Here is a 57671-nt window from a genome sequence, read left to right on the forward strand (position 1 = left end):
CCCGCCTCCCCGGCTCCCTCCCCCCTTTGGGGGGGGGGCGCCGGGCGCGCCACCGCCGTGCCCCCCACCCGTTCCGTCGGCCCCCTACAGGTACGGGCCTCCGGTGCGGCCACCGGGGTGGACGTGGTCCTCGTCGCCACCGACGCCCGGGGGCAGCGCCCGACGCATCTGCTCCAGCTGGGCGCGGGCCGCCATCTGCTGGGCGAACAGGGTGGTCTGGATGCCGTGGAACAACCCCTCCAGCCAGCCCACCAGCTGCGCCTGCGCGATCCGCAGCTCCGCGTCGCTCGGGGTGGCCTCGTCGGTGAAGGGCAGCGACAGCCGCTCCAGCTCGTCCACCAGCTCCGGGGCGAGACCGTCCTCCAGCTCCTTCACCGAGCTGGCGTGGATCTCCTTGAGCCGCTGCCGGCTCGCGTCGTCGAGGGGAGCGGCCCGCACCTCCTCCAGGAGCTGCTTGATCATGCTGCCGATGCGCATGACCTTCGCGGGCTGCTCCACCATCTCCGTCACCGGGACCTCGCGGGAGTCCTCGTCCGGGCCGGCGCCGCCGCCGAGCGCCATGCCGTCCTGGCCCACGACCAGGACCTGGGGGCTCTCCTGCGACCGTTCGTTCCTCGGCATCTCCATGCGCTCATTGTCGCGCACCGCGCCGCGGTGCGGGGTGCTGCCCCCGGATCCCGGTCGGCTTCCGTCCGCGCCCCGTCCGCCCGGACGGGGCGCACCCGCTCACCACCGGCGCAGCCGCCACCCCAGGTACCCGAGGCCCAGCCCCATCAGCAGCAGCCCGCTGCCCAGCGAGAGGACCTGGGAACGCGGGTCCCGGGGAGCGGCGGGGTGCGGCACCGCCCCGTCCGCGGCCTGCTCGACGGCCTTGCCGCCGCCGGCCTCGGTGTCGCCCCCCGGCTCCGCCCCGTCCTCGGCGGCACCGCCGTCCGGAACCGTCGCCCGCCCCGACCCGCGCTCCGGTGCGACGGGCCCGGTGGCCTTCGGGGCCGGGGTGGCGGAGCCCTCCCGGCCGGGCCCGGAGGGCTCCGCCGGGCGGCCGGGGCGCAGCCGGCCCTCGCCCGCGCGGCTCCCGGCGCGGGACTCGGCGGGGTCGGGGCGTCCCTCGGCGGGGTCGGGTCCCGGGAAGGAGGGGAGGGAGGAGGGCGGCGGCCCCGGGTCGTCCGGGCGGGCCGGGGCCGGGGCGCCCGGTACGGGCGGGGCCGGCGCCACCGGTCCGCCCGGGGAGGCGGCGGGCACCGCGGCGGAGGGCACGGCGGCGGGGGGCACGGCGGCGGGGGGCCGTCGGGTCGGCGAGGCCGGGGCCGTGACCACGAGGGAGGGCACGGCGGTCGCCGCAGGCGGGACCGCCACGGCGGAGGTCGGGGACCGCCCGGGCGCCGGGTCGGGGGGAGCCAGCAGCAACGCGGTCAGGGCGAGGCCCGTGCCGACCCCGCCGAACGCACCCAGCAACGCAGCCACCGCGACCGCCCTCCGGACCGAACCGTCCCCGCGGCCACCCTCGCCCCCCGGGCCGCACCCGGCACCTCCAGCGCCGCCGTCCGGGGGACGCCCCTGCGCTACGCGGTCAGCAGCACCTTCCCGACGTTGCCGCCCTCCTCCAGCACCCGGTGGCCGAGGGCCGCGTCCCGCATCGGGACGCTCCGGTCGACGACCGGCCGCACCCGCCCGGAGGCGACCAGCGGCCAGACGTGCTCCCGCACCTCGGCGACGATCGCCGCCTTCTCCGCCCCGGGACGGCCGCGCAGCGAGGTCGCCACCACCGCGGCCCGCTTGGCCAGCAGGGCGCCGATGTCCAGTTCGGCCCGGGTGCCGCCCTGCATCCCGATGATGACGAGCCGTCCGTTCTCGGCCAGCGCCCGGACGTTCCGGTCCAGGTACTTCGCGCCGACGATGTCGAGGACCACGTCCGCGCCCGCCCCGTCGGTGGCCCGCCGGACCTCCTCGACGAAGTCCTGTTCCCGGTAGTCGATCAGCAGGTCGGCGCCGAGCCCGGCGCAGCGGCGCAGCTTCTCGGGGGAGCCGGCGGTGACGGCGACCCGGGCACCGACCGCCTTGGCCAACTGGATGGCGAGGGTGCCGATGCCGCTGCCGCCGCCGTGGAGGAGGACGGTCTCGGCGGGCCGCAACCGGGCGACCATGAACAGGTTGGACCACACCGTGCAGGCCACCTCGGGCAGGGCCGCCGCCTCCACCAGGGACACCCCCTCGGGCTTGGGCAGCAGTTGCCCCACCGGCACCGCGACCCGCTCCGCGTAGCCGCCGCCCGAGAGCAGGGCGCACACCTCGTCCCCCACCGACCAGCCCGCCACCCCGGGACCCAGTGCGGCGACCCGCCCGGAGCACTCCAGCCCGGGGTACGGGGACGCCCCGGGCGGCGGGTCGTACAGGCCGCGGCGTTGCAGCAGGTCGGCCCGGTTGACCGCGCTGGCGACCACCTCGACCAGGACTTCCCCCTCGCGCGGGGCGGGCTCGGGCACGTCCGCCCACCGGAGGACCTCGGGCCCGCCGGGGGCCGGGATCGTGATTGCCTTCATGGCCACCACGCTACCCAGCGGGGGGCGTGGCGGGCGGGGCGGTGGCCGGGAACCCGGCGAGCCGCCGACGCGTCCCTCCCACGGACGACGGGCCGGCCCGGAGGGGGGATGGTGTGGTGGAGCAGCCGAGGACGGCGCTCGCCGAGCGGATCGCGGAGCGGAGGAGGGGCCTTGGTGACCCGCGCGCGTTGGTCGGTGAGATGCGGCGCTCGATCCTCCTGGTGCCGATGACCGGCGGCGGGCTGTGGTCGACGCGGTCGGGCGGGGTGCGGTGGATCTGCGGGTTCACCGACGAGACCGCCTTGGCCCGGTTCGCGCTGCGTCACGGACACCGTGAACAGCCCGTGGAGTACGCCGCGTTGCGGGGGGCACGGATCGTCGACGAGGTCGTGCCGACCCTGGGGGAGCCCGCCGGGCTGGCGGTGGACGTCGCGACCGAGGACGGGTCGATGTTCTTCCCGCCGGTGGTCGGCGTCGTCGGGGACGGTGCGGCCGTGGACGTCGAGGCGGAGGAGGAACACGGGAATGGCCGGTGAAGGGGCGGACCTGCGGTTCGACAAGGCGTCCGTCGCGAAGTTCACGCAGGGCGTGGGCGCGACGATCGACGGGCTCGGCGAACTCGGCGGGGCCACGGGTTCGAAGATGGGCAAGGGCTTCTCGGAGTTGTCGATGACCGGGATGGAGGTCGGCCATCACGGCCTGTCGGCCGACTTCGAGGACTTCTGCGAACGCTGGGAGTGGGGCGTGCGGGCCTTGGTCGCCGATGCCAGCGCGCTCGCGAACCGCCTGGGCCTGGCCGCGGGCACCCAGTGGGAACACGACAGTTACGTGGAGGGCGCGTTGAAGGTGGGCGTCAACTCCGTGATGGGCGGCAGTCCGTACGCCTCGGAGGAGGACATCGCCCGGCAGGACTGGGGCGAGGTGTTCACGCCGGACGCCCTGGAGCCGGAGTGGAGCGGGGAGTCCTGGGAGCGGGCCGGTCAGGAGATGGGGCAGACCTGGCAGGACACCGGCCGCACCGTCCTCACCGAGGGCCGGGGCGGGCAGCAGGCGGAGGCGCTCAAGGACGCCTTCGGCGTGTCCGACGGGCAGTGGGAGCGGGGGCTGGAGGACGTCTTCGGCCCCTCGCCCCAGGAACGCGCCCGGCAGGCCGAGCAGCCGGGTGAGTCCGGGGGGAACTGACCATGGGCGTGGGCGACTTCCTCAGTGACATCACGCCCGACTCGGTCGAGAACGCGGTCGAGGACGGTGCGGAGTGGGTCGGCAACCGGGTGGAGGACGCCGGGAACTGGACCGCCGACCGCCTGGACGACGTCGGTTGGGAGTCCGGTTCGGAGTGGGTGCGGGAACAGTCCCGCTCCGTCGCCAACCGGATGGGCGCCGAGGTCGACGAGATGGACCTCGGGCAGACCGAGGACAAGACCAAGCTGGTCCACGGCAGTGCCGCCGAGATCCGCTCCTCGGCCACGAAGCTCCGTGCCTTCCGCGCCGCGTTCGACGACGCCGGCGAAGGGCTCAAGGGCCTGAAGTCCACCGAACTGAAGGGCGAGGCGGCCGAGGCGCTGCGGACCGCGGTGAGCACCCAGCCGCCCAAGTGGTTCGCCGGGGCCGACGCGTGCGAGAAGGCCGCGGCCGCGATGGAGGGCTTCGCCGGCACCGTCACCTGGGCACAGGGTCGGGCACAGGTGGCGATCGACAAGTGGAAGGAAGGCACCGCGGCCTCCCGGGACGCCGCGGACGCCCACCGCAAGAAGGTCGACGACTACAACAGGGCGGCCGACCGCTACAACGCCCGGCCCGCCGACCAGCGCGACCCGTCCACCCTGCCGCCGTGCCCTGCTCCGACCTTCGACGACCCGGGCAAGAAGCTGATGCAGGACGCCCAGGACATCCTCGCCGAAGCCCGCAAGCAGCGGAACACGGCCGCGGAGACGGCGCGCACCGCGGTCCGCGCCGCCCGGGACCTGGCTCCCGCGAAACCCTCCTACGCACAGCAGGCGGGCGACGGGTTCCAGGAACTGCAGATCATGCGGGAGCACGTCGGCAGCGGCCTGATCAAGGGCACCGCGGGACTGCTGAACTTCGTCCGCGGGATCAACCCCCTGGACCCGTACAACATCACGCACCCCGCCGAGTACGCGACCAACCTCAACAGCCTGGCCGCCGGGGTGGTGATCGCCGCCAACGACCCGGTGGGCACGGGCAAGCAGATGATCGGCGACTTCATGCGGGACCCCTACGAGGGCTTCGGCCGGCTGCTGCCGGACGTCGCGCTGACCGCGGCCACCGCCGGCGGCGGCGCCGCGGTCAAGGCGGTGCGCGTCGCCGAGAACGCCGCCGACGCCGCGAAGGCGCGCAAGCTGGTCGACGACGACCCGGACGGCGCCCACAACACCTCGGACGGCGACCGCAAGAAGGGCGGCGACCCGGTCGACCTCGCCACCGGCCGGATGTTCCTCCCCCAGACCGACGTCGCGCTGCCGGGCATCCTGCCGCTGGTCTTCACCCGCCGCACCGAGTCCGGTTGCGCGGTGGGCCGCTTCCTGGGGCCCGCCTGGACCTCCACCGTCGACGAGCGGCTGGAGATCGACGCGCTCGGCGTCCTGCACGTGACCGCCGAAGGACTCCTGATCCCGTACCCGCATCCCGTGCCGGGCGCTCCCACGGAGCCGGCGACGGGCGGCGCCCGCACCCTGTTGGCCCGTGACGCCGACGGCCACTACACGGTCACCGCCGCCGACAGCGGCCTCACCTTCCACTTCACCGCCCCGACCGACGGCGAACCGGGGGAGGACGGCCGCGCCTGGCTCTCCGGCATCACCGAGCGGAACGGCCACTGCCTCACCGTCGACCGCGCCGACAGCGGTGTGCCGACCGCGCTGGTCCACTCGGCGGGCCACCACCTGAAGCTGTCCGTCACCGACGGGCTGATATCCGGTCTGTCCCTGGTCGGTGCCGGTGAGGGCGGCGCCGACCTCCCCCTGATGAGCTACGGGTACACGAACGGCGACCTCACCACCGTCACCAAGCCGTCCGGGGCCACCACCACCTTCGTCTACGACGACCGCCATCGGGTCACCGCCTGGATCGACTCCAACGACAGCCGTTACGACTACTTCTACGACGACCGCGACCGCGTCGTGGCGGAGGGCGGCGAGGCCGGCCACGTCCAGATCGCCCTGACCTACACCGATCCGGACCCGGAGACCGGCCACCACACCACCACCCTCACCACCGCGTCCGGGCACACGACCCGGCACCTGTTCGGCCCCCGCTGCCGTCTGCTGGCGCTCACCGACCCGCTGGGCCACACCACCCGGTTCACCTACGACCCGCACGGCAATCCCCTGAGCCGCACGGACCCCCTGGGCAACACCACGTCCTTCTCCTACGACGAGGACGGCCGGCTCGTCTCCGCCACCCGCCCCGACGGCAGCGAACTGCGGACCGTGCGCGGCCCGTTCGGGCTGCCGGTGGAGGTCCACGGCCCGGACGGCACCCGGACGGTCCACGCGTACGACGAACGCGGCAACCGCACGACCGTCACCGATCCAGCGGGCGCCACCACCCGTCACACCTACGACGACGCCGGCCGACTCACCTCCGTCACCGACGCCCTCGGGGCCACGACGCACGTGGTGTGCGACGCGTCGGGGCTGCCCCGGGCAGTGACCGACCCGTCCGGAGGCGTCACCCGCACGGACCGCGACGCCCTCGGCCGCCCGGTCCGGACCACCGACCCGACGGGAGGGGTCACCCACTTCGCGTGGGACGCCGACGGCCAACTCGCCCGGCGCACCGCACCCGACGGCTCGACCGAGGCGTGGACCTACGACGGCGAGGGCAACTGCCTCACCCACACCGACGCCTCCGGTGGCGTCTCCCGCTTCGAGTACACCCACTTCGACCTGCCCCTGGCCCGCACCGGGCCGGACGGCGTCCGCTACGAGTTCGAGCACGACGCGGACCTCCAGCTCACCCGCGTCACCAATCCACAAGGGCTGACCTGGACCTACGCGTACGACGGAGCCGGCCACACCGTCTCCGAGACCGACTTCGACGGACGCACCCTCACCTACCGCATGGACGCCGCCGGCCGGCTCGCCGCGCGCACCGACGCGCTCGGCGGCACCATCGCGTTCGAACGGGACCGGCTCGGCCAGGTGGTCCGCAAGGACGTCGACGGCCGGGTGACGACCTACGCCCACGACCGTGCCGGACGCCTGTCGGAGGCGGTCGGACCGGACGGCGAACTCCGCTACCAGTACGACCGCCGGGGCAACGTCAAGACCGAACTCGTCGACGGGCGTGCCACCGTCTACGCCTACGACGCCCTGGGCCGCCGCACCCGCCGCACCACCCCCACCGGCCACGTCACGTCCTACGCCTACGACCCCGGCGGTCGGCCCGGGCGCCTGACCACCGGCGGTCACGGCATCGACTTCACCCACGACGCCGCCGGCCGGGAGCTCACCCGCACCGTCGACGGCACGATCACCCTGTCCTCGGCCTGGGACGAGGCCGGACGCCTGGCCGAACACCGCATCAGCGCCGGGGCGCGCACCCTCAACAGCCGTTCCTACGCCTACCGTGCCGACGGCCACCTGCTCTCCGTGGCGGACCGACTCTCCGGCACCCGCACCTTCGACCTCGACCGGACCGGACGGATCACCGCCGTCCACGCCGAGGGCTGGACGGAGCGGTACGCCTACGACGCGGCCGGCAACCAGACCAGCGCGTCCTGGCCGTCCCGCCACCCGGGCCACGAAGCCACCGGCGAGCGCGCCTACACCGGCACCACGATCACCCGCGCCGGCCGGGTCCGCTTCGCACACGACGCCCTCGGCCGGGTCACCCTGCGCCAGAAGACCCGGCTCTCCCGCAAGCCCGACACCTGGCGCTACGCGTGGGACACGGAGAACCGCCTCACCTCCGTGACCACCCCCGACGGCACCCGCTGGCGATACCGCTACGACCCCCTCGGCCGCCGCACCGCCAAACAACGCCTGGCCGCCGACGGCGAGACCGTGGCCGAAGAGGTCCGGTTCACCTGGGACGGCCTCACCCTGTGCGAACAGACCGGCCACCAGCCCGGACAGTCGCACACCGTCGCCCTCACCTGGGACCACCGGGACCTCGTCCCCCTCGCCCAGACCGAGCGCATCCTCACCGCCGACGACCGGCAACAGGAGATCGACCGCCGGTTCTTCGCCATCGCCACCGACCTCATCGGCACCCCCACCGAACTGGTCGACGAGTCCGGCGACCTCGCCTGGCGCTCCCGCTCCACCCTCTGGGGCACCACCGCCTGGGCCCGCGACAGCAGCACCTACACCCCGCTGCGCTTCCCCGGCCAGTACTACGACCCCGAAACCGGCCTCCACTACAACCACTTCCGCCACTACGACCCCGAAACCGGCCGCTACACCTCCCCGGACCCCCTCGGCCTGGCCCCGGCGCCGAACCCCCTCGCCTATGTGGACAACCCGCACAGCGGGTGCGATCCGCACGGGCTCATGCCCAAGTACACGAGGGAGGAAAGGGCTCAACAACGGACCCAGAAGGCCGTAGACAAGATCATCGATGATGCGCAGAACGGGAAATTGCAGAAGCACAAAAATTACCATGGGGATACGGGTCACGGATTTACCGACGAGCGAGTACTGGAGGTTCTAAAAAACCCAGATGCGGTGTATCTATCGACGGGAACGAGCGGAAGGGTGCTCTTTCGGCAGGGTGAGGATCTGGTGGTGACCGAGGGACCTGGCTCCAAGTCCGGCCAGGTCATCACCGCGTACGGATCGTCAGGGATCAAGGGCGAATCCGGAGCAACTGCGCTCGGCGGCAAGCCCACAGACCCTGGCGCACCGATCACTCACGAGGACATCGTGGAAGGTAGGATTCCAGCCAAGGATGGATTCATGAACCCTGGGAAGCAGATCAGATGAGACAGGATCCTCCATGAAATTTGCCTTCGACAACGGCTGGCGTGCGACGGTGACGAATGAGCCGTTGCCTCTCCTGCCGCGTTTCTTCGGCACGACTGTGCACGTTGTGCCCTACGCGAATGTCGTGGAGCGGGAAAGGTTCCTCGTGGACACGTTCGGCAGCCAGGACTGGCTGTTGGACGACTGGGATGTCCTTCGGTTCGATCCGACCAGTCGGCAGCTAGTCGGATTCGAGTTCACGCTGAGTGAGGATTCCGCTGCCGCCCGGGATGCTGCACGGGTCCCCGCCGTGCCCGCGGTGCGTCCGGGTGGCCTCCGCGCCGACGAGATGCGGGAGTTCCGCCAGAGCCCCGCTACGGTGCTCTGTCGTGCTCCGGGGGACGCCGTGCTGACCTGTCTGCGTGACCTCGACGTTCTGGACGAACCCTTGCAGGCACGCGTCGGCATCGCCCCCGACGTGGCACTCCTCGTCCAGCACGACACCGTCGTCGGCTGGAGCCTCACCGACCCCGCGCGGTACCTGACCCACCCGCACACCGATCCCGACCCTGCACCGCCGTCCACCACCACCCGTCAATTGTTCACCGAGTGCATGAACCTGATCACCACACCACTGGTCTACGAGGTGGAGGACGGTGAGCCGGCGGCCTTGGCCCGCCTACGGGCTGCCGACGAAGCCCTACACGGTCAGCGCGAGGATCGACAACGGGCGGACGCGCTCGTGGAGATCCTCAGCACCATGGTCCATCACTACCTGGACGGGCCCAGCAAGGGGAATCCGTGAGCCGCCGGCGCCCCAGCCGTGGTGTGCTCCTGCCAGGAGCGTGCGGCTCGGTTCTGCCGCCTCCAGGAGCACGTTCGCCAGGACAGCGGACGAACCTGGAAGAGTTGCTGACGTGATGGTCGTTCTCGGTCCGGACGGCGCCTTCTCACCGACCTGGCCATGGCAGAAGTCGATGGCTCGTCCGGCACCCATGTGGAGGACTGAGGCAGCGGCTGACGGGCCTTCACCGGTGCGGTCAGCCTCCCGGCTGCTGCCGGGGCTCCGCGGGCGCCCGCGGGGAGGCGCGGACGATGGTGATCAGGCGGTCGGTCAGCTGGAGCGGGCCGAGGGTCGGATCGTCGTAGCCGAGCACGCGGTGGCCGCGGACCACGCTGACCACCAGGTCCTCGGTCTCCCGGGCGGTGAGTCCGACCTCGGCCTTTATGACCGGCCGTTCGACGATGTCGAGCCCGCTGCCCTGGTGGATGAGGTCCTCCATCACCCGGCCCGCGCTGGGGCTGAGCACCGAGAGGCCGAGGAGCCGACCGGCAGCGCTGGCGCTGGTGATGACGGCGTCGGCGCCCGACTGCCGGAGCAGCGGGGCGTTCTCCTCCTCGCGCACCGCCGCCACGATCTTGGCGCCCCGGTTCAATTGGCGGGCGGTGAGGGTCACCAGGACCGCGGTGTCGTCGCGTTGGGTGGCGATGATGATCTGACGGGCCTTCTGCACCTCGGCGCGGAGCAGCACGTCGCTGCGGGTGGCGTCGCCGATCACCCCGACGTACCCCTCGGCGGTAGCCGCCTCGATCACCCGGACGGAGGGGTCGACGACCACCACGTGGTCCTTCTTCAGCCCGGTCGCGCAGACGGTCTGCACCGCCGAGCGGCCCTTGGTGCCGAAGCCCACGACGACGGTGTGGTCACGCAAGTTGGACCTCCAGCGGTTCAGCCGCCACTCCTCCCGGGTGCGTTCGGTGAGCACTTCCAGGGTCGTACCGACGAGGATGATCAGGAACACCACCCGGAGCGGGGTGATGACGAGGATGTTGGTGAGCCGGGCGCCGTCGCTCACCGGGGTGATGTCACCGTATCCGGTGGTGGAGAGGGTGACGGTGGCGTAGTAGAAGGCGTCCAACAGGTCCACCGAGCTGTCGGAGTTGTCCCCGTACCCGGCCCGGTCGACGTAGACGATGAACGAGGTGCCGACCAGCACCATCAGGGCCATCAACAGACGCTTGGCGACCTGCCGCAGCGGGCGTTCCACCACCCTCTTGGGCAGCTTGATCCGGCCGGTCACCAGATGTTCGTCGGCCTGACGGGCGATCGCGTCTTGGCCCGGAAGTTTCACGTGAAACACACCCCAAGTGCGGACATCGACCAGGGAAGGTCGAGGATCTCCAGTTCCTGTTCCGCCCGACCGCCGCCGGGGGGGACGACGGCGAGGCCGTCCGCGGCGGCGATCCCCCGGAGCATCGCCGGCCCGCCGTAGTGCAGGGGCAGGGCGGACTCCCCGTCCAGGGTCACCGGGACGAGTCGGGTGTCCTCCGGATGCCCGGGCACCGCCTCCCGCAGCCGGGCCGGATACGGCTCGGGGGCTCCGCGCCCCGCGAGGGTGCGGAGCAGGGGCTCGGCGAGGGTCAGCAGCCCGGCCACCGCGGCGAGCGGGTTGCCGGGCAGGCCGACCAGGAAGCGGGTGCGACCGCTGGTGGGGGCGGGGAACCGGGCGAGCAGCATCGGGTGGCCGGGGCGCACCCGCACCCCGTCGACCAGGAGGGTGGCGTCCAGCCGGTGGAGGGTGTCGTGGACGTGGTCGACGGGCCCGGCGGCGGTGCCGCCGGTGGTGAGGACCACGTCGGCGGTGGCGGAGGCCACCGCGGCGTAGAGGGCGGTGGCGTCGTCGCCGAGGTGGCGGAGTCCGGTGACCTCCGCCCCCAGGGCGGTCAGCCACGGGGGGAGCAGCGGGCCCAGGGCGTCCCGGATCAGTCCGTCGTGCGGCAGGCCCTCGCGCAGCAGTTCGTCGCCGAGGACGAACACCTCCACGGTGGGGCGGGGCAGCACGCTCAGCACGTCGTACCCGGCGGCGGCGGCAAGGCCGAGGGCGGCCGGGGTGACCAGGGCGCCGGCCGGCAGCAGGGGGTCGTCCCGGCGGCACTCCTGGGCCCGGGCGCGGATGTCCTGGCCCTGGGTGACGATCCGGTTCGGGTGGAGGCGTCCGTGGTGGTCGGTGCGGGCGTGCTCGGTGCGGAGCACTGCGGTGGTCTCCGCCGGGATCCGGGCGCCGGTGGCGATCGGCACGGCCTCGCCGTCGGTGAGGGGTTCCTCGGTGCCCGCACCGGCGAGGACCCCGGTGTCCCGGACGGCCCAGGGGGCCGGTCCGGAGACCGCCCAGCCGTCCATGGCGGCGGTGTCGAAGGGCGGGAGGTCGGTCAGGGCGGTGAGCGGTTCGGCGAGGACCAGCCCGGTGGCGGTGTGCAGCGGGAGGGTGACGGCGGGGCGGGCCCGGCGGGCGGCGGTTCCCGCGGCCTCGGCGCGGCGACGGGCGGCCGGCCAGTCGAGGGCGGCGTCGTCCGGGTCGGTGGCGGGTCCCGCGGGCCGCGGGGTCGCGGGGCGGTGCCGGTCGGCTTCCGCCGGGGGGCGGGTGAGGGCCTCGTACAGGGCTAGGTGGTCGTCGGCTGACGGCGGGTCGATGGTGCTCATGCGGCATCGGGCCCGTCGTCGGGGGTGCGGCCCGGGGCCTCCGGGGCGGTGGTGGGTTCCTCCGCCCAGCGGGCGGCCAGTGCGGTGGCGCGGCGGGCGGCCTCGGCCACCGCGTCGGGGCCGCCGCCGGCGCGGGCCGCCGCGTAGCCGACCAGGAACGTCGTCAGGGGTGCCGCGGGCCGCGCCACCCCGTGGGCGGCGTCCCGGGCGAGATCGAGCAGTAGCGCGGTGTCGACGTCGAGGTCGATGCCGAGTTCGTCCGTGACCGCGGTCATCCATTCGTCCAGCACCCGCCCATGCTCCCTGATGCGGGCCCGGGCCGAGGCGATGTCCTCCCAGGTGTCGCAGTCGAAGGAGGCGAGGGGGTCGGGGAGCCGGCCGGTGCGGAGCCGGGCCAGCAGGGGGCGCAACGGCAGCCCGGCCAGGCCGCCGTGACGGTGTGCGTGGGCGGCGAGCGCACGGCGCAGGGCCGTGGTCCGGTAGGCGGCGACCAGCGGTTGTTCCCGGCCGGTGGCGTCGGTGAGGAGCACCGCGTCGACCGGTCCGGCGTCCAGGGCGGCGAGGAGTCCGCGCACCGTGGTGGCGGTGAGGAACGGCAGGTCGGCGGAGAGGGCCAGGATGATCGGGGCGGTGGTGTGGCGGAGTCCCGCCTCCAGCGCGGCCAGCGGTCCGGCCCCGGCCGGTTCCTCCCGTGCCCACCGCACGGGCCGTTCGGTGGGGCGGGGGTCCGCGACCACGACGGTGGTCCGCGCACCGGCGCAGGCCGCGAGGACCCGGTCGAGCAGGGTGCGGCCCCCCACCCGTACCCCCGGCTTGTCGGCACCGCCGAGGCGACGGGCGGCACCCCCGGCGAGGACCACGGCGTCATGGGCGCCCTCGTGCGCAGTCACCCCATGAGTATGGGCGGTGGCCGGAACCGTGCCGCCCCGGGGGTGGGGCGGACGGTCCGATACCGGTTCAGAGGATGCGCAACAGGACGGCGGGCCGTTCCACGCAGTCGGCGACGAAGCGGAGGAATCCGCCCGCGGTGCCGCCGTCGCAGACCCGGTGGTCGAAGGTGAGGGTCAGCTCGACGACCTGACGGACGGCCAGCTCCCCCTCGTGGACCCAGGGCCGCGGGATGATCCGCCCGACGCCCAGCATGGCCGCTTCGGGGTGGTTGATGATCGGGGTGGAGCCGTCGACGCCGAAGACCCCGTAGTTGTTGAGCGTAAACGTGCCACCCGTCAGCTGTGCGGGCCCGAGCCCGCCCGAGCGGGCGGATTCGGTGAGCCGGGCGACCTCCTCGCTGAGGGACTGCGTGGTGTGCGCGTGGGCGTCCTTCACCACGGGCACGACCAGGCCGCGCGGGGTCTGCGCGGCGAAGCCGAGGTGCACCGCGTCCAGGCGGACGATCTCGCGGGCCTCCTGGTCGACGGTGGCGTTCAGCTCGGGGTGCCGGGCGAGCCCGGCGACGCAGATCCGGGCGAGGAGCGCCAGCAGGGAGATCGGCGGGCCGCCCGCCTCGTTCATCGCCGCCCGGGTGCGCAACAGCTCGGTGGCGTCGGCGTCGACCCAGACGGTCGCCTCGGGTATCTCGCGCCGGCTGCGCACCAGCTTGTCGGCGACCGCGCCCCGTACCCCGCGCAGCGGCACCCGGGTGGCGCCGGGTCGTTCCCCGCCGGAGGCGGCGCGCTCCACGGAGGCGGGGTCGGCCGCCCGGGACGGCGGGGGCGTGGGGATGCCCGCGGCCGGCGCGGGCTCCTCGGGGGCGCGCCTGCCCCGGGCGCGGACGGCGTACTCCACGTCGGCGCGGAGGATCAGTCCGTCGGGTCCGGAGCCGGCCAGCTCCATGAGGTCGATGCCGTGTTCCCGGGCGAGCCTGCGCACCAGGGGCGAGATCACCGGGACGGGACCCTCGCCGCGCGCCGGCTCCTCCGGTTCGCCGCGGGCCGGCGAGGGGAGGGCGACCTCGGACGCCCGCACCGAGGTCGGGCCGGTGCCGAGCAGGGACCTGCGCACCCGGCGTCGACGGGCGGGGGCGGCCGCGGTGCCGTAGCCGACCAGGACGTTGCCCGAGGTCCCGTCGCCGCCGGTGGCGGCGGACAGCGGCGCCTCGGTGGCGGGGGGAGCCGACCCGGTGGCCTCCCCGGCCTCGGGCGCCTCGACCGGCCGCGGGGCCTTGGCGCCCACCGCGACGGTGATCAGCGGGGCGCCCACGGGCAGCTCCGTGCCCTCCTCGCCGAAGCGGGCGGTGACCACGCCGGCATAGGGGCAGGGCACCTCGACCCGCGCCTTGGCGGTCTCGACCTCGACCACCGGTTGGTCGACGGCGACGACCTCGCCCACCCTGACCAGCCAGCGGACGATCTCCGCCTCGGTCAGTCCCTCCCCCAGGTCCGGCAACCTGAACTCCAGCACCTGTGCCATCAGCCCTCCGCCTCCCACTGAAGTCGGGCCACGGCGTCCAGGATCCGGTCGACGCCCGGCAGGTGGTGCCGTTCGAGCATCGGCGGCGGATACGGGATGTCGAACCCGGCCACACGCAGTACTGGTGCCTCAAGGTAGTGGAAACAGCGCTCGGTGACCCGCGCCGCGATCTCGCCGCCCGGTCCGCCGAAGCCGCCCGCCTCGTGGACGACGACGGCCCGACCGGTGCGGCGCACCGAGGCGCACACCGTCTCGTCGTCGAACGGGACCAGGGAACGCAGGTCCACCACCTCCAACTCCCAGCCCTCGGCCTCGGCCGCCTCGGCCGCCTCCAGGCAGACCGGGACGGACGGCCCGTACGTCAGGAGCGTGGCGCTGCGACCCGTGCGCCGCACCACCGCGCGTCCCAGGGGTTCAACGGCTGCGGGGCGGTCCGGGTTCCAGGCGGCCTTGGACCAGTACAGCCGCTTCGGCTCCAGGAAGAGGACCGGGTCGTCGGAGGCGATGGCGGCCCGCAGCAGGCCGTAGGCGTCCGCCACGGTGGCCGGGGTGACCACGTGCAGCCCCGGGGTGGCCAGGTAGTACGCCTCGGAGGAGTCGCTGTGGTGCTCCACGCCGCCGATGCCGCCGCCGTAGGGCACCCGGATGGTGAGCGGCAGCGCCAGGGCCCCGCGGGTGCGGTTGCGCATCCGCGCGACGTGCGAGACGAGTTGCTCGAACGCCGGGTAGGCGAAGGCGTCGAACTGCATCTCGACGACCGGGCGGAGCCCGTACATGGCCATGCCGACGGCGGTGCCGAGGATGCCGGCCTCGGCGAGCGGGGTGTCGGCGCAGCGCTGCTCGCCGAACTCGGCGGCGAGCCCGTCGGTGATCCGGAAGACCCCGCCGAGGGTGCCGACGTCCTCCCCCATGACGTGCACGGTCGGGTCCTCGGCCAGGGCGTCCCGCAGGGCCCGGCTGAGGGCCTGGGCCATGGTCGCGGGCTTGGCGGCGACGGGGGCGGCGCTCATCGTGCGGTCTCCTTCCACACCTCGTGCTCGCCCTCGCCGGGCGGGTCCTGTCGTTCGTCGGCCGCCGGGTCCGCGGCGCGGAGTTCCTCGCGCAGCTGCTCGGCCTGCTCGCGCAGTTGGGGGGTGGGTTCGGCGTAGACGTGCGCGAAGAGCTCCCCGGGGTCGAGCACCGGGTCCCGGTTCAGTCGGGCGCGCAGCTCCGCGGCCATCGCCTCGGCCTCCTCGCGCACCGCGGCCAGGCCCGCCTCGTCCAGCAGCCCGCGGCCGGTGAGTTCCCGCTCGGCGAGGTCGACGGGGTCGTGGGCGCGCCAGACCTCGACGTCGGCGTCGGTGCGGTAGCGGCCCGCGTCGTCGGCGTTGGTGTGGGCGTCGACGCGGTAGGTGATGGCCTCGACCAGGGTCGGGCCCTCGCCCTCGCGGGCGCGGCGCACCGCTTCGGCGAGGACCTCGTGGACGGCCAGCACGTCGTTGCCGTCGACCAGCCGGCCGCGCATCCCGTAGCCGACCGCCTTGTGGGCGAGGGAGGGGGCCGCGGTCTGCCGGTCGAGCGGGACGGAGATCGCGAAGCCGTTGTTCTGTACCAGGAAGACCACCGGGGCCCGCCACACCGCGGCGAAGTTCAGGGCCTCGTGGAAGTCGCCCTCGCTGGTGCCGCCGTCCCCGACCAGCGCCAGCGCCACCACGTCGTCGCCCCGGAGCCGGGCGGCGTGCGCGAGGCCCACGGCGTGCGGGAGCTGGGTGGCCAGCGGGGTGGAGAGCGGCGCCACCCGGTGTGCCACGGGGTCGTAGCCGGTGTGCCAGTCGCCGCGCAGCAGGGTGAGCGCCTCCACGGGGTCGACGCCGCGGGCGATGACCGCGAGGGTGTCGCGGTAGCTGGGGAAGAGCCAGTCGCGCTCCTGGAGCGCGTGGGCCGCGGCGACCTGGCACGCCTCCTGCCCGGTGCTCGACGGGTAGACGGCGAGCCGGCCCTGCTTGGTGAGCGCGGTGGCCTGGGTGTTGTAGCGGCGGCCGCGCACCAGGGCGGCGTGCAGGGTGCGCAGCAGCTCGGGGTCCGCCTCACGGCCGGCGGGCGTGCCCAGCACGCGGTACGGGACCGGGTCGGGCAGCAGCGGGGCGGGGTCGGTGAGCGGGGTCCACGCAGGGGGCGGGCCGGGGGTCCGTGCTCCGTGCTGGTCCATGACCGGTGTGCCGTGACTGTTCACGTTCACGCGTGCACCTCCTTGTCGACGGCGACGGGCTCCCCGCGGGGAGCGGTCGGGACGCGCGGAACGGACACGCGCCTCCCCTACCGATTGTTCGGTCAGTGGCACATTTTGGCTACAGGCCCGTTCGGGCTGTGGACAAACGGTTCTCCACAGCCTGGGATGGGTGCAGGACGTCCATGGCGGGGAGGCGGGGGGGCATGGCAGCCGAACGAATGGTCCACGGACCCGAGGGACCCGAAGGGCCGGAGGAGCCCGGCCAGGAGGAGCTGCGGACCTGCGGGAAGCCGGGTGCGGGCGCCCCCGCGCCCGCCGCGCCGCCGCCCTACGTGCCGCCCCGCCCGCTGGACGGGATCGACCGGGACATCCTCCAGATCCTCCAGGTCGACGGCCGGGCGTCGATACGGTCGGTGGCGGAACAGGTCCACGTCTCCCGGGCGAACGCCTACGCCCGCATCAACCGACTCCTCGACGACGGGGTCATCCGCGGCTTCGGCGCCCGCATCGACCACGAACGCGCCGGCCAGGGCGCCTCCGCCTACATCACCCTGAAGATCGTCCAGAACTCCTGGCGCACCGTGCGCGAGCAGCTGCGCGCACTGCCGGGCGCCGCCCACATCGCCCTGGTCAGCGGCGACTTCGACGTGCTGCTGCTGGTGCACTCCGCGGACAACCGGGCGCTGCGCGAACTGGTGCTCACCCGGCTCCAGGCCATCCCCGAGGTGCTGAGCACCCGCACCCTGTTGGTCTTCGAGGAGGACCACCTCGACCCGGAGCCCTGACGGCTCAGGACGGCCGGCGCAGCCCCTCGAAGACCAGGCGCACCACGGCCTCGCAGACCTCCCGGTCGCCCTGGCCGCGGGTGTCGGGGCGGTACCACTCCACGATCGAGTTGATCATGCCGAAGAGCAGTCGGGTGGCCAGCCGGACCTCCACGTCGCTGCGGACCTCGCCGTCGACCACGGCGGCCCGGAGCAGCTCGGCGACCCGGTGGTCGAACTCCCGACGGCGCTCCAGGGCCCACCGCTCGGTGTCGGTGTTGCCGCGCACCCGCAGCAGCAGCGTCACGTAGGGCAGCTCGTCTATCAGCACCTCCACCATGCGCCGGGTGACGTGCTCCAGGCGCTCCACCGCGCGCCCGGTGCGCGCCCGCTCCTCGTCGAGGATGCCGAAGAGCCGGTCCAGGGCCCGGCTGACGGCCCGGCGCAACAACTCCTCCTTGCCGGAGACGTGGTGGTAGATGGAGGACTTGGAGATCCCGGCCGCCTTGGACAGGTGCTCCATGGAGGTGCCGTCGTAGCCGCGCTCGTTGAAGACGGTCACCGCGACGGCGAGCAGGGACTCGGGCGTGTACGTGTCGCGCTTGACGGCGGTCATGGGGCGGACTCCCGGTTCTCGGAGGCGTAGGCGTGACGGTAGAGCGCCAGCGACGGCGCGTAGCGGCCCGAAGGGTCGCGCAGGTGCAGGTCGTCCAAGAGGGAGTGCGCCCAACTGCGCCCCAGCTTGCGGCTCCACTCGAAGGGGCCCAGGGGGTAGTTGACGCCCAGCCGCATGGCGGTGTCCACGTCCTCCTCGGTGGCCAGGCCCCGGGCGACGGCGTCCACGGCCAGGTCGATCAGCCGGGCCACCGTGCGCGCCACGATCATGCCGGGCACGTCACCGATGACGCTCACGTCCTTGCCGAGCGCCTGGAACAGCCCGGTGGCCTCGCGCAGGGTGCGCGGCGAGGTGTCCTGGGAGGCGGCCAGCGCGATCCGGGTGGCGCCGCGGTAGTCCAGGGCCAGGTCGAAGTAGACGACGTCCCGGAACTCCACGGAGGTCTGCCCGTCCGCCAGCGCCAGTTGCCCGCCGCCGGGCAGCACCAGCCGGGTGCCGTGGTCCTCGTCCTCCTCGCGCAGCGGGATGCCCGCCGCCCGTATCAGGTCCAGCAGGTCGGCGGCCGGCCCCAGGTCGCCCTCGACGACCACGTGCGCGGGCGGCGGCACCGCTTCCGCGGTGTGCGGTTCGGGACGCTCGGCACCCTCCCCGTACTCGTACCACCCGCGGCCCGCCTTGCGGCCCAGGGCGCCCGACTCGACCAAGCGGCGCTGGGCGAGCGAGGGGGTGAACTTCACGTCCCGGAAGAGCGCCTCCCACACCGCGTGGGTGACGGTCTCGTTGACGTCCTGTCCGATCAGGTCGGTGAGTTCGAAGGCGCCCATCTTGAAGCCGCCGCACTCGCGCAGCACGGCGTCGATGGTGGCCGGGTCGGCGCCCTGGTGCTCGTACACGGCGAACGCCTCGGCGTAGAAGGGCCGGGCGATGCGGTTGACGATGAACCCCGGGGTGTCCGCGCAGGCCACCGGGGTCTTGCCCCAGCCGCGGGCCAGTTCGTAGGCGCGGGTCGCGCTGGAGAAGTCGGTGGCGGTGCCGGAGACCACCTCCACCAGCGGCAGCAGCGGCGCCGGGTTGAAGAAGTGCAGCCCCACCAGCCGTCCCGGCGCCCGCAGCGGCCCGGCGATGGCCGTCACCGACAGCGAGGAGGTGTTGGTGGCCAACAGGCAGTCGTACCCCACCACCGCCTCCAGCTCGCGCAGCATCCGCTGTTTGACGTCCAGCCGCTCCTGCACCGCCTCCACCACCACCTGCGCGCCGGCCAGCTCCCGCAGCGAGCCCACCGGCTCCAGCCGGTCCAGCGCCGCGTCCCGGTCGGCCGCGCTCAGGCGCCCCTTGGCGACCAGTCGGGCCAGTCGGTCGCCGATCGCGGTCACCGCCGCCACCGCCCGGCCGGGTTCGGCGTCGTGCAGCAGCACGGGGTGCCCGGCGACGGACGCGACCTGGGCGATGCCCTGCCCCATCGTGCCGGTCCCCACCACCGCCACCGGGGTGCTGCGGTCGATAGTCGTCATGCTCGCAGATCCTTCCGCACCGGGTCGGCCACGGCTCCGCCGGACCCCTTGTACCGACCGATCGTTCGGTTACTCTAGCCCTGTCCGCCCGATCCTGCCCAGTTCGCCGGCCGAGCCGAAGCCGACCCCGAGGAGGAGTTGGTCCCATGTCCGCCGACACGTCCACCGAACCCCAGGCCCCCGCCGCCCCGCACCCCCTGCTCCTCGCCCGCCGCCCCGTGCTGGACCGGGCCCTCGAAGCGATCCGGACCCGCGCGTACTGGTCCCCGCACCCCGAGCACCCCAAGGCCTACGGCCAGGACGGCGGCCCGGGCCCGGCAGCGGGGCAGGCCGCCTTCGAGGCCCTCCTCGGCACCCGCTTCGCCCTCGACCAGCCCGGCACCGACGACTGGGTCGGCCCGGAGACCTCGCCCTACGGCATCGACCTCGGCATCGAGTACCCCCACCCCGACCCGGACGTCCTGCTCCCCGCCATGCGGGCGGGCCTGGCCGACTGGCGCGCCGCGGGCCCCGAACTGCGCGCCGCGGTCTGCCTGGAGGTCCTCGCCCGGATCAACGCCCGCAGCCACGAGTTCGCCCACGCCGTCATGCACACCAGCGGCCAGGCCTTCACGATGGCCTTCCAGGCCGGCGGCCCGCACGCCCAGGACCGCGGTCTGGAGGCCGTCGCCTACGCCTACGCCGAGCAGGTCCGCGTCCCCGCCGCCGCCGAGTGGACCAAGCCGCAGGGCAAGCGGGACCCGCTGACCCTGACCAAGCGGTTCACCCCGGCCGGCCGGGGCGTCGCCCTGGTCATCGGCTGCAACACCTTCCCCACCTGGAACGGCTACCCCGGGCTGTTCGCCTCCCTCGCCACCGGCAACGCCGTCCTCGTCAAGCCCCACCCCCGCGCGGTGCTCCCGCTGGCCCTCACCGTCCGGGTGGCCCGCGAGGTGCTCGCCGAGGCCGGCTTCGCCCCCGACCTGGTCGCCCTGGCCGCCGAGCGCCCCGGCGAGGGCCTGGCGAAGACCCTGGCCCTGCGCCCCGAGGTCAGGATCATCGACTACACCGGTTCCACCGCGTTCGGCGACTGGCTGGAGACCCACGCCCGCCAGGCCCGGGTCTACACCGAGAAGGCCGGCGTCAACACCGTCGTCATCGACTCGACCGACGACTACCGGGGCATGCTCGCCAACCTGGCCTTCTCCCTCTCCCTCTACAGCGGCCAGATGTGCACCACCCCGCAGAACCTGCTGATCCCGCGCGAGGGCATCACCACCGACGCCGGCCCCAAGGGCCACGCCGAGGTGGTGGCCGACCTCGCGCGGGCCGTGGACGGCCTCCTCGGCGACGAGGCCCGGGCGAACGCCCTGCTCGGGGCACTGGTCAACCCGGAGGTGCGGGCCCGGCTGGACGCCGCTCCGACCCTCGGCGAGGTGGCCCTCGCCTCCCGCCCGGTCGCCCACCCCGACTTCCCCGACGCGGTGGTCCGCACCCCGGCCCTGATCGCCGTGGACACCGCCGGGGCCGCCGCGGAACCCCCCTACCTCAGCGAGTGCTTCGGCCCGGTGGCCTTCCTCGTCGCCACCGACTCGACGGCCGCCTCCCTGGAGCTGCTGCGCCGCACCCTCCGCGAGAAGGGCGCGCTGACGGTCGGCGCGTACACCACCTCCCCGGCGGTGGCGCGGGACGTGGAGGAGGTCTGCCTGGAGGAGTCCGCGAACCTCTCCCTCAACCTCACCGGCGGCGTCTACGTCAACCAGACCGCCGCCTTCTCCGACTTCCACGGCACCGGCGGCAACCCCGCGGCGAACGCCGCCCTCTGCGACGGCGCGTTCGTCGCCGACCGCTTCCGGACGGTGGAGGTGCGGGGCACGGTGTGAGGCCCGGCGCCGGTGGGTGGCCCGGGGCCACCCACCGGCGGGAGCCGCAGGGTCGTGGGTCGCGGGGCAAGGCCCTGACCTGGGAGAACCAGGTACCGTAGACGTGAGTGAGGGTACCGACCCACTTGCGATCCACTACCGGCTGCGCGGGGGCGCCACGCCCAACTCCCGCAACACCCGGGCGATCTGCTCCGGCGAGCCCTGCACCCGGAGGTCCCCGACCGTCAGCAGCAGCCCCGCCGCGGCGGGTCGTTCCGGCGGTGCGTCCGCCGCGCGGTCCCGGGCCTCCGGTTCGCCCTCCCGCGCCGTCCGCGCGGACCACCGCACCACGTCGGCGAACTTGACCGTGCCGCAGGGGCGCAGGGCCCGGCTGCCCCCGATGCCGACCCGTTCCACCGCCGTACAACGGAAGTACGGCCCGTAGGGCGGCCCGCTGTCCGCCGCCGGCTCCGGCACGCACCACTCCATCCGACCGTGCCGGCAGTGCACCGTCCCGTCCGACAGCACGGTGATCCCGGCCTCCGGGCCCTCGATGTCGGCGAGGACGTGGAGCCGTCGACCCACGGCTTCGGCCAGGTTCCCCGCCATGCGTGTATGCTGCTGACCGAGATCGGTGTCCCCCCGTCGGATCGACGGCAACAGTTCGGCCGTCACCCAGCGTTGGAACGGGATCGCGGCGGGCTTCCGGGAACGGAGCACCAGGGTGTACAGACCGGTCTCGCTGATCAGGTTCAGCTGATATGGGTCATGTGAGTACACGCTCTGATCTGCGGAAACAAAGGTACCGTCATCAATAGTGACGGTACCTACCCTCAAGTCCAGCAACCTGATGTCCAGCGGATCCGCCTTCCGACGGGCCTCACGCGGGTTCTTGATGCCCAGCACCCGGCACACGTCGGCCAGGGCGAACCAGGGCTCGCCGTCGACCATCACCACCCGCACCGGGTCGTCGGTCAACGGGAACGGGACCGTGGTGAGGGCGAGTTCGGGGACGGGCTGCCCGTCCCGGCCGTGGCCGGCCGGCCCGGGCAGGGAGGCGAGCAGCGCGGAGCGCACCCGACGGGCGACCGCGCTGGAGCGCAGCAGCATCGCGAGCACCAGGGCGGTGCGCGGGGTGAAGACGGCGATGGTGCGGGCGCCCACCCCGCGTTCCGGCAGGTTCGCCGCGAGGAACTCCCTCAACTCGGCCCCCCGGAGCTGTCGGTGGTCGAAGTCAGCGAGTTCCTCGGCGTGTTTGCGGACGACGCGGCGCAGCAGCACGGCGTCCACCTCGAAGTAGTCGGCGAGCATCGCGGCCGTGGTCAGTCGCCCGTCGGGGAGCAACGGCAGCGGCTTGACCGCGGTCAGGGCGTGCACCCGGTCGGCGAGGGCGGCGCGGACGGCGCGGGAGTCCAGCAGGGACTCTTCGGTGTACGTCATCGTGGGCCTTTCACGGGGCCCTCTTGCGAGGGCGCGCGGCATGACGGCGTACGCCCCCTTCGGGAACCCGGGGACGCACGGGGGCCGTTGCCGACCCCGCGCGCGAGGACCCACCCGCCACCCATCGCTTGGCCATCGCCGGCCGCCCGCCCCGGACGGGGCCTCACGGGCGGACCGGCACCCCTGGAGAACTCGTCCACCGCACTGCTCGACGGTCCTCGCGCACCGGGTACAACGAGACGGTTGTGCGATCGTCACGTCGTCTTTCGAACGGACCGGGTCGACCAGTGGAACAGCGTCATCGCCACGCTGGTGGCGAGGTTGTAGCTGGAGACGCGCGGGTTCATCGGCAGCGAGAGCAGCCGGTCGGCGCGGGCCCGCAACGGGGCGGAGAGCCCGGTGCGTTCGGAGCCGAAGGCGAGGAGCGCGTCATCGGGGAGGGTGACGTCCCGGAGGTCCTCGCCCTCGGCGTCCAGGGCGAACAGCGGCCCCGCCGGGAGTTCCGCCACCTCGTCCACCCGTTCGACGGCGGTGGCGAAGTGGAGCCCGGCGCCGCCGCGCACCACGGTGGGGTGCCAGGGGTCGAGGGTGCCCGTGGTGACCACCCCGGTCGCCCCGAACCCCGCGGCCAACCGGATCACCGCGCCGGCGTTGCCCAGGTTGCGGGGCTGGTCGAGGACGATCACGGGGGAGGTGCGGGGCAGCCGGGCCAGGGCGGCGAGGTGCGCGGCGCGGGACGGGCGCTCCGCCAGGGCGGCGACGGCGGTGGGGTGCAGGCGCGGGACGAGGGTGCGGAGTTCGGCCTCCTCGACCTCCACCAGCAGGGCGCCCAGGGGGTCGACCACATCGGGGGCCAGGTCCGCGGCGAGGGTCAGCACCGCGGCCCGGTCGGCGGTCAGGGCGACCGGCACCCGGGCACCGAAGCGGAGGGCGTGCTTGACGGCGTGGAAGCCGTCGAGGAGCACCGCCCCCTCGGCCAGCGCCCGCCAGGTGCGCACGGCCCGGCCGGGGTCGGGGTGCGGGGCTCCCGTCGTGTTCATGCGGATCAGCCTACGGCGGGCCGGGCGTCCCCCGGGCCCGCCGTGGTCACCTCACCCCGGGCTGGTCACGCGCGGGGGGACGCCGTCCCCGGTCGCCGGCGCGCCCCGGTCCGTGGCCCCGGGCGGCGGGCCGTCCCCGGCCGTCCCGGGCCGGGGCCCGGGGACGGGAGCGGGCCCGGCGGACGGATCGGGTTCGGCGGCCCCGAGGGCCCTGCCCGCGCCGGGGACGCCCAGCCGCGCCGCCCGGCCCAGTACGGCGCGCCACGCCCGGCCCGCCGCGCGGCCGAGCCGGCGCAGGAACGAGGTCGGCAGGAAGACCGCGTCGGCGGCGATCATCGCGAGCGAGAAGAACGGCAGTCCGAGGGTCACCGCGATCACGGAGTGCTCGATGATCATGACGGCCAGCAGGACGTTCTTGACCTTGCGGTTGAAGAGCGTGAAGGGGAAGGCGACCTGGACGATGACCGTGCCGTAGGTGACCAGCATGATGAACGTGCCGGACTGGGTCATCAGCTCGGAGAGCGCGGGCCAGGGCGAGAAGTAGTCCAGGTGCAGCGGGTAGTAGGCGGCCGTCCCGTCCTGCCAGCGGCTCCCCTGGACCTTGTACCAGCCGGCGGTGGCGTAGATCAGACAGGCTTCCGCCATGATGATCAGCAGCCCGGTGTTGTGGACGACGTTGGCCAGGACGTCGAAGAGACGGCGGTCGGGGTCCTCGGGCCCCTTGCGGTCGGCGAGCCACCACAGGCCCTGGACGACCCACAGGCCCCAGAAGACCAGCAGCCAGCCCCAGCCGGCCTTGCCGCTGAAGGTCACGGCGCAGAGGGCGATGCCGAGCGCCCCCCAGAGCACGGGGCCCACGCGGTCGGGCGCGGGGCGCTCGCCCCGGGCCAGGGCGGCGGCCCGGCGGCGGGCCCGCCGGGCGTCCAGGGACCACACCTGACCGCACCGGGTGAGCACCAGGTAGATCGCCACCAGGTGGATGACGTTGTCGCCGCCGTCGCCGACGAAGATGCTGCGGTTCAGGAGGGAGAGCACCCCGACCATGAACAGCACCGACATGGTGCGGGTCCGCCAGCCGAGCAGCAGCAGGGCGCTCGACAGCACGGCGAGCCCGTAGACGGCCTCGAACCAGAGCCTGCCGTCCGACCAGAGCAGCACCGTGAAGGCGCCGTTGTCGGCGACCAGGTCCCGGGCCATCCCCCAGTCCCAGGGGCCGTCCGGCCCGTACAGTGCGTGGCGGTGGGGGAACTCCCGCACCAGGAACAGCAACCAGGTGAGGGCGAACCCGATCCGGACGATCGCCGACTGGTACGGCCCCAGGGCACTGCCCGTGGCCCGGTCGACGCCCCGCTTCAACGCGCTGCCGGCCCCGCTCACCGTGCCGCCTCCGTCCGGTCGTCCCGCGCCCGCGGGTCACCCGCCGCGTCCAGCGGCCTGTCGTCCTCCGTCACCGGCCACCAGGGCAGTTGCCGGAAGACGGGGTTGGTGTCGATGATCTCCTTGCTCCACCGCGGTGGAGCCACGTTGGTGGTGGAGACCCGCACCTGCACCCGCTCCAGGGCGCCGTCCTCCAGGCCGTCCAGCCGCATGACGACGATGCGGCGCAGGTAGCGCTCGGACAGGGTGCCGCGCATGCCGTTGGGCTGGTTCTGGGCGTCGTGGGTCGAGGCGAAGAAGTCCCAGGCGCGGCGGAGTTGGTTCTGCTGGGTGTGGCTGGGCACCGGGTTGCCGTCGATCGCCCGTCCGTCCTGGGCGGACAGGTCGTGCCAGCCGGTGGCCCGCGGTTCCCCGTCCGCGCCCCGCAGTTCCGCCCGGGCCTGGACGGCGACGTTCTGCTGGAGGGGGTTGGGGGCGAACAGCTTCCAGTTCTGTTCGAACTCGGGGAGGACCCAGGCGTCCACGGTCTCCCCGTGCTCCTTGGTCAGCGTGTTCGAGGGCGCCACGTGCAGGAACACCAGCCCCAGGTGGAGCCCGGCGGCGGCCACGACCAGGGCGAGGGCGAGGAGGGCGGCGAGCTGCCGCCCGGGGGTGAGCCCCGCTATGCCCGGCCGGGACGGGGACCCCAGGACCCGTCCCGGCCCGCCCAGGGCCGCCCCGTCCGGTTCGGGGCTCCCGGGCTCCGCGGCGAGGGGGGCGGCGGGCCCGGGGGCCGGCGCACGCTCCGGCGCGGGTCCGGCCCGGTCGGCCTCCGGCCCGCCGGGCCCGGCGTCGTCACCCCCCTGCCGCTGCCGCGCGCGCTCGGCGCCGCCCGCCCCGCTGTCGTACGACTCCATACCGCCTGCTCCCCGCTCCCGCTCCCATGGCGTGCCGCCCCGTCCGGTGCATCGGAACGGTACTCAGGGCCGCCCGCCCGGCACAGCGCCATGGAGTTATCCACAGGGTTGACACCTTACGGGCAGGGTCCCACCATGGAATCACCGAACCGAACGATCGGTCGGCTACTGGATCTCGACCCGGCACCCCGGATCGGGACAACACCGGACCATCACCCCGGGCGCCGAACGGAACGAAGAAGGCGAGCGGGAACAAAGCGGGAAGGAAGGGGCGCGGAGGGGGAGGAGAAGGCGCGGAAGAAAAACGGGGAGCAGGGCGAGCAGGCGGCCCCGGAGGGCCTCGCGCGCCCCGCGCACGACGGCGGAGCACCACGGAGCGGACGAGAGGAACGGACCGGCATGGCGACCACAGCGACGGCGCGACAGGCCCCCGGCAGCGGCCCGGGGGGCGGTGGAGCCGGGGACCCCGGGCACCCGGAGCACGACGCGGAGGCCGCCCGCACCGCGGCCTTCGACGCCGCGGTGGCCGCCGAGGAACGCATCGAGCCCCGGGACTGGATGCCCGACGCCTACCGCGCCACCCTGGTGCGCCAGATCGCCCAGCACGCCCACTCCGAGATCATCGGCATGCAGCCGGAGGCGAACTGGATCACCCGCGCCCCCTCCCTGCGCCGCAAGGCCATCCTGATGGCGAAGGTCCAGGACGAGGCCGGCCACGGGCTGTACCTCTACGGGGCCGCGGAGACCCTCGGGGTGGGGCGGGACGAACTCCTCGACGCCCTGCACTCGGGACGCCAGAAGTACTCCTCCATCTTCAACTACCCCACCCTGACCTGGGCCGACGTCGGGGCCATCGGCTGGCTGGTGGACGGGGCCGCGATCACCAACCAGGTCCCGCTGTGCCGCTGCTCCTACGGCCCCTACGCCCGGGCCATGGTCCGGGTCTGCAAGGAGGAGTCCTTCCACCAGCGCCAGGGCTTCGAACTGCTGCTCGCCCTCAGCCGGGGCACCCCGGCCCAGGTCGCGATGGCCCAGGACGCGGTGGACCGCTGGTGGTGGCCGTCCCTGATGATGTTCGGCCCGCCCGACGACGAGTCGCCGCACTCGGCGCAGTCCATGGCCTGGCGCATCAAGCGCCACTCCAACGACGAACTGCGGCAGCGCTTCGTCGACATCTGCGTCCCCCAGGCCGCCCACCTCGGCCTCACCCTCCCCGACCCCGACCTGCGGTGGAACGAGGAACGCGGGCAGCACGACTTCGGCGCCATCGACTGGACGGAGTTCCGGGAGGTGCTGCGGGGCAACGGCCCCTGCAACGAGGAGCGCGTCGACCGGCGCCGCCGCGCCCACGAGGACGGCGCCTGGGTGCGGGAGGCCGCCGCGGCCCACGCCCGCAAGCGGCGCACCCGCGCCGGAGGGAGGAGCACGGCATGACCGAGCCGACCGAATGGCCCCTGTGGGAGGTCTTCGTGCGCTCCCGCCGCGGGCTGTCGCACACCCACGCCGGCAGCCTGCACGCCCCGGACGCCCAACTGGCCCTGCGCAACGCCCGGGACCTCTACACCCGCCGCGGCGAGGGCGTGTCCCTGTGGGTGGTGCCCTCCACGGCGATCACCGCCTCCTCGCCCGAGGAGAAGGACCCGTTCTTCGCCCCGGCCGCCGACAAGCCGTACCGGCACCCGACCTTCTACGACATCCCGGAGGAGGTGCACCACCTGTGACCTCCCCGCCGCCCCCCGCTCCCGCGGCCACCGCCCCGGCGCTGGCCCTCGGCGACGACGCCCTGGTCCTCTCGCACCGCCTCGGCGAGTGGGCGACCCGCGCCCCGGTGCTGGAGGAGGAGGTCGCCCTCGCGAACATCGCCCTCGACCTGCTCGGCCAGGCCCGCGTCCTGCTCTCCCTCGTCGGCGACGAGGACGAGTTGGCGTACCTGCGGGACGAACGCGCCTTCCGCAACCTCCACCTGGTGGAACAGCCCAACGGGGACTTCGCCCACACCATCGTCCGCCAGCTCTACTTCTCCACCTACCAACGGCTGCTCTACGCCGAACTGGCGCACGGCACCACCCCGTTCGCCCCGCTCGCCGCGAAGGCCGTCCACGAGGTGGCCTACCACCAGGACCACGCCGAGCAGTGGACGCTGCGCCTGGGCGACGGCACCGAGGAGAGCCACCGACGGATGCGGCGGGCCACGGCGGCCCTGTGGCGGTTCACCGGCGAAATGTTCGAGCCGCTGCCCGGCCTCGACGTCGACGGCGCCGCCCTGCGCACCGCCTGGCTCGCCTCCGTCGGCGCCGTGCTCGACGCGGCCGCCCTCCCGCTGCCCGAGTCCCCCGCCACCGGCGGGTGGCGCGCGGACGGCGGACGGCAGGGCGTCCACACCGAGCCCTTCGGACGGCTGCTGGCCGAGATGCAGCACCTGCACCGCAGCCACCCGGGGGCGTCGTGGTGACGACCGCCGGCCACGACCGGCGCCCCGACCCCGCGGCCACCGCCGCGCGGGAGGAACGGCTGCGCCACCTCGCCGGCTCCGTCCCCGACCCCGAACTCCCCGTGCTGACCCTCGCCGAACTGGGCGTGCTGCGCGCGGTGCGGCTGCTCGGCCCCGACCGGGTCGAGGTCGACCTCACCCCCACCTACACCGGCTGCCCCGCCGTCGACACCATGGCGGCCGACATCGAGGCGCTGCTGCACGCCCACGGCGTCCCCCAGGTCACCGTCCGCCCCGTGCTGGCCCCGCCCTGGAGCACCGACGACATCACCGAGGAGGGCCGCCGCAAACTGCGGGAGTTCGGCATCGCCCCGCCCCGCGCCGTACGCACCGGCCCGGTCCCGGTGCCCCTGGGCGCCACCCGCACCGCGGTCACCGCGCCCGTGGCCTGCCCGGTCTGCGGCTCGACCGACACCGAACTGCTGAGCCGCTTCTCGTCCACCGCCTGCAAGGCGCTGCGGCGCTGCCGCACCTGCGCCGAGCCCTTCGACCACTTCAAGGAGGTGTGATGGCCCGCTTCCACCCGCTGCGGGTCACCGCGGTCGACCGGCTCACCGACGACGCGGTGGCCCTCACCCTCGACGTGCCCGAGGCCCTGCGCCCCGCCTACCGGCACGCCCCCGGACAGCACCTGGCCCTCCGGCGCACCCTCGACGGCACCGAGGTGCGCCGCACCTACTCCATCTGTTCGCCCGCGCCCGGCCCGGAGGGTCCGCGCACCCTGCGGGTGGGCGTGCGCCTGGTCGACGGCGGGGCCTTCTCCACCTACGCGCTGAAGGAGATCGGCGTCGGGGACGAGGTGGAGGCCATGACCCCGGCCGGCCGCTTCACCCTGGATCCGGCGCCCGGCCGGTACGCGGCGGTGGTCGGCGGCAGCGGCATCACCCCGGTGCTGTCCATGGCGCGGACCCTGCTCGCCCGGGAACCCGGGGCCCGGTTCTGTCTGCTGCGCAGCGACCGCACCACGGCGTCCACGATGTTCCTGGAGGAGGTGGCCGACCTCAAGGACCGGTACCCGGACCGGTTCCAGCTGGTGACCGCCCTCTCCCGGGAGGAACAGCGGTCCGGGCTCCCCCCGGGCCGACTGGACCGGGAGCGCCTGGTCGACCTGCTGCCTGCGCTGCTGCCGGTGGCCCGGGTGCGGGGCTGGTTCCTGTGCGGCCCGCTCGGACTGGTGGAGGGCGCGGAACGCGCCCTCCACGACCTCGGGGTGGAACGCGCCCGCGTCCACCAGGAGGTCTTCCACGTGGACGCGGCACCGCCGCCCCGGCCGCCGCGCGCCCCGGCCCGCAGTTCGGTCACCGCACGGCTGGACGGACGGGCCGGCAGCTGGCCCGTCCAGGACGGCGAGACCCTCCTCGACACGGTGCTCCGCAACCGTCCCGACGCCCCCTACGCCTGTCGGGGCGGGGTGTGCGGGACCTGCCGGGCGTTCCTGGTCGTGGGCGAGGTCGCCATGGACCGCAACTTCGCCCTGGAACCGGAGGAGACCGACGCCGGGTTCGTGCTGGCCTGCCAGTCGCATCCGCTGACGGAGCGGGTGGAGCTGGACTTCGACCGCTGACCGGCCGCCGCCCCTCGGCCCGGGCCGTGGGCGGTGCTCAGATCACGTCGCCCGGCCGGCCCCGGTCGTCGACCACCGGCCGGCCGGAGGCCGCCCAGACCTGCATGCCGCCCGCCACGTTCACCGCGTCGATCCCCTGGTTCACCAAGTACATCGCGACCTGCGCCGAGCGCCCGCCCGAGCGGCAGATCACATGGACGCGGCCGTCCTGCGGCGCGGCCTGCGTCAACTCCCCGTAGCGGGCGACGAAGTCGCTCATCGGGATGTGCAGGGCGCCCGCCGCGTGCCCCGCCTCCCATTCGTCGAGTTCCCGGACGTCCAGGAGGAAGTCGCCGTCCGAGAGGTCCACGACGGCGACCGTGGGCACAGCAGATCCGAATTGCATGCTCCCGACGCTACCCGACCCGACCGGCGGCCCCGCCCTCCGGCGCCGCCGGATCCGGGCGGCCCCGTCAGGCGCCGCCCGCGGTCCCCCCGCCCTCCGGACGCGGCCGGTCCCTGCGGCGCGGGGCGGTGGTCGGCAGGTCGGCGGGGTCCACGCCGGGCACCGGGATCGTCCGTCCCGAGCGGACCGCGGCTTCGAGGCCCCGTTCGGCGAGCTGCTCCGCGAGCGCGGCCAGCTCACCCTCCCGCTCGGCGACCTGCCCGCGCAGCTGCCCGGCGATCTCCTCCAGCAGCCCGTCCGGGTCCTGGGGCGCCATCCGCAGCATCGACCCGATCGCGCTCTCCTCCAGCTCGCGGGCGACCACCGCCAGCAGCTCCTTGCGCCGGGACAGCCACTCCAGCCGGGCGTACAGCTCCTCGGTGCGGGTGGGCCGCCACTCGGCGGGCGCGGGACCCGCGGCCCACTCCTCGGACAGCTCCCGCAGCAGGGCCTCGTCACCGCGCGAGTAGGCCGCGTTGACCCGGGTGATGAACTCCTCGCGCCGCTGGCGTTCCGTCTCGTCCTGGGCCAGGTCGGGGTGCGCCTTGCGGGCCAGTTCCCGGAACAGCTTGCGGGCCGCCTCGCTGGGCCGGACCCGATCCGGCGGGCGCACCGGCTGGTCGGTGAGCATCGCCTCGGCCTCGGGGGAGAGCCCGTCCCCGGAGAGCCAACCGTCGAAGAGTTCCTCCACGGCCGGCATCGGCAGCACCCGGGCCCACGCCTCGTCCGCCGCCCGCCGGTCCTCGGCCGCCCCGCTGAGGGTGGCCCGGGCCTCGGCGATCCGGGCGTCCAGTTCATCCAGGCGGGTGTACACCGGGCCCAGCTTCTGGTGGTGCAGCCGGGAGAAGTTGTCGACCTCGACGCGGAAGGTCTCCACCGCGATCTCGTACTCGATCAGCGCCTGTTCCGCGGCCCGCACGGCCCGTTCCAACCGCTCCTCGGGACGTGCGGCGACGGGGGAGGCATCGGCGGCGGGCCCGAGGGGCTCGGCGTCCGGGGCGGGCTGGGTGCCCTCGGCTTCGGGACTCGTCACCCGGCCAGCCTAGGCCACCGCCGCCGCCCCGGAAGCCCCCCGTCGACGACCGGCCGGCGCTCCGGCCCGGCCCGCGGGCGGACGCGGGCCGGAGCGCCGGCCGGCTCACTCCTCCGTCTCCGCGGCGATCCGACCGCTGCGCACCGCCTTCACCAGCACGGCGTGGTCGTCCTCGGTGCGGTCGGCGTAGGCGACCGCGAAGTCGGCCACCGCCTCGTCGAGTTCGTCGTTCTTGCCGCAGTAGCCGGCGAGGACCCGGGGGTCCGCGCTGTGGGCGTGGGCGCGGGCCAGCAGGGCGCCCGTCATCCGGCCGTAGTCGTCGAGCTGGTCCGGTGCCAGGGCGGCCGGGTCGACGCTGCCCTTGCGGTTGCGGAACTGGCGCACCTGGTACGGCCGGCCGTCGACGGTGGTCCAGCCGAGCAGCATGTCGCTGACGACCTGCATCCGCTTCTGCCCCAGCACCACCCGGCGGCCCTCGTGGCCGGCCGGCGGGACGGGGAACCCGGCGGTGGCCAGGTGCGGGACCAGCACGGAGGGACGGGCCTCCTTGACCTGGAGGACCAGGGGCTCCCCCTGGTGGTCGAGGAGCAGGACCACGTAGGAGCGGGTGCCGACGCTGCCGGTGCCGACCACCCGGAACGCCACGTCCTGCACGCTGTACCGGGCGAGCAGGGGCAGTCGGTCCTCGGCGACCGCGGCCATCCCGTCGACGTACTCCGCCAGCGAGGCCGCGACCGCCGCGGCCTCCCCGTCCGGAATCCGGCGCAGCACGGGCGGGGCGTCGAGGAAGCGGCGCCCGCCGCCGAGGACGGCCTCGGTGGACTTGGCCGCGAACCGGCCGCTGGTGTTGTTGCGGGCCTTCTCGGAGACCTTGCGCAAGGTGCCCGCGAGGTCCTGGGCGTCCGCGTGGGAGACGAGTTCCTCGTCGGCGATGGCGTTCCAGGCGTCCAGTGCGGGCAGCCGGGCCAACAGGCGCAGGGTGCGCCGGTAGGCGCCGACCGCGTCGTAGGCCGCCTGTCGGCAGGTGCCCTCGCCGGCCCCGGTCTCGCGTCCGGCGAGGACGAGGGAGGCGGCGAGCCGCTTGACGTCCCACTCCCAGGGGCCGTGCACGGTCTCGTCGAAGTCGTTCAGGTCGATGACGAGTTCGCCCCGGGCGTCCCCGTACAGGCCGAAGTTGGCGGCGTGCGCGTCGCCGCAGAGCTGGGCGCCGACCCCGGTGGTGGGGGTGCGGGCGAGGTCGTGCGCCATGAGTCCGGCGGCACCGCGCAGGAAGGCGAACGGGCTGGCCGACATGCGGCCGACGCGGAGCGGGGCGAGTTCGGGCAGCCGGCCCCGGCTGGACTCCTCGACGGCGGCGACCGCGTCGGGGCGCCGGTCGTCGAGGACCAGGCGGGCGTGGGCGGCGCGGGGCACCCGGGTGCGCAGGGCCTTGCCGAGTTCCTTGGCCGACGCCCGGGCCCCCTCGTCCGGTGCGTGCTGCGGGGCGAAGCCCCGGACCTGCGGCAGCCGGGTCGAGCGGGGGCGCCCCGGCGCGGCGGCGGTCCCCGTGTCCGGCGTCGCCGCCGGCGGGCGCCCGTCACCCGTTCTCGTGCCGTATCCCGTTCCCACCAGGCCCTCGGCCATCCGGTCCCCCTCCGTGCGCGGTGTGCACCGCTCGCGTTCCGCGTGCCGCCGTCCGGGCGCCGACCGGTGACGACCGGCAGATGGCACGCGCGGACGGGCATCGCGACCGTCAACGGGACGAAACGGTACCCGCCGATCGGGGTGTCGCGGCAGCCCCGTGGACGGGGGAACGCGCGGGGCGGGTGCGGGGGCCGCGCCGAGGGGCCGGCGGGGTCACTCGGGTTTCCCGGACGGGGGGCCGGCCCGCTGCGCCCCCGGCACGATCTGTTCGCGGCACGCCGCGGCCTTCTCCGGGAGGTAGGTCTCGGCCCACTCCCCGAGCGCGGCGAGCGCGGGCTTCAGCGCCACGCCCGACCGGGTCAGCCGGTACGCCACCCGCAGCGGCGGGCCCTCCACCACCTCGCGCAGGACCAGGCCCTCACCGGCCAGTTCGCTGAGCCGGTCGGAGAGCATCCGCTCGCTGATGCCGGGGATCGCCCGGCGCAGTTCGGAGAAGTGCACGGGCCCCTCCAGCAGCACGCTGATGACCAGCCCGGTCCACCGCTTGCCGAGCAGGCCGAAGACCCGGGTCATCCCGCCGTCGACGGTGGCGCAGGCCCGGGGGTCGTGCGCGTCCGCCGCCGCGCCCGGCGCCCGCGCCGGGGCGCGGTGGGCGGCGACGCCCGCGGTCCCGGCGTCCGGGAGCCCCGGGGACTCGGCCTCCCCGTCGCCGGCGTCGGGGGCTGCCGGCGCCTTCGGTGCCGTTGCGTCCTGGGCGAGCACGTCCGCCCCGCTCATCGTCTCCGTCGCCACGTCCCTCGCGCTCCTCTCGGGGGTCGCCATGGCCCCCCAGGGTACCGCTCCGGAACCTCGGGATGAAAAAAAGTAAGTAGCTGTGTTAGTAATAGCTACGAAAGGAAGGGCAGCACGTGATGCCCCGTGCACCGCCCGGCGCCGTGCGGGCGTACGGGCGCTTCCCGCGTTGCCCGCCACCCCTATCTGGAGACCTGATGGCCACCCTTCTGCACCTGGACTCGTCCCTCTTCCCCACCGAAGGCTCCACCTCGCGCACCGTGACCGGCGCCTTCCGCGAGGCGTGGGAAGCCCAGCACCCCGACAGCTCGGTGGTGTACCGGGACCTGGCGGCGACCCCCGTCCCCCACCTCGACGTGATCGGCGCCTCCGCCGGCTTCGCCGACCCGACCACCCACACCCCGGAGCAGGCCGCGGCCTTCGCCCACCGGGTCGAACTGGTCGAGGAGCTGGAGGCCGCGGACGCCGTGCTGATCGGCGCCCCGATGTACAACTTCTCGATCCCCTCGACCCTCAAGACCTGGCTCGACCAGGTGATCCTCCCCGGCCGCACCCTCGGCCCGGAGTCCAGCCTGAAGGGCAAGCACGTCACCGTCGTCGCCAGCCGCGGCGGCTCGTACGCCCCGGGCACCCCCCGGGAGGAGTTCGAGTACGTGCAGAACTACCTCGGCGCGGTGCTGACCGAGATGCTCTCGCTGGAGGTCGACTTCATCGTTCCCGAGCTGACCCTGGCGCGGACCAACCCGGCCATGTCCGAGCTGATCCCGCTCGCGGACGCCTCCCGCGAGAAGGCCCTGGGCGACGCGGGCGTGAAGGCCCGGTCCCTGGCGGACCGGCTGGTCGCCGCGACGGTCTGACGCAGGCCGAGGACGGCGGGGGTGCGGAGCGACTCGCTCCGCACCCCCGCCGTCGTTCCCGGGCACGGGCTCAGTGCTGGTGGCCGTCCTCCCCCGCACCGTCGGAGGGCGCCTCCGCGGGCGCCGAGGGAGCGGTCGCACCGCCGGCCCGCACGGTGAACTCGGCGGTCCGCACCTTCCCCTCGTGCTGGAAGTCGAGGAAGAGGCGGTAGGTCCCGCTGCTGGGCGCGGTGGCGGTGAAGGACACCTCGGGCCCCGGCTCGGTCTTCCCGTCGCCGGGCTCGCCGTTCGGGTGGACGTGCAGGTAGCCGAGGTCCCCGGCGCGCAGCGCCACCAGGTGGCCGTAGGCGCCCAGGTAGGGCTGGAGGTCGGTGACGGCCCGGCCGTCCTTGCTCACCGACAGCCGCAGTTCCTCCGCCGCACCGGGGCGCAGCCCGCCGTCCAGGGTGACCGCGTACCCGTCCACGGTGGCCGTCCGGGCCGGGGCGGGGACCGCCTCCGGGCGGTACGCGCCCGAGACCGCGAGGTCGGTGCCGAGGGTCAGGTTCCGGGCCTCGCCGCCCCGGTCGGCACCGGGCGTGAAGTCGGCGAAGACCCGGTAGTCGCCGGCCCGGGGCAGCTCGACGGGCGTGGACCAGGTGCCGTCCGCGGAACGGACGGGGTGCAGGTGGCGGTAGGTGTTCAGATCGCGCGAGGCCACGATGAGGTGCAGGTCCTTGCCGTGCTCGCGGGTGAAGGAGGTGAGCGCCTCGCCCCGGTCGTCCCGGATGACGAACTCCAGGTCGGCCTCGCGCCCGGCGGGGACGCGCGGGGTCAGCAGGTCGACGGCGTAGCCGCCCTCGGCGCTCTGGAGCCCGCCGGGCCGGTTCGCCTCGGCGGCCGGCTCCTCCTTCCCACCGGCCCGCTTCCCGCCGGCGTCCGCCCCGTCCTCCTTCGCGTGCGTCCCGTGCGCCGCGGGCTCCGGGTTCACCGGGTCGACGCCCACGCCCACGCCGTAGGCCGTGCCGAAGGCCGCCGCCAGGACTGCGGCATAGGCGGTGATCTTCACTGCGGTGTTCATGACTGTTGCTCCTGACGGCGTTGACGGCGGAACCACGGGCGTACGGGTGCGACCACTGGGGTGGGTGCGTCCGGTGGGGGCGCACGGGGGTGGACAGTGGAAGGGAGGCGGACGGGCCCGGTGCCGCGTACGGCGAGGGCCTGCCCGTGGTTCGCGGCCTTGCCGCGCACCCCGCGCGATGGAGCCGAGGACCCGCTCCCCCCCTACGAAGTTATACCCCTGGGGGGTATATTTCCAGTCCCGGCGAACCCTTGTTTTCGATAGGGGCCGGGGGTATACATGACTTCGACGCCAGATACCCCCACAGGGTATATTGGGAAGCATCGGGTCCACCGCTCGGGCCCACCAACCGAGGAGCAGTGATGAGCAGCACGCTCGCCCCGACCGAGCAGGTCGAGCTGGCCATCGGCGGCATGACCTGCGCCTCGTGCGCCGCCCGCATCGAGAAGAAGCTCAACCGCATGGACGGGGTCGAGGCGACCGTCAACTACGCCACCGAGAAGGCCAAGGTCAGCTTCTCCGGCGAGGTCGCGGTGGCGGACCTGATCGCGACGGTCGAGGCCACCGGCTACAGCGCCACCCCGCCCCCGCCGCCGAACGCCGCCCGGGACGCGGGCGGCGCCGGGGACACCCGGAGCGAGGACGCGGCGGACGACGAACTGCGCCCGCTGCGCCAGCGCCTGGTCACCGCGGTCCTGCTGTCCGTCCCGGTCATCGCGATGGCGATGGTCCCGGCCCTCCAGTTCGAGTACTGGCAGTGGCTGAGCCTCACCCTCGCCGCCCCGGTGGTCGTCTACGCGGCCTGGCCCTTCCACCGCGCCGCCTGGACCAACGCCAAGCACGGCGCGGCCACCATGGACACCCTGATCTCGGTCGGCACCTCGGCCGCCTTCCTGTGGTCGCTGTGGGCACTGTTCTTCGGCACCGCCGGCGAGCCCGGCATGACCCACCCCTTCGAGCTCACCATCGCCCGCACCGACGGCGCCGGCAACATCTACCTGGAGGCCGCGGCCGGCGTGACCGCGTTCATCCTGGCCGGCCGCTACTTCGAGGCCCGCTCCAAGCGCAAGGCCGGCGCGGCCCTGCGCTCGCTGATGGAGCTGGGCGCGAAGGAGGTCACCGTCCTACGCGACGGCCCCGAGGAGCTCATCCGCATCGAGGACCTCGCGGTCGGCGACCGGTTCCTGGTCCGTCCCGGCGAGAAGATCGCCACCGACGGCACCGTGGTGGAGGGCTCGTCCGCGGTGGACGCCTCCATGCTGACCGGGGAGTCGGTCCCGGTGGAGGTCCAGGTCGGCGACGCCGTCACGGGCGCCACCCTCAACGCCGGCGGACGCCTGGTGGTGGAGGCCACCCGGGTCGGCTCGGACACCCAGCTCGCCCGGATCGCCCGGCTCGTCGAGGACGCCCAGAACGGCAAGGCCGCCGCCCAGCGCCTCGCGGACCGCATCTCCGCCGTGTTCGTCCCCGTCGTGATCGCCCTGGCGCTCGGCACGCTGGGCTTCTGGCTCGGCAACGGCGCCGGCCTGACGGCCGCGTTCACCGCGGCGGTCGCCGTCCTGATCATCGCCTGCCCCTGCGCCCTGGGCCTGGCCACCCCGACCGCGCTGATGGTCGGCACCGGCCGGGGCGCCCAGCTCGGCATCCTGATCAAGGGCCCCGAGGTCCTGGAGACCACCCGCAAGGTCGACACGATCGTGCTGGACAAGACCGGCACGGTCACCACCGGCCGGATGACCCTGCTGCGCACCCACACCGCCGAGGGCCAGGACGAGGCCGAGGTGCTCCGGCTGGCCGGCGCCCTGGAGCACTCCTCCGAGCACCCGATCGCCCGGGCCGTCGCCACCGGCGCCGAGGAGAAGGTCGGCCCGCTGCCCGCCCCCGAGGACTTCGCCAACGTCCCCGGGCTGGGCGTCCAGGGCGTGGTCGAGGGACACGCGGTGCTGGTGGGGCGCGAGCGACTGCTCACCGAGTGGGCGATGGAGCTGCCCGCCGAACTGAAGCGCGCCAAGGACGAGGCCGAGGCCGCCGGGCGGACCGCGATCGCGGTGGCCTGGGACGGCGAGGCCCGGGCGGTGCTGGAGGTCGCCGACGCGGTCAAGGACACCAGCGCCGAGGCCATCCGCCGGCTGCGCGGCCTGGGGCTGACGCCGATCCTGCTGACCGGCGACAACCGGGCGGTCGCCGAGTCCGTGGCCCGCGAGGTCGGGATCGACGAGGTCATCGCCGAGGTCATGCCCGAGGACAAGGTCGCCGTGGTCAAGCGCCTCCAGGGCGAGGGCCGTTCGGTGGCGATGGTCGGCGACGGGGTGAACGACGCCGCCGCCCTGGCCCAGGCGGACCTGGGCCTGGCGATGGGCACCGGCACCGACGCCGCGATCGAGGCGGGCGACCTGACCCTGGTCCGCGGCGACCTGCGGTCCGCGGCCGACGCGATCCGGCTCTCCCGCAAGACGCTGGGCACCATCAAGTCCAACCTGTTCTGGGCCTTCGCCTACAACGTGGCGGCCCTGCCGCTGGCCGCGGCGGGCCTGCTCAACCCGATGATCGCGGGCGCCGCGATGGCGTTCTCCTCGGTCTTCGTGGTGGGCAACAGCCTCCGGCTGCGCGGTTTCCGCGCCGCCGGCTGACCCGCCCGCCCCGGGGCGCCGAAGGGCCCCGTACCGGTCACCCGACCGGTACGGGGCCCTTCGCGTTCCCGGGCCGGGGCCACGCCCCCGATCCGGCGCGTCCGGATCGGCGCCGCCGGCGCACGCACCCGCGAAAAAAGCGCCGGATTCTTTGCCGAACCACCCTTCCCAGATACCCCCTCGGGGTATAAGGTCAAGCTCAGCTCAAGATACCCAGGGGGGGTATCTGAATCGAAGGGTGCTGAACGATGTCAACCGTCAACCCCCGGCGCTGGTGGGCGCTTCTCGTACTGGCCACCGCCCAGTTCATGGTGATCATGGACACCTCCATCATCGGAGTCGCCCTCCCCGAGATGCAGCGGGACCTGGGCTTCTCCCAGGGCGACCTCCAGTGGGTCTTCAACGCCTACGTCATCGCCTTCGGCGGGCTGCTGCTGCTCGGCGGACGCCTCTCCGACCTGCTGGGCGCCCGACGGATCTTCGTCTCCGGCTGGGTCGTCCTGATCGCCGGCTCGGTGGTCGCCGCCGCCGCGAGCACCGCCTGGGTCGAGATCGCGGGCCGCGCGGTGCAGGGCGTGGGCGGGGCACTGATCGCACCCGCCTCCATGACCCTGCTGATGATGCTCTTCGGCCACGACTCCAAGGAGTTGGGCAAGGCGCTCGCCCTCTACGGCGCGGCGGCCCCCGCCGGCGGCACCGCCGGCGTCTTCCTCGGCGGCGTGTTCACCGAGTGGGCGAGTTGGCCGTGGATCTTCATCATCTACGTCCCGATCGGCATCGCCACCCTGTTCGCCACCGGCCTGCTGCCCTCCGTCGCCGGCCGCCGCGGCTCGGTGGACCTGCTGGGCGCCGTCTCCGTCACCGCCGGACTGGCCCTGGCCGTGTTCGCCGTGGTCCGCGCCCCCGAGGTGGGTTGGGGGACCACCCAGACCGTGCTGCAACTGGCCGGCGCCGCCGCCCTGCTGGTCCTCTTCCTGCTGGTGCAGCGCTCCGTCAGGACGCCGCTGATGCCGCTGGGCGTGTGGCGGACCCCGGGCCTCGGCGTCTCCAACCTCGCGATGACGCTGCTGGGCGCGGCCTGGATCCCCATGTGGTACTTCCTCAACCTCTACCTCCAGCAGGTCCTCGGCTACGGCGCCTTCGCCAGCGGCGCGGCACTGCTGCCCATGACCGGACTGCTGATGGTCTTCATGACCCTCATCACCGCCCGGCTGCTGGGGCGCTTCGGGCCCAAGCCGCTGATCACGGGCGGTCTGCTGGTGCTGGCCCTCGGCCTGCTGTGGCTGTCCGCCGTCGAGCCCACCGGCACCTTCCTGGTGGACGTGCTGCCCGCCTCCCTGGTGGCGGCGACCGGCATGTCGCTGGCCTACATCCCGGCGATGATGTCCGCGATCTCCCACGTCCCGCAGGAGCAGGCCGGACTGGCCTCGGGCATCGTCAACACCACGTACCAGGTGGGCTCGGCGCTCGGCCTGGCCGCCCTCACCGCACTCGCCACCTCGCAGGGCGCGGGCGCCCTGGGCGACCTGCCGGCCCTGACCGACGGCTTCTCCGCCGCCTTCCTCGGGGCCGCGGCCCTCGCCGCGGTCGGCGCCCTGGCCACCGCCCTGCTGATGAAGGGCCCGCAGGCCCAGGCGGCGCCGTCGACCGAGCGGGCGAACGCCTGACCGCCGCGGGAGCCATGCCGCCTCCCGCGCGACCGACCGGCCCTGGTGAGCCCCCCGCGCCCACCAGGGCCCGTCGTCGCCACGGCGCCACCGCCTCAGAGGTAGCGGGCGGCGAGCCGCGGCAGCCGGCGGACCATCTCCTCGTCGTCGTCGAAGTCGAACTCCTCGCCCATGTCGTCCACGACGACGAGCGGCGCCTCGCGCTGCGCCCGGTAGCGCTGCCAGAGCTCCTGGAACTCCGTCCCCCCGCCGGTGATGCGCTTCAACGCGTCGCTCGCCGCGTAGTTGACGCCCTCGTAGAAGAAGTCGGCGTCGCTCGGGGCGCCTTCGCCGCCGGCCACCGCGGGGTGGTCGGCCAGGGCGTCCGGGTCGGCCGCCACCGTCTCGTACCAGTGCCGGCCCGCCGCTATCAGCCCGGCCCGGAAGTCCATGAAGCTGTCGTCCGAGCAGCCGCCGCCGACGAGGTACGCGGCGGCCCACACGTCCCACCGGTACACCGCCTGCCGCAGGTCGTCGAAGTGCGCCTGGTAGCCGAGGACGTCCTCGGCGCCCCGGCCGGCCAACTCGTCGACCAGCGCCTCGTCGAACGGCTTCGCCGCCGTGGTGGCCGACCGCGCGGCGTCGATGACGCCCCAGAATTCGTTGATGTCCACCCGACCAGCCTCGCACCGGGCTCTGACAACGGGCCCGCGACCGCACGGGAGCCGCCGCTCACCCCTCCCCCGAGCCGAGTTCCTTGCCGTAGCAGACCTCCACGTACGGCCCGGTGCGGTGCGCCGGGATCTCGCGGTAGCCGTGGCGGACGTACAGCGCCCGGGCCTCGACCAGGTCGAGGCGGGTGTTGAGGACGGCCCGGACGGCACCGAGCCGGCGGGCCTCCTCCTCCAGCCTCGCCAGCAGCAGGCCGGCGCCCCCGGTGCCCCGGAAGGCCGGCCGCAGGTAGACGCGGGTGACCTCGGCGCGTTCGGGGTCCAGCATCAGCACCCCGCCGCAGGCGGCGGGCGCGCCGTCGACCCGGCCCACGACGAACCGGCCGGTGGGCGGCGCGAGGAGTTCCGCACCGTCGCCGTCGAGGCCCAGGTCGACCTCCGCGGCGGTCGCCGGCCGCCGCCGGTAGCGGCTGGCGACCTCGTCGTAGTAGTCGCGGCGCAGTCCGGTGGCGTCCGCGGTGTCGAAGGCTTCGGGGGCCAGGTGCCACGGGGTCATGGGGCCATCCAGCCGGAACGCACCCGCCCCCGCCAAGCGGTTTTCGGGGCGGCGGGGAGGAAACCGGCGCGCCGTCCGGCGCCCTGAGACCTTCCTCACAGGGTCGCGACGCACCCGGAACCGGCCCGGAACGAAAAGAACGGCCGGCATCGTCTTCACGATGCCGGCCGTTCCGATGTTTCACCGGAGCACCCGGAGGTGCTTCCTTGTGCGCGAGGGGGGAGTTGAACCCCCACGCCCTTTCGGGCACTGGAACCTGAATCCAGCGCGTCTGCCTATTCCGCCACCCGCGCTTGGGTGTTGCCTTCGAGCCCCTCACCGCTTGGTGCGGCGCCTTCCGACATGCAGAAGACTAACACGCTGGGGAGGGTGCGTTCACCTCCGTATGCACCGCCCCGCGCACGGGGTGTCCCCGCAGGTCGGAGCGGTCCCGGCCACCCGACCGGATCGCCGCCCGGGGACGTCCGGCGACGGCGCGCCCCGGCCCCGGAGGACGGCGGGAGCCGGCGTCCGCAGCGGGGCCGGTGGAACGCACCACCGCATCCGGACGTTCTCCTCCTACGGAAGGCAACACGGACGCACCGCCCGCCGCGCCGCCGGCCGGGAGGACGGCGGCGCGGCGGGGAGCGGGCACGGAGAAGGAGGAAGGGCGGAGGAGGGCGAGCCCCCGGACCCCCGCGCACGAGCGCGCCGGGACGGGCGGGACCGCGCAACCGCGGGGCGACTACGAACAGCGGCGGACGGAGGCGGGACGGGGGTGTGCCGGAGCACCGGCCGACGCCGCGGAGGACGCCGCGGGGCTTCACGGAGCCATCACGACCGTCCCCGTACCGTCCCGAGCCGGCACCAGGAGGCCCCCGAGCCGCCGATGCGGACCGGAGCGCTCCCCGAGTGCGGGACACTGACCCGGAAGCACCTCTACGATCCCCCTGGAACACGTTGTCGAGGGGGGCCATGGGGCCACCGCGACGGGGAAGGCTCGTAGGGAACCGGCGCAGCCGTCCGCCCGGGGACGGATCACCGGCCCCACCACGGGGGACGACCTGTGAAGGTCGACACTCAGGGGCCGGCGGGACAGGGGGAACCAGCCAATTCACCGGCGCGTGGATACGATCAGTAAGCAGTACCAGGACGGCAGCCAAGGAGAAGGAGGTGCCCCGTGGGAGTCCTGAAGAAGTTCGAGCAGCGCCTCGAAGGTCTGGTCAACGGCACCTTCGCCAAGGTCTTCAAGTCCGAGGTCCAGCCGGTCGAGATCGCCGGCGCGCTCCAGCGCGAGTGCGACAACAACGCCACGATCTGGAACCGCGACCGCACCGTCGTCCCCAATGACTTCATCGTGGAACTGAGCGCCCCGGACTTCGAGCGCCTGAGCCCCTACTCGGGTCAGCTCGGCGACGAACTCTCCGGAATGGTCCGCGACTACGCCAAGCAGCAGCGGTACACGTTCATGGGACCGATCAAGGTCCACCTGGAGAAGGCCGAGGACCTCGACACCGGTCTGTACCGGGTGCGCAGCCGCACCCTCGCCTCCAGCACCTCGCAGGCGGGGCAGGGCCCGGGCCCGGGCGGCGCGCCCGCCCCCGGCGGGCGGCCCGGCGGCGGCTACGGCTACCCGAACCAGCCGCCCGGCGCCCCTCCGATGCCCTCCACCCCGCCGCCCGGCCGGCCGGCCGGCGGACCGGTCGGCGCCCCGTCGGGAGCGCAGACCCGGCACTGGATCGAGATCAACGGCACCCGCCACCAGATCTCCCGCCCGACGCTGGTGCTGGGCCGCAGCACCGACGCCGACGTACGGATCGACGACCCCGGCGTGTCCCGCCGGCACTGCGAGATCCGGACCGGCGCCCCCTCGACGGTCCAGGACCTCGGGTCCACCAACGGGATCGTGGTGGACGGGCAGCACACCACCCGCGCTACGCTCCGCGACGGCTCGCGGATCGTCGTGGGGAGCACCACCATCATTTACCGGCAAGCCGAAGGGTGAAGCGGGGGCAATGTCAGAGCTGACCCTGACGGTCATGCGGCTGGGTTTCCTGGCCGTACTGTGGCTGTTCGTGATCGTGGCCGTCCAGGTCATCCGCAGTGACCTCTTCGGCACCCGGGTGACCCAGCGGGGGGCCCGTCGCGAGGGCGGACGCGCACAGCAAGGGGGACGCCAGGCAGCGCCCCCGCCGCAGCGGAGCCAACAGGGCGGCGGTCGCCAGCGCCGCGGCGCCCCCACCAAGCTGGTCGTCTCCGAGGGCAGCCTCACCGGGACCACGGTCTCCCTCCAGGGGCAGACGATCACGCTGGGGCGGGCCCACGACTCCACGATCGTCCTCGACGACGACTACGCCTCCAGCCGCCATGCCAGGATCTATCCCGACCGGGACGGACAGTGGATCGTGGAGGACCTCGGGTCCACCAACGGCACCTATCTCGACCGCGCGCGGCTGACGACCCCGACCCCGATTCCGCTGGGCGCGCCGATCCGCATCGGCAAGACCGTCATCGAGCTGCGGAAGTAGTGCAACGTCATGAATGAGCGCCAGCGGAGCGCACGCGCCGGAGCGGTCCGTACGACGACGGACACCGGTGCGTTCCCGACCGGAGGGTGGGCACGGTGCGGAGGTACCCGGAGCCGACGGGCGAGGTGCGCATGAGTCTGTCACTGCGCTTCGCCGCCGGATCGCACAAGGGCATGATCCGCGAGGGCAACGAGGACTCCGGCTACGCCGGTCCCCGGCTCCTCGCGATCGCGGACGGCATGGGCGGCCAGGCCGCCGGCGAGGTCGCCTCGTCCGAGGTGATCTCGACGCTCGTCACCCTCGACGACGACGTGCCCGGTTCCGACATCCTGACCTCGCTCGGCTCCGCCGTGCAGCGCGCCAACGACCAGCTCCGGTCGATGGTCGAGGAGGACCCGCAGCTGGAAGGCATGGGCACCACGCTCACCGCCCTGCTGTGGACGGGCCAGCGCCTCGGCCTGGTGCACGTCGGGGATTCCCGCGCCTACCTGCTGCGGGACGGCGTCCTGACCCAGATCACCCAGGACCACACCTGGGTGCAGCGGCTGGTGGACGAGGGCCGGATCACCGAGGAGGAGGCCACCACGCACCCGCAGCGCTCGCTGCTGATGCGTGCGCTGGGCAGCGGCGACCACGTCGAACCGGACCTGTCGATCCGTGAGGTCCGCGCCGGCGACCGCTACCTGATCTGCTCGGACGGACTCTCCGGAGTGGTCTCCCACCAGACGATGGAGGAGACCCTCGCCAGCTACCAGGGCCCCCAGGAGACCGTGCAGGAGCTGATCCAGCTCGCGCTGCGCGGCGGCGGCCCCGACAACATCACCGTGATCGTCGCCGACGTCCTCGACATCGACAGCAACGACACCCTGGCCGTCAACCTCTCCGACACCCCCGTGGTGGTCGGCGCGGTCGCCGAGAACCAGCACCAGCTCCACGAGGGCAACGCCATGCAGACCCCGGCGGGCCGCGCCTCGGGGCTGGGGCGGCAGGTGCCGGGCCAGGGCGGCGGTCGCGGCGGCGAGTTCGGCCCGCCCGGCAGCGGCGACGCCTACGCGCCCGACGACGGCTACGGCGCCTACGACGACGAGGACTTCGCCAAGAAGCGCGGTGGTCGTCGCTGGTTGAAGACCTCCTTCTTCGTCGTCCTCGCGCTCGCCGTCACCGGCGGCGCGCTGTACGGCGGCCACCGCTGGACGCAGACGCAGTACTACGTCGGCACCAAGGACGAGCACGTCGCGCTCTACCGGGGCATCAGCCAGGACCTCGCGTGGCTGAGCCTGTCGAAGGTGCAGAAGGACCACCCCGAGATCGAACTCAAGTACCTGCCGCCGTACCAGCGCAAGCAGGTGGAGGCGACGATCGCCGAGGGCGGCCTCGCCCAGGCCACCGACAAGATCAACGAGTTGGCGACCCAGGCGTCCGCCTGCCGCAAGGACGCCGAACGGCGCGCCGCCGAACGGGCGAACGCCAAGCCCGGCGAGGGCGAGGCCGGCGGCACCACCGGCGGCGGGACCGGCTCCGACGCGCCGGGGCAACCGGGCGCGTCCGCGACCCCGGGTGCCGCCGCGGGCGGCGGCGGGGCACGGCCGGCGTCCCTGAAGCGGGCCCCCACGCCGACGCCCCAGACGTCCACGTCGGCCACGCCGACGCCCGAGGGGAACGAGAGCCGCGAGCCCGCCTCCCCGCCCGCACCCACACCCGGCCCCAGCTTCTCCGCCGAGGAGCAGAAGCTGGTCTCGCTGTGCGGTAAGCAGTAAGCAGCCGTGAGGGGCCCTGTCACACCATGAGCAGCAATTCGACGACGCACACCTCCACCATCGGCGCCATCGGCGCGCCCAGCAGACGCAACACCGAGTTGGGCCTGCTGGTCTTCGCGGTGGTCATCCCGGTCTTCGCCTACATCAACGTGGGCCTCGCCATCGACGGCGAGATGCCCACCGGCGTGCTCGGCTACGGCATCGGCCTGGGACTGCTCGCGGGCGTGGGCCACCTGGTGGTGCGGAAGTTCGCGGCCTACGCGGACCCGCTGCTGCTGCCGCTGGCGACCCTGCTGAACGGGCTGGGGCTGGTGGTGATCTGGCGGCTGGACCAGTCGCCCCGGCTGCACGCCCTGGCCGAGGGGCAGGGCAACGCGTTCGTCGCGGCGGCCCCGCGCCAGCTGCTGTACTCGGCGATCGGCATCGCCCTGTTCGTCGCGGTGCTGCTGCTGCTGAAGGACCACCGGATCCTCCAGCGGTACACCTACATCTCGATGGCCGCGGCCCTGGTGCTGCTGCTGCTGCCGCTGGTGCCGGGGCTGGGCCGGGACGTGTTCGGCGCCAAGATCTGGATCAGCGTCGCCGGGTTCTCCATCCAGCCGGGCGAGTTCGCGAAGATCGTGATCGCGGTGTTCTTCTCCGGCTACCTGATGGTGAAGCGCGATGCGCTGGCGCTGGCCAGCCGCCGCTTCATGGGGCTGTACCTGCCGCGCGGCCGTGACCTCGGGCCCATCCTCACCATCTGGGCGGTCAGCCTGCTGGTGCTGATCTTCGAGAACGACCTGGGCACCTCGCTGCTGTTCTTCGGCATGTTCGTGATCATGCTGTACGTGGCCACCGAGCGCACCAGCTGGATCGTGATCGGCCTCGGCATGTCCGCGGCCGGCGCGGTCGGCGTGGCGTCCTTCGCCGGCCACGTGCAGTCCCGGGTGGACGCCTGGCTGGACCCCTTCGGCTGCTACGACGCCTCCGGCGCCTGCACCCAGATCGCCCAGTCCGTGATGTCCTTCGGCTCCGGCGGGGTCCTCGGCACCGGGCTCGGCCAGGGCGATTCCGACCTGATCGGCTTCGCCGCCAACTCGGACTTCATCTTCGCCACCTTCGGCGAGGAGCTCGGGCTCGCGGGCGCCATGGCGATCCTGCTGATCTACGGGCTGATCATCGAGCGGGGCCTGCGCACCGCGCTGGCCGCCCGCGACCCCTTCGGCAAGCTGCTGTCGGTCGGTCTGTCCGGGGCCTTCGCGCTCCAGGTCTTCGTGGTCGCCGGCGGCGTGATGGGCCTCATCCCGCTGACCGGCATGACGATGCCGTTCCTCGCCAACGGCGGTTCCTCCGTGATCGCCAACTGGGCGCTGATCGGCATCCTGATCCGCATCAGCGACACGGCCCGCCGCCCCGCGCCCGCGCCCGCTTCGAACCCCGATGCCGAGATGACCCAGGTGGTCCGCCCGTGAACAAGCCCGTGCGCCGGATCGCGATCTTCTGCGGCCTGCTGATCCTCACCCTGCTCATCCGCGACAACTGGCTCCAGTACGTCCGCGCCACCGACCTCCAGGAGAACTCCAAGAACCGCCGCATCTCCATCGAGCGGTACGCCCAGCCGCGCGGCGACATCATCGTCGACGGCAAGTCGATCACCGGGTCCACCAAGACCAACGGCAGCGACTACGCCTACAAGCGGACCTACAAGAACGGTCCGATGTGGGCGCCGGTCACCGGCTACGCCTCGCAGGCGTTCGGGGCGACGCAGTTGGAGTCCATCGAGGACGGCATCCTCACCGGCAACGACGACCGGCTGTTCTTCCGCCGCACCCTGGACATGCTGACGGGGGAGAAGAAGGAGGGCGGCAACGTCGTCACCACCCTCAACGGCGCCGCCCAGAAGGCCGCGTTCGAGGGGCTCGGCGACAAGAAGGGCGCGGTCGCCGCGATAGACCCGACGACCGGCGCGGTCCTGGCGCTGGCCTCGACCCCGTCCTACGACCCGTCGAGCTTCGCGGGCAACTCCACCAAGACGGACACCCCCGCCTGGGAGAAGCTCCAGAAGGCCAACGACCCCGACGAGCCGATGCTGAACCGGGCGCTGCGCCAGACCTACCCGCCCGGCTCGACCTTCAAGGTGGTCACCGCCGCCGCCGCGCTGGAGCACGGGCTGGTCGACGACCCGGACGCCAAGACCGACACCCCGCTGCCGTGGACCATGCCGGACACCACCCGTCCGCTGGAGAACGACGGTCCACTGCCCTGCAAGGACGCCACCCTGCGGGAGGCGCTGAAGGTCTCCTGCAACACCGTCTTCGGCAAGGCCGGCTCCGACCTCGGCAAGGACAAGATGCGGGAGACGGCGGAGAAGTTCGGCTTCAACTCCGAGCAGTTCGTCCCGGTCCGCTCCTCGGCCTCGGTGTGGCCGAAGGAGATGGACCGCCCGCAGACCGCGCTCAGCTCGATCGGCCAGTTCGAGACGGCGGCGACCCCGCTCCAGATGGCGATGGTGGCCGCCGCGGTCGCCAACGACGGCAAGCTGATGCAGCCCTACATGGTGGACGAACTCCAGGCGCCCAACCTCGACGTGATCGAGAAGCACTCCCCCAGCGAGCTCAGCCGCCCGCTCTCCGAGGAGAACGCCCAGAAGCTCCAGTCCATGATGGAGACCGTCGTCGACGAGGGCACCGGCCGCAACGCGCAGATCAACGGCGTGAAGGTGGGCGGCAAGACGGGCACCGCGCAGCACGGCGTCGACAACAGCGAGAAGCCGTACGCGTGGTTCATCTCCTACGCCAAGACGGACTCCGGTACGCCGGTCGCCGTCGCGGTGGTCGTGGAGGACAGCCAGGCCAGCCGGGGCGACATCTCCGGTGGCGGACTGGCCGCCCCGATCGCCAAGTCCGTGATGCAGGCGGTCATCAACAGCAAGAAGTGACCCCGGTCACGTTCCTTTCACATCGGTGCACGTTGCGATACCGGTCCTGTATCGGGTGACGTACACGGCCGGGGCAGGTAGGACGATCCGGGTACGGTGAACCCCGGACAGCACACCGCCGGACCGTACGACGACGGTACGGTCGGGACCGACGGAGAGGGCTGGAATAGCTATGGAAGAGCCGCGTCGCCTCGGCGGCCGGTACGAGCTGGGCCAGGTGCTCGGCCGCGGTGGCATGGCCGAGGTGCACCTCGCGCACGACACCCGGCTCGGCCGCACCGTCGCCGTGAAGACGCTGCGGGCCGACCTGGCCCGCGATCCGTCGTTCCAGGCCCGGTTCCGCCGGGAGGCCCAGTCCGCCGCCTCGCTCAACCATCCGGCGATCGTCGCGGTCTACGACACCGGCGAGGACTACATCGACGGCATCTCCATCCCGTACATCGTGATGGAGTACGTCGACGGTTCCACCCTGCGGGAGTTGCTGCACTCGGGCCGCAAGCTGCTGCCGGAGCGGTCGATGGAGATGACCATCGGCATCCTCCAGGCCCTGGAGTACTCGCACCGCAACAACATCGTCCACCGCGACATCAAGCCCGCGAACGTCATGCTGACGCGCACCGGGCAGGTCAAGGTGATGGACTTCGGCATCGCCCGTGCGATGGGTGACGCCGGCATGACGATGACGCAGACCTCCGCGGTCATCGGCACCGCCCAGTACCTCTCCCCGGAGCAGGCCAAGGGCGAGACCGTCGACGCCCGCTCCGACCTGTACTCCACCGGCTGCCTGCTGTACGAACTGCTGACGGTGCGTCCGCCGTTCATCGGGGACTCCCCGGTGGCGGTGGCCTACCAGCACGTGCGCGAGGAGGCCCAGCCGCCGAGCGTCTTCGATCCGGAGATCACCCCGGAGATGGACGCGATCGTCCTGAAGGCACTGGTCAAGGACCCCGACTACCGCTACCAGTCGGCCGACGAGATGCGCGCCGACATCGAGGCGTGCCTGGACGGCCAGCCGGTCGCGGCGACCGCGGCCATGGGCGCGGTCGGCTACGGCGGGGGCTACCCGGGCGGCTACGGCGACGAGCAGGCGACCACCGCGCTGCGGCCCCAGGACAACGCCGCACCGACCACGATGCTGCCCCCGGTCCCCGCGGGCGGGGACGGCTACGACTACGACGACCGGCCGGGCCGCCGCCGGCAGAAGAAGAACGGCGCCTCCACGGTGCTGCTGGCCGTGGCCGGCGTCCTGGTGCTGGTGGGCGCCATCCTGATCGGCAAGTGGCTCTCCTCGGACACCGAGGCCGACCCGATCAAGGTGCCGAACCTGGTGGGCGAGAAGCTGTCGGTCGCCGAGGAGCGGGTGGACAACGCCCGGCTCAAGTCGACCGTGACCCGCAAGCCGTGCGAGGACCAGCCGAAGGACAACGTCTGCGCGCAGGACCCCGCCCCGGGCACCGAGGTCGACGAGAACGAGGTCATCACCCTGACCGTGTCGACGGGCGCCCCGAAGGTCGCGGTGCCCAACGTCATCGGCGACGACATCGAAGCGGCGACCGACCGCCTGGAGGAGAAGGGCTACGACTTCAAGGTCGAGACGGAGTTCAAGCAGTCCGAGGAGCCCGTGGGCAGCGTCCTCGACCAGGACCCGAGCTCCGGCACCGAGGTCGAGAAGGGCTCGACCATCACCCTGACCGTGGCCAAGGCCAGGGAGCGGGTGGCCGTGCCGGACCTGGCCGGCCAGACCTGTGACGCGGCCAAGCAACAGCTCCAGGACAACAACCTGGTCGGCACCTGCACGGAGGTCGAGTCCTCCGAGGTGGAAGCCGGCAAGGTCCTCGCCCAGTCCCCCACGGCGGGCACCCCCGTCGTCCCCGGCTCCACGGTGTCCGTGCAGATCGCCAAGGCGCCGCCGGAGGAGGAGGAAGAGGAGGAGGAGCAGCCCCAGCAGGTGCAGGTCCCGCAGGTGATGAACAAGACGCTCGGCCAGGTGAAGCAGGAGTTGGCCGCCGCGGGCCTCCAACTCGGCGGGGTCGGCGGCCCCAAGGACGACAACGCCATGGTGGTGGCGGCCAACCCGCTGCCCGGCACCCAGGTTCCGGCGAACACCGCGGTCTCGGTGCAGACCATGCCGGGCCAGCCCTCCGGAACCCCCGGCGGGGGCGACGGCGACGGCGACAACGACGAGATCGGCTTCTTCGGCGGATCGTTCGGCGGACGCCGGTACTGACGCGGCGCACGACGGAAGGGGCCCGGCACCGCCGGGCCCCTTCTCCGTTCCCCGTCCCGCCCGGAACCGGCGGGCCCGGTCAGCGCAGTTCGGCCGGGGGCGTCCGCTCGGCGTCGACCTCCTCGGTGCGCACCAGCTTCCCCCACACCACGTACCGGTAGGTGGAGGTGTACTTGGGCGTGCAGGTGGTGAGGGTGATGTACTGCCCGGCCCGCTTGGCGCCGGACTCACGGGGCACCGGGTCGAGGACGTCCACGTTGTACTTCGAGGTGCTCGGCAGCATCGCGTACACCTCGTACACGTACCAGGTGTCCTGGGACTCGAAGACGATCGGGTCGCCCTTCTCGATCCTGTCGATGTCGTGGAACTTGGCCCCGTGCCCGTCCCGGTGCGCGGCGAGCGAGAAGTTCCCCTCGCCGTCCTGCGGCAGGGCCGACCTGACCGGCTTGGTGTAGTAGCCCGCGACCCCGTCGTTGAGGAGGTCCGTCGCGGTGCCCTTCTTGACCAGGATCTCCTCCCGCCCGTTCATCGTCGGGACGTGCAGGAAGCCGATGCCGTCCTTGGTGTCCAGGGCCCCCGGCCCCTTCGGGCCGCCGCCGTCCCCGGCCCAGGTGTCCCGGACCCGGTCACCCTGTTCGTCGGCCTTCCGGTCGGCGACGACGTTGGTCCACCACAGCGAGTACACGACGAACAGGGCGAGCACCAGCCCGGCCGTGATCAGGAGTTCGCCGAAGACGCTGACCGCCGCGGCCGCCCTCCCCCGCGCCCGCGGCGCCGACGCCCGCTGCTCCCGGGCGTCCCCCTCGGACCGCTCCCGCGGCCCTCTCCTCGCTACCACTGCATCGTGCCCTGTCTGTCCGTGCGTGCCGTCCGGGTGGCTCAGTCGACGAGCGCGTCCGGTTTCCCCTGGGAACGCGGCCGTTCCTCGGCCATCTTGCCCCACACGATCAGCCGGTACTTGCTGGTGAACTCGGGGGTGCAGGTGGTCAGCGTGACGTAGCGGCCGGGTTCGGTGAAGCCGGACCCGGGCGGGACGGGGTCGAGCACCGCGACGTTGCTCGGCGGGGTCTGGGGCAGGATGCTGGCCATCTTGTAGACGAAGTAGGTGTCCTGCGTCTCGACCACGATCGGGTCGCCCGGCTTGAGACGGTTGATGTAGCGGAACGGCTCGCCGTGGGTGTTGCGGTGGCCCGCGACCGCGAAGTTGCCCACCTTGTCCTGCGGCATCGCGGTCTTCAGGCTGCCCTCGGCGTAGTGGCCGACCATCCCCCGGTCGAGGACCTTGTCCTTGTCGATGCCCTCGGCCACCGGGACCACCACGTCCAGGGTGGGGATGTGCATCAGGGCGAAGCCCTGCCCCGGCTCGAAGGAACCGGGGGCCCGCTCGCCCTTGGCCCAGTCCTCCTGGATCCGGTCGGCGGCCCCGTTCGCCTGCGCCTGCGCCCGGACGTTGGTCCACCACAGCTGGTACGTGACGAAGAGCAGCATCAGCACGCCGACGGTGATGAAGAGTTCGCCCAGCCCCCGGCTGACGATCACCCCCACGGTGGGCTTGCGCGCCCGGGCCGCCCGCCGCGCCTCCGCCCGGCTCAGCGGCGCCGCGCCCTCGTCACCGTCCTCGTCGTCCTCGTCGTACGCGTCCTCGTGGTCGTCGTAGGCCCCGTGGTCGTCCTCGCGCCCGTGGCGGTCGCCGGCCGCGGGGCGGGCGTCTCCGCCGGTGTAGCGCTCGTAGGCGTCGGCCGCAGGCTCGACGAGGCCGCTGGACGGCCCGTACGCCGCCGCGGAGCCGTGCGGAGGTGTTCCGGCACCCGGATGGTCTCCGAGGGGCGGATGGGGCGCGTAGGGCTGTGGGGGCGGGGTGTCCACGGGAACGGGGGACGGCGCGTACGCGGTGGGCGCGACGCCGTGGGGCCCGCCGGGATGCTGCACCCCGTACGGCTGGCCGTCGAGGGGGTACTGGCCCGGGTACGGGGGCGCGGGGGCGGCGGGCCACCCCGCGCCCCCGGGAACGGGGTCGTACGGTGCGGGCTCCGGACCGGGCGTCCCGCCCCAGTCCCGGGCGTAGCCCTGGGGGTCGTACCACTCGCCGGGCAGGCTCTGGGCGCCCGTTCCGTAGGTGGTGCCGTACCCGAACGAGGACTCGGGCAGCGGGTCGTACAGCGGATCCGCGAGGTCCCGCACGGCCGCCTCGAACCCGTCCGCGGCGCCCCACGGAGCGGCGGGCTCCGGTGCGCCCTGCGGGGCCTCGTACGAGAACTGCCCGTGGCCGGGGTCCCCGTACGGAGCGGTGGGCCGGCCGCCCGGGTCCACCGGTCCCGAGTCCCGCTCGGGCCGGACCGCTGTCACGCGGAGGCCCTGCCCACCACGGGGGCGAGCCCCGCCGATCTGGCCACCGCGTCGCCGTACCCGCACTCCACGAGCCAGTTGGCGAGCATCCGGTGGCCGTGCTCCGTGAGCACGGACTCGGGGTGGAACTGCACGCCCTCGACGGGAAGCTCCCGGTGGCGCAGGCCCATCACGATCCCGTCGTGGGTCCGTGCCGTGACCTCCAGTTCGTCCGGGACGGTCGCGGGCTCGGCGGCCAGCGAGTGGTAGCGGGTCGCGGTGAACGGCGAGGGCAGTCCCGCGAAGACCCCCCGCCCGCCGTGCTCCACCAGCGAGGTCTTGCCGTGCAGCAGCTCCGGGGCGCGGCCGACGACCCCGCCGTAGGCGACGGCCATCGACTGCATCCCGAGGCAGACCCCGAAGACGGGCACCCCGGTCTCGGCGCAGTGCCGGACCATCTCGATGCAGACCCCGGCCTGCTCCGGCGCACCGGGCCCCGGGGACAGCAGCACCCCGTCGAACCCGTCCTGCGCGTGCGCGGGGGAGACCTCGTCGTTGCGGAGCACCTCGCACTCGGCACCGAGTTGGTAGAGGTACTGCACGAGGTTGAAGACGAAGCTGTCGTAGTTGTCGACTACCAGAATCCGCGCGCTCACTGGGCCCTTCCCTCGTCGACGGTGACGTCGTTGAAGGGGAGCAGGGGTTCGGCCCAGGGGAACACGTACTGGAAGAGCACGTAGACGACCGCGAGCACGAGGATCAGCGAGAGGATCGCCTTCACCCACGCATTGCCCGGCAGATGTCGCCAGATCCAGCCGTACATGCCGTCCCTACTCACCGTCGGTGTTGCTAGTGCGCCCACCAGAGTACGGGGACGGGGCCGGGAACAGCGGGGGTTGGTGGGCAAACCCCCTCACCGGGCAGGGCCGAGCCCTGTCCCGGGGATCGCCGCGGCGGGGAAAGCGACCGGCTTGCCCCGTTCGGCCGCCGGGGCTGTCGGGAATGTTCCCCGTGAAACACCTGGTGGGAGATGCGTCACGGGGACTCAGCGGAGCGGTTCGGCCTGGTGGAGGTCGACGGCGCCGGCGTAGCCGGGGAGGGTCACCGTTCCCTCCTCGTCGACCTTCCACCCCAGTCCGTAGGCGTTGACGTACAGCATGTAGTTCTGGATCGCGGGTGCGGCGGTGAGGGCCCGCTTCAGCTTCGCGGTATCCCCGACTGCGGTGATCTTGTACGGGGGCGAGTAGACCCGGCCCTGGAGGATCAGGGTGTTGCCCACGCAGCGCACCGCGCTGGTGGAGATCAGCCGCTGGTCCATGACCCGGATGCCCCGGGCCCCGCCCTGCCAGAGCGCGTTCACCACGGCCTGAAGGTCCTGCTGGTGGATGACCAGGTCGTCGGGCTGGGGCTCGGGGTAGCCGGGCAGCTTGGGGCGGGCGTCCGGCGGGGCGTCGTTCAGGGTGACCGTGAGGGCCGAGCCCCGCAGTTCCCGGGTGCCCGCCTGGTCCTCCAGCGCCTCCAGCCGGGAGTCCGGGGCGGCACCGTCGCGCCCCTGCTCGGCCAGGCCCGCCACGTCCTCGCGGAGGACGCGGAGGCCCCCCTCCAGCTCGCCGTTGCGGTGACTGCGTTCCTCGATCAGGTCGGAGAGCTTCAGCAGGGAGGCGTCGGTGCGGATGTTGGTGCCCTTGGCGGTGTTGAAGCTGGTCACGAAGAGGAGACCGGCCAGGGCGAAGACCGCGGCGGTGAGTGCGCGCGCCGGGCGCCAGCGCCGCGGCGGGGCGGGGGTGGTGCGCACACCGGGGGAGTCGGCAGAATTGCTCAACGTACCCTTGCTCCTTACCGCGCCGAGGAAGCACTACGCTAACGGACGCCCGGGGGAAGCGACTCCCCCAGCTCCGCTTGCCCGCTCCTCGGAGCCCGTCCACCGTCCCGCGCGGCCACGCAGCGCATCGACAGGAGAGTCCCTCGTGCCGAAGTCACGTATCCGCAAGAAGGCCGACTACACGCCCCCCACGGCGAAGCCCACCGCGATCAAGCTGACCAACCGCAGCTGGATCGCCCCGCTGATGCTGGCGATGTTCTTCGTCGGCATCGCCTGGATCGTCGTCTTCTACGTGACGGACGGCTCGCTCCCGATCGACGCCCTGAACAACTGGAACATCCTGGTCGGCTTCGGCTTCATCGCGGTGGGCTTCGGCGTCTCCACCCAGTGGAAGTGATCCGCGCCTAGGATTCCTGCTCGGCCCCCCGGCCCCCAGGGCCCGCGGGGCCCTTCGGGCTGCCGGGCCGGGGTACCGGGCGTCGAGTTATCCACAACTCTGTCCACAGTGGGGAAAAGGTCAGACGATCTGTGGATAACCCATGGGACGTTGACGCCGATGTGACTGACCGATCGGCGATCCGAAAACAGGTTCGCCCCTTGCCCCGTCTGGGAAAACCCAGCTCCCCCTCAAGGGCACAGGTGTTCCCCACCACCTGCACAAGATCCGCCACGCACTGTGGACAACCTCCGCGGTGCTCGGGGTCAGACGAGCGTCGCCGTCCGCACCACCACGGCCACCACGGCCACCAGCAGCACGGCCGCACAGGTTCCCCACTGCACCAGCGAGCGCCGTTCGCGGGGGGCGTGCACCATGCCGTAGGCGATGGCCACCCCCGCGATCAGACCGCCCACGTGCGCCTGCCAGGCGATGCCGGACATGGTGAAGGTGAAGATCAGGTTGATCGCCAGCAGCGCGAGCACCGGACGGAGGTCGTAGTTCAGACGCTTGACCAGCACCGCCGTGGCCCCGAACAGCCCGTAGATCGCACCCGAGGCGCCCAGCGAGGCATGGGTGGGGTCGACCAGCACGTAGGTCAGCGCTCCACCCGCGAGACCCGAGATCAGATACAGCGCGAGGTACCGCGCCCGGCCGAAGGCCGCTTCCAGCGGGCCGCCGAGCCACCAGAGGCTGAGCATGTTGAAGGCGATGTGCCAGACCTCGGAATGCGCGAACATCGAGGTCACCAGCCGGTACCACTGGCCGTCCGCCACGCCCTCGACGGCGAAGTGCGGCGCCGGCCAGGCACCGATCAGGAACAGATCGGTGACCAGACGCTCATTGGTCTGGATCGCGATGAAGACGAGGACGTTGATCGCCAGGAGGATCTTGGTGACCAACCGGGGGTCCCGGACGAGGGGCGCCCCCGCGAGGGTGCGGGGCTGGTTGGCGGTGGGGCCGTGCCCGGTGCCCGAGCCCTGGCGCACGCACTCGGGGCACTGGAAGCCCACCGAGGCGCTGATCATGCAGTCCGTGCATATCGGCCGCTCACAGCGCGTGCAGCGGATGCCGGTCTCCCGCTCCGGGTGCCGGTAGCACCGCACGGGATTCTCGGCGTCCCGTGTGCCCTGCGGCCCGCCTGGCACCTGGTCCATGGGGGTTCTCCCCTCCATCCAACTCGTCCGAAGGCATGCGGGGGCCGGACGGACGGCCCCGCCCTTCCATGACGGACGGACGGGGCCGTTTGTTCCCGGGCGCCGCCCGGGGCGTCAGCGCGTCTCGACGACGACCGACTCGATGACCATGTCCTGCACGGGACGGTCGGTGCGCGGGTTGGTCTGGGTGCCCGCGATCAGGTCCACGACCTTCTTGCTGGCGTCGTCCGCGACCTCACCGAAGATGGTGTGCTTGCGGTTCAGCCAGGCCGTGGGCTCGACCGTGATGAAGAACTGCGATCCGTTGGTGCCCGGACCCGCGTTGGCCATGGCCAGCAGGTACGGACGGTCGAACTGGAGGTCCGGGTGGAACTCGTCCTTGAACTGGTAGCCGGGGCCACCGGTGCCGTTCCCCAGCGGGTCGCCGCCCTGGACCATGAATCCGGGGATGACCCGGTGGAAGACCGTGCCGTCATACAGCCGGTCGGTGGAGCGCTTACCGGTCGCCGGGTGGACCCACTCGCGCTGGCCCTCGGCGAGCTCGACGAAGTTCTTGACCGTCTCGGGCGCGTGGTTGGGCAGGAGCCGCACCACGATGTCGCCTTGGTTGGTCTTCAGGGTGGCGTACAGCTGCTCAGCCACGATCTGCCTTCCGTTGTCCTCTGTGACGTTCCGATCCTCGCACGAGCCGGCACGCACCGAGACCGGCCCCGCCCGGATCGTGGGCTTCCGCCGGGGGAGGCATGACCCGGATGCCCCTTCTCACATGCCGGTGCGCGGGACGGCAGGCATGATCCCCATAAGGGCGGAAAGGCGAACGGTGACGCGCTGGGGGGCACCCCAGGCTTTCCGCCACCGAGGAGGAGGTTCTCGTGACCCGCATCGACAGCGTGCGCGCCGCGACCGGTTCCGCGAAGGACAGCGTGCTGCACGCCGCGGAAGCGGTGGCGCCCTACGCGGACACGGCCAAGGAGCGAGCCGTGCACTACGCCCACTCAGCCCGGGTGCGAGTGGCGCCCAAGGTGTCTTCCGCGGCCCAACTGGCAGCCGATCAGGCGCGTGTCCAGTACGTGGCCCATCTGGCGCCCCGCATCGAACAGGCTCGTACCCATGTCCCCCCGA

The 57671-nt window shown here is 73.3% G+C and carries 50 protein-coding genes, 1 tRNA gene and 1 pseudogene (1 of these 52 running past the window's edge); 22 read left to right on the forward strand and 30 right to left on the reverse strand.

Going from position 1 to position 57671, the window contains the following annotated elements; genetic code table 11:
• Positions 1–84 precede the first annotated feature (84 nt).
• From ABT092_RS14980 to ABT092_RS14990, 3 genes are all read right to left on the reverse strand, one after another.
• A complete protein-coding gene (locus ABT092_RS14980) occupies positions 85–627 on the reverse strand; it encodes a bacterial proteasome activator family protein (RefSeq protein WP_351243755.1) in 543 nt (180 codons plus the stop codon).
• A 99-nt stretch (positions 628–726) separates the two neighbouring features.
• Positions 727–1464, reverse strand: a complete 738-nt coding sequence (locus tag ABT092_RS14985) for a hypothetical protein (RefSeq protein WP_351243757.1) — start codon at positions 1462–1464, stop codon at positions 727–729.
• A 98-nt stretch (positions 1465–1562) separates the two neighbouring features.
• The gene (locus tag ABT092_RS14990; protein ID WP_351243759.1) at positions 1563–2540 is read right to left on the reverse strand and encodes an NAD(P)H-quinone oxidoreductase; all 978 of its coding nucleotides are present in this window, start codon (positions 2538–2540) and stop codon (positions 1563–1565) included.
• 116 nt (positions 2541–2656) lie between these two features.
• On the opposite strand from ABT092_RS14990, the gene ABT092_RS14995 reads away from it, so the two are divergent.
• From ABT092_RS14995 to ABT092_RS15010, 4 genes are read left to right on the forward strand one after another with little or no spacing between them, the layout of a single operon-like run.
• Complete coding sequence (locus ABT092_RS14995) at positions 2657–3076, forward strand: SseB family protein (RefSeq protein WP_351243761.1); 420 nt, start codon at positions 2657–2659, stop codon at positions 3074–3076.
• The gene (locus ABT092_RS15000; RefSeq protein ID WP_351243763.1) at positions 3066–3722 is read left to right on the forward strand and encodes a hypothetical protein; all 657 of its coding nucleotides are present in this window, start codon (positions 3066–3068) and stop codon (positions 3720–3722) included. Before ABT092_RS14995 ends, ABT092_RS15000 begins: the two co-directional genes overlap by 11 nt.
• 2 nt (positions 3723–3724) lie before the next feature.
• The gene (locus tag ABT092_RS15005) at positions 3725–8488 is read left to right on the forward strand and encodes a putative T7SS-secreted protein (protein ID WP_351243765.1); all 4764 of its coding nucleotides are present in this window, start codon (positions 3725–3727) and stop codon (positions 8486–8488) included.
• Positions 8489–8501: 13 nt separating this feature from the next.
• Entirely contained in the window at positions 8502–9272 is a 771-nt protein-coding gene (locus ABT092_RS15010) for a hypothetical protein (protein ID WP_351243767.1), read from the forward strand.
• A 235-nt stretch (positions 9273–9507) separates the two neighbouring features.
• Here ABT092_RS15010 and ABT092_RS15015 read toward each other — a convergent pair whose 3' ends face one another.
• From ABT092_RS15015 to pdhA, 6 genes are all read right to left on the reverse strand, one after another.
• Positions 9508–10608 (reverse strand): potassium channel family protein, encoded by a 1101-nt coding sequence (locus tag ABT092_RS15015; RefSeq protein WP_351243769.1) that lies wholly within the window; start codon positions 10606–10608, stop codon positions 9508–9510.
• Positions 10596–11948: a molybdopterin molybdotransferase MoeA gene (locus ABT092_RS15020; protein WP_351243771.1), complete on the reverse strand. Its 1353-nt coding sequence runs from the start codon at positions 11946–11948 to the stop codon at positions 10596–10598. The genes ABT092_RS15015 and ABT092_RS15020 overlap by 13 nt, the downstream gene beginning before the upstream one ends.
• Positions 11945–12838, reverse strand: coding sequence for an NTP transferase domain-containing protein (locus tag ABT092_RS15025; RefSeq protein ID WP_351243773.1), 894 nt, complete (start codon positions 12836–12838; stop codon positions 11945–11947). Before ABT092_RS15025 ends, ABT092_RS15020 begins: the two co-directional genes overlap by 4 nt.
• A 67-nt stretch (positions 12839–12905) precedes the next feature.
• A complete protein-coding gene (locus ABT092_RS15030) occupies positions 12906–14357 on the reverse strand; it encodes a dihydrolipoamide acetyltransferase family protein (RefSeq protein WP_351243775.1) in 1452 nt (483 codons plus the stop codon).
• Positions 14357–15367, reverse strand: coding sequence for an alpha-ketoacid dehydrogenase subunit beta (locus ABT092_RS15035; protein ID WP_351243777.1), 1011 nt, complete (start codon positions 15365–15367; stop codon positions 14357–14359). The genes ABT092_RS15030 and ABT092_RS15035 overlap by 1 nt, the downstream gene beginning before the upstream one ends.
• Complete coding sequence (gene pdhA / locus ABT092_RS15040) at positions 15364–16545, reverse strand: pyruvate dehydrogenase (acetyl-transferring) E1 component subunit alpha (protein ID WP_351243935.1); 1182 nt, start codon at positions 16543–16545, stop codon at positions 15364–15366. Before pdhA ends, ABT092_RS15035 begins: the two co-directional genes overlap by 4 nt.
• 224 nt (positions 16546–16769) lie before the next feature.
• On the opposite strand from pdhA, the gene ABT092_RS15045 reads away from it, so the two are divergent.
• A complete protein-coding gene (locus ABT092_RS15045; RefSeq protein WP_351243779.1) occupies positions 16770–17351 on the forward strand; it encodes an Lrp/AsnC family transcriptional regulator in 582 nt (193 codons plus the stop codon).
• Between the two features lie 4 nt (positions 17352–17355).
• Here ABT092_RS15045 and ABT092_RS15050 read toward each other — a convergent pair whose 3' ends face one another.
• On the reverse strand, positions 17356–17946 hold the full coding sequence (locus ABT092_RS15050) for a TetR/AcrR family transcriptional regulator (protein WP_351243781.1): 591 nt from the start codon (positions 17944–17946) through the stop codon (positions 17356–17358).
• A complete protein-coding gene (locus ABT092_RS15055; RefSeq protein WP_351243783.1) occupies positions 17943–19457 on the reverse strand; it encodes a 3-hydroxyacyl-CoA dehydrogenase in 1515 nt (504 codons plus the stop codon). Before ABT092_RS15055 ends, ABT092_RS15050 begins: the two co-directional genes overlap by 4 nt.
• Before the next feature lie 146 nt (positions 19458–19603).
• Between ABT092_RS15055 and paaN the strand changes: the two genes are divergently transcribed.
• Positions 19604–21319 (forward strand): phenylacetic acid degradation protein PaaN, encoded by a 1716-nt coding sequence (paaN, locus tag ABT092_RS15060; RefSeq protein WP_351243785.1) that lies wholly within the window; start codon positions 19604–19606, stop codon positions 21317–21319.
• Positions 21320–21454: 135 nt separating this feature from the next.
• Here paaN and ABT092_RS15065 read toward each other — a convergent pair whose 3' ends face one another.
• From ABT092_RS15065 to ABT092_RS15080, 4 genes are all read right to left on the reverse strand, one after another.
• Complete coding sequence (locus tag ABT092_RS15065; RefSeq protein ID WP_351243787.1) at positions 21455–22738, reverse strand: BRO-N domain-containing protein; 1284 nt, start codon at positions 22736–22738, stop codon at positions 21455–21457.
• Positions 22739–22992: 254 nt separating this feature from the next.
• Positions 22993–23778 (reverse strand): TrmH family RNA methyltransferase, encoded by a 786-nt coding sequence (locus ABT092_RS15070; protein ID WP_351243789.1) that lies wholly within the window; start codon positions 23776–23778, stop codon positions 22993–22995.
• 51 nt (positions 23779–23829) lie between these two features.
• Positions 23830–25155, reverse strand: coding sequence for an HTTM domain-containing protein (locus ABT092_RS15075; protein WP_351243791.1), 1326 nt, complete (start codon positions 25153–25155; stop codon positions 23830–23832).
• Positions 25152–26051, reverse strand: a complete 900-nt coding sequence (locus ABT092_RS15080; RefSeq protein ID WP_351243793.1) for a DUF5819 family protein — start codon at positions 26049–26051, stop codon at positions 25152–25154. Before ABT092_RS15080 ends, ABT092_RS15075 begins: the two co-directional genes overlap by 4 nt.
• Before the next feature lie 399 nt (positions 26052–26450).
• Here ABT092_RS15080 and paaA point away from each other — a divergent pair, with 399 nt between their 5' ends.
• The 5 genes from paaA to ABT092_RS15105 are packed head-to-tail and all read left to right on the forward strand — an operon-like array spanning position 26451 to position 30106.
• Positions 26451–27485 (forward strand): 1,2-phenylacetyl-CoA epoxidase subunit PaaA, encoded by a 1035-nt coding sequence (gene paaA / locus ABT092_RS15085; RefSeq protein ID WP_351243795.1) that lies wholly within the window; start codon positions 26451–26453, stop codon positions 27483–27485.
• A complete protein-coding gene (gene paaB / locus ABT092_RS15090) occupies positions 27482–27772 on the forward strand; it encodes a 1,2-phenylacetyl-CoA epoxidase subunit PaaB (RefSeq protein ID WP_351243797.1) in 291 nt (96 codons plus the stop codon). Before paaA ends, paaB begins: the two co-directional genes overlap by 4 nt.
• Positions 27769–28503, forward strand: a complete 735-nt coding sequence (gene paaC / locus ABT092_RS15095) for a 1,2-phenylacetyl-CoA epoxidase subunit PaaC (RefSeq protein WP_351243799.1) — start codon at positions 27769–27771, stop codon at positions 28501–28503. The genes paaB and paaC overlap by 4 nt, the downstream gene beginning before the upstream one ends.
• On the forward strand, positions 28497–29051 hold the full coding sequence (paaD, locus tag ABT092_RS15100) for a 1,2-phenylacetyl-CoA epoxidase subunit PaaD (protein ID WP_451363728.1): 555 nt from the start codon (positions 28497–28499) through the stop codon (positions 29049–29051). Before paaC ends, paaD begins: the two co-directional genes overlap by 7 nt.
• Positions 29051–30106, forward strand: a complete 1056-nt coding sequence (locus ABT092_RS15105) for a 2Fe-2S iron-sulfur cluster-binding protein (protein WP_351243801.1) — start codon at positions 29051–29053, stop codon at positions 30104–30106. Before paaD ends, ABT092_RS15105 begins: the two co-directional genes overlap by 1 nt.
• A 37-nt stretch (positions 30107–30143) precedes the next feature.
• Here the strand turns inward: ABT092_RS15105 and ABT092_RS15110 are convergent, their stop codons facing one another.
• The 4 genes and pseudogenes from ABT092_RS15110 to ABT092_RS15125 form a co-directional block, all read right to left on the reverse strand.
• Positions 30144–30473, reverse strand: coding sequence for a rhodanese-like domain-containing protein (locus ABT092_RS15110; RefSeq protein ID WP_351243939.1), 330 nt, complete (start codon positions 30471–30473; stop codon positions 30144–30146).
• A 235-nt stretch (positions 30474–30708) separates the two neighbouring features.
• Positions 30709–31563, reverse strand: a pseudogene (locus ABT092_RS15115) (hypothetical protein); the annotation flags it as partial.
• 105 nt (positions 31564–31668) lie between these two features.
• Positions 31669–33186: a DUF2252 domain-containing protein gene (locus ABT092_RS15120; protein WP_351243802.1), complete on the reverse strand. Its 1518-nt coding sequence runs from the start codon at positions 33184–33186 to the stop codon at positions 31669–31671.
• A gap of 213 nt (positions 33187–33399) precedes the next feature.
• A complete protein-coding gene (locus ABT092_RS15125) occupies positions 33400–33759 on the reverse strand; it encodes a winged helix-turn-helix transcriptional regulator (RefSeq protein ID WP_351243941.1) in 360 nt (119 codons plus the stop codon).
• Positions 33760–34175: 416 nt separating this feature from the next.
• On the opposite strand from ABT092_RS15125, the gene ABT092_RS15130 reads away from it, so the two are divergent.
• Positions 34176–34835, forward strand: a complete 660-nt coding sequence (locus ABT092_RS15130; RefSeq protein WP_351243803.1) for an FMN-dependent NADH-azoreductase — start codon at positions 34176–34178, stop codon at positions 34833–34835.
• Between the two features lie 70 nt (positions 34836–34905).
• Here the strand turns inward: ABT092_RS15130 and ABT092_RS15135 are convergent, their stop codons facing one another.
• A complete protein-coding gene (locus tag ABT092_RS15135) occupies positions 34906–35895 on the reverse strand; it encodes a DUF8832 domain-containing protein (RefSeq protein WP_351243804.1) in 990 nt (329 codons plus the stop codon).
• 362 nt (positions 35896–36257) lie between these two features.
• Here ABT092_RS15135 and ABT092_RS15140 point away from each other — a divergent pair, with 362 nt between their 5' ends.
• A complete protein-coding gene (locus ABT092_RS15140) occupies positions 36258–38525 on the forward strand; it encodes a heavy metal translocating P-type ATPase (protein ID WP_351243806.1) in 2268 nt (755 codons plus the stop codon).
• Positions 38526–38773: 248 nt separating this feature from the next.
• A complete protein-coding gene (locus ABT092_RS15145) occupies positions 38774–40192 on the forward strand; it encodes an MFS transporter (protein ID WP_351243808.1) in 1419 nt (472 codons plus the stop codon).
• Positions 40193–40287: 95 nt separating this feature from the next.
• Here ABT092_RS15145 and ABT092_RS15150 read toward each other — a convergent pair whose 3' ends face one another.
• From ABT092_RS15150 to ABT092_RS15160, 3 genes are all read right to left on the reverse strand, one after another.
• On the reverse strand, positions 40288–40845 hold the full coding sequence (locus ABT092_RS15150; protein WP_351243810.1) for a DUF4240 domain-containing protein: 558 nt from the start codon (positions 40843–40845) through the stop codon (positions 40288–40290).
• A 58-nt stretch (positions 40846–40903) separates the two neighbouring features.
• Positions 40904–41398, reverse strand: a complete 495-nt coding sequence (locus tag ABT092_RS15155; RefSeq protein WP_351243812.1) for a GNAT family N-acetyltransferase — start codon at positions 41396–41398, stop codon at positions 40904–40906.
• A gap of 209 nt (positions 41399–41607) precedes the next feature.
• A tRNA-Leu gene (locus ABT092_RS15160) sits at positions 41608–41691 on the reverse strand.
• Between the two features lie 866 nt (positions 41692–42557).
• Here ABT092_RS15160 and ABT092_RS15165 point away from each other — a divergent pair.
• The 6 genes from ABT092_RS15165 (at position 42558) to pknB (ending at position 50809) form a co-directional block, all read left to right on the forward strand.
• Entirely contained in the window at positions 42558–43382 is an 825-nt protein-coding gene (locus ABT092_RS15165; RefSeq protein ID WP_351243814.1) for an FHA domain-containing protein, read from the forward strand.
• 10 nt (positions 43383–43392) lie between these two features.
• Complete coding sequence (locus ABT092_RS15170) at positions 43393–43905, forward strand: FHA domain-containing protein FhaB/FipA (RefSeq protein WP_351243816.1); 513 nt, start codon at positions 43393–43395, stop codon at positions 43903–43905.
• 131 nt (positions 43906–44036) lie between these two features.
• Positions 44037–45662 (forward strand): Stp1/IreP family PP2C-type Ser/Thr phosphatase, encoded by a 1626-nt coding sequence (locus tag ABT092_RS15175; protein WP_351243818.1) that lies wholly within the window; start codon positions 44037–44039, stop codon positions 45660–45662.
• Positions 45663–45688: 26 nt separating this feature from the next.
• Positions 45689–47116: an FtsW/RodA/SpoVE family cell cycle protein gene (locus ABT092_RS15180; protein WP_351243820.1), complete on the forward strand. Its 1428-nt coding sequence runs from the start codon at positions 45689–45691 to the stop codon at positions 47114–47116.
• Positions 47113–48582: a peptidoglycan D,D-transpeptidase FtsI family protein gene (locus ABT092_RS15185; protein WP_351243822.1), complete on the forward strand. Its 1470-nt coding sequence runs from the start codon at positions 47113–47115 to the stop codon at positions 48580–48582. Before ABT092_RS15180 ends, ABT092_RS15185 begins: the two co-directional genes overlap by 4 nt.
• Before the next feature lie 172 nt (positions 48583–48754).
• A complete protein-coding gene (gene pknB / locus ABT092_RS15190; protein WP_351243824.1) occupies positions 48755–50809 on the forward strand; it encodes a Stk1 family PASTA domain-containing Ser/Thr kinase in 2055 nt (684 codons plus the stop codon).
• Between the two features lie 79 nt (positions 50810–50888).
• Here pknB and ABT092_RS15195 read toward each other — a convergent pair whose 3' ends face one another.
• The 5 genes from ABT092_RS15195 to ABT092_RS15215 form a co-directional block, all read right to left on the reverse strand.
• Complete coding sequence (locus ABT092_RS15195) at positions 50889–51647, reverse strand: class E sortase (RefSeq protein WP_351243826.1); 759 nt, start codon at positions 51645–51647, stop codon at positions 50889–50891.
• Between the two features lie 41 nt (positions 51648–51688).
• Positions 51689–52903, reverse strand: coding sequence for a class E sortase (locus ABT092_RS15200; protein WP_502968448.1), 1215 nt, complete (start codon positions 52901–52903; stop codon positions 51689–51691).
• A 248-nt stretch (positions 52904–53151) separates the two neighbouring features.
• Complete coding sequence (locus tag ABT092_RS15205) at positions 53152–53790, reverse strand: aminodeoxychorismate/anthranilate synthase component II (protein ID WP_351243830.1); 639 nt, start codon at positions 53788–53790, stop codon at positions 53152–53154.
• Complete coding sequence (locus ABT092_RS15210) at positions 53787–53972, reverse strand: hypothetical protein (RefSeq protein ID WP_351243945.1); 186 nt, start codon at positions 53970–53972, stop codon at positions 53787–53789. The genes ABT092_RS15205 and ABT092_RS15210 overlap by 4 nt, the downstream gene beginning before the upstream one ends.
• 207 nt (positions 53973–54179) lie before the next feature.
• Positions 54180–54956: a DUF881 domain-containing protein gene (locus tag ABT092_RS15215; protein ID WP_351243832.1), complete on the reverse strand. Its 777-nt coding sequence runs from the start codon at positions 54954–54956 to the stop codon at positions 54180–54182.
• Positions 54957–55101: 145 nt separating this feature from the next.
• On the opposite strand from ABT092_RS15215, the gene crgA reads away from it, so the two are divergent.
• Positions 55102–55353, forward strand: coding sequence for a cell division protein CrgA (crgA, locus tag ABT092_RS15220; protein ID WP_351243834.1), 252 nt, complete (start codon positions 55102–55104; stop codon positions 55351–55353).
• 305 nt (positions 55354–55658) lie between these two features.
• Here the strand turns inward: crgA and ABT092_RS15225 are convergent, their stop codons facing one another.
• Both ABT092_RS15225 and ABT092_RS15230 read right to left on the reverse strand, forming a co-directional pair.
• Entirely contained in the window at positions 55659–56549 is an 891-nt protein-coding gene (locus ABT092_RS15225) for a rhomboid family intramembrane serine protease (protein WP_351243836.1), read from the reverse strand.
• A gap of 114 nt (positions 56550–56663) precedes the next feature.
• A complete protein-coding gene (locus tag ABT092_RS15230; protein ID WP_351243838.1) occupies positions 56664–57191 on the reverse strand; it encodes a peptidylprolyl isomerase in 528 nt (175 codons plus the stop codon).
• A gap of 230 nt (positions 57192–57421) precedes the next feature.
• On the opposite strand from ABT092_RS15230, the gene ABT092_RS15235 reads away from it, so the two are divergent.
• Positions 57422–57671 carry the start of a DUF5324 family protein gene (locus tag ABT092_RS15235; RefSeq protein WP_351243840.1) on the forward strand. The gene runs 449 nt beyond the window's last position, so the window shows 250 of its 699 coding nt (coding positions 1–250); it begins with the start codon at positions 57422–57424; the stop codon falls past the right edge of the window.

It is taken from the genome of Streptomyces sp. NPDC002490 (genome assembly GCF_040296045.1).
Lineage (GTDB): Bacteria > Actinomycetota > Actinomycetes > Streptomycetales > Streptomycetaceae > Streptomyces.

Excerpts from the sequence above, each read along its gene's own strand:
- ABT092_RS15125 (WP_351243941.1), bottom strand. The coding sequence starts at position 33,759 with ATGACCCGGGTCTTCGGCCTGCTCGGCAAGCGGTGGACCGGGCTGGTC.
- ABT092_RS15135 (WP_351243804.1), bottom strand. The coding sequence starts at position 35,895 with ATGAACACCGCAGTGAAGATCACCGCCTATGCCGCAGTCCTGGCGGCG.
- ABT092_RS15050 (WP_351243781.1), bottom strand. The coding sequence starts at position 17,946 with ATGACCGCCGTCAAGCGCGACACGTACACGCCCGAGTCCCTGCTCGCC.
- ABT092_RS15000 (WP_351243763.1), top strand. The coding sequence starts at position 3,066 with ATGGCCGGTGAAGGGGCGGACCTGCGGTTCGACAAGGCGTCCGTCGCG.
- ABT092_RS15155 (WP_351243812.1), bottom strand. The coding sequence starts at position 41,398 with ATGACCCCGTGGCACCTGGCCCCCGAAGCCTTCGACACCGCGGACGCC.
- ABT092_RS15070 (WP_351243789.1), bottom strand. The coding sequence starts at position 23,778 with ATGAACACGACGGGAGCCCCGCACCCCGACCCCGGCCGGGCCGTGCGC.
- ABT092_RS15225 (WP_351243836.1), bottom strand. The coding sequence starts at position 56,549 with ATGGACCAGGTGCCAGGCGGGCCGCAGGGCACACGGGACGCCGAGAAT.
- paaA (WP_351243795.1), top strand. The coding sequence starts at position 26,451 with ATGGCGACCACAGCGACGGCGCGACAGGCCCCCGGCAGCGGCCCGGGG.
- ABT092_RS15105 (WP_351243801.1), top strand. The coding sequence starts at position 29,051 with ATGGCCCGCTTCCACCCGCTGCGGGTCACCGCGGTCGACCGGCTCACC.
- ABT092_RS14980 (WP_351243755.1), bottom strand. The coding sequence starts at position 627 with ATGGAGATGCCGAGGAACGAACGGTCGCAGGAGAGCCCCCAGGTCCTG.
- ABT092_RS15030 (WP_351243775.1), bottom strand. The coding sequence starts at position 14,357 with ATGGCACAGGTGCTGGAGTTCAGGTTGCCGGACCTGGGGGAGGGACTG.
- ABT092_RS15180 (WP_351243820.1), top strand. The coding sequence starts at position 45,689 with ATGAGCAGCAATTCGACGACGCACACCTCCACCATCGGCGCCATCGGC.
- ABT092_RS15120 (WP_351243802.1), bottom strand. The coding sequence starts at position 33,186 with ATGGCCGAGGGCCTGGTGGGAACGGGATACGGCACGAGAACGGGTGAC.
- ABT092_RS15080 (WP_351243793.1), bottom strand. The coding sequence starts at position 26,051 with ATGGAGTCGTACGACAGCGGGGCGGGCGGCGCCGAGCGCGCGCGGCAG.
- ABT092_RS15065 (WP_351243787.1), bottom strand. The coding sequence starts at position 22,738 with ATGACGTACACCGAAGAGTCCCTGCTGGACTCCCGCGCCGTCCGCGCC.
- ABT092_RS15145 (WP_351243808.1), top strand. The coding sequence starts at position 38,774 with ATGTCAACCGTCAACCCCCGGCGCTGGTGGGCGCTTCTCGTACTGGCC.
- ABT092_RS15010 (WP_351243767.1), top strand. The coding sequence starts at position 8,502 with ATGAAATTTGCCTTCGACAACGGCTGGCGTGCGACGGTGACGAATGAG.
- ABT092_RS14990 (WP_351243759.1), bottom strand. The coding sequence starts at position 2,540 with ATGAAGGCAATCACGATCCCGGCCCCCGGCGGGCCCGAGGTCCTCCGG.
- ABT092_RS15175 (WP_351243818.1), top strand. The coding sequence starts at position 44,037 with ATGAGTCTGTCACTGCGCTTCGCCGCCGGATCGCACAAGGGCATGATC.
- paaN (WP_351243785.1), top strand. The coding sequence starts at position 19,604 with ATGTCCGCCGACACGTCCACCGAACCCCAGGCCCCCGCCGCCCCGCAC.
- ABT092_RS15035 (WP_351243777.1), bottom strand. The coding sequence starts at position 15,367 with ATGAGCGCCGCCCCCGTCGCCGCCAAGCCCGCGACCATGGCCCAGGCC.
- ABT092_RS15005 (WP_351243765.1), top strand. The coding sequence starts at position 3,725 with ATGGGCGTGGGCGACTTCCTCAGTGACATCACGCCCGACTCGGTCGAG.
- ABT092_RS15045 (WP_351243779.1), top strand. The coding sequence starts at position 16,770 with ATGGCAGCCGAACGAATGGTCCACGGACCCGAGGGACCCGAAGGGCCG.
- ABT092_RS15170 (WP_351243816.1), top strand. The coding sequence starts at position 43,393 with ATGTCAGAGCTGACCCTGACGGTCATGCGGCTGGGTTTCCTGGCCGTA.
- ABT092_RS15020 (WP_351243771.1), bottom strand. The coding sequence starts at position 11,948 with ATGAGCACCATCGACCCGCCGTCAGCCGACGACCACCTAGCCCTGTAC.
- ABT092_RS15140 (WP_351243806.1), top strand. The coding sequence starts at position 36,258 with ATGAGCAGCACGCTCGCCCCGACCGAGCAGGTCGAGCTGGCCATCGGC.
- pdhA (WP_351243935.1), bottom strand. The coding sequence starts at position 16,545 with ATGGACCAGCACGGAGCACGGACCCCCGGCCCGCCCCCTGCGTGGACC.
- pknB (WP_351243824.1), top strand. The coding sequence starts at position 48,755 with ATGGAAGAGCCGCGTCGCCTCGGCGGCCGGTACGAGCTGGGCCAGGTG.
- paaB (WP_351243797.1), top strand. The coding sequence starts at position 27,482 with ATGACCGAGCCGACCGAATGGCCCCTGTGGGAGGTCTTCGTGCGCTCC.
- ABT092_RS15130 (WP_351243803.1), top strand. The coding sequence starts at position 34,176 with ATGGCCACCCTTCTGCACCTGGACTCGTCCCTCTTCCCCACCGAAGGC.
- ABT092_RS15055 (WP_351243783.1), bottom strand. The coding sequence starts at position 19,457 with ATGACGACTATCGACCGCAGCACCCCGGTGGCGGTGGTGGGGACCGGC.